Here is a 40,641-nt window from a genome sequence, read left to right on the forward strand (position 1 = left end):
GCGCGGCGGAACTCGGCGAGGCCCTTGCCGAGCGCCCGGGCGATCTCGGGGAGCCGCTTCGGGCCGAGGACGACCAGCGCGACCACCATGATCACCATGAGCTCGGGCATGCCGATGCCGAACATTGCAGGCTCCGTATTGCGGACCACTTACGGAGTCAATTGCCCGCCGGCGCGATGCCGTGCGGCTCGCATCGGGTTCCTGCGCGGGGAGGCGGGGGTTATAGTCGCGGCCATGCGAACCGGGATCGTCCTCGACCGGCGGTACGAAGCACACGACACCGGCCCCGGCCACCCCGAGCGCCCGGAGCGGATCCGCGCCATCCGCGAGCTCATGCGCGCGTACCGGCGCGCGGGGCTCGTCGACGTCGAGCCCCGGCTCGCGACCGACGCCGAGATCGCCCTGAACCACGACCCGGCGCACGTCGCACGGGTCGCCGCGACCGCGCAGCGCGCTCGCGCCGCGTTCGACGCCGACACGCCCGTCTGCTCCGAATCGCACGCGACGGCGGCGCTCGCGGCGGGCGGCTATCTGCGGCTCCTCGAGGCGATCCTCGCCGGCGACGTCGACAACGGCTTCGCCTTCGTGCGGCCGCCCGGACACCACGCGGAGCCCGACCGCGCGATGGGCTTCTGCCTCTTCAACAACGTCGCGATCGGGGCGCGCTGGCTGCGCACGCGGGGCGTCGGCCGCATCGTGATCGTCGACTGGGACGTCCACCACGGGAACGGGACACAGGAGAGCTTCTGGGACGATCCCGACACGCTCTACGTGTCGACGCATCAGTACCCGTTCTACCCGGGGACCGGCGCGGCGTCGGAGGTCGGGCGCGGCGCCGCGGCCGGCCGCACGCTGAACGTACCGCTGCCCGCGGGCTGCGGCGACGACGAATACGTCGCCGCGTTCACCGAGCTGATCGCGCCCGTCGCCGAGCAATTCCGCCCCGAGCTCGTGCTGATCTCCGCGGGCTTCGACGCCGACTACCGCGATCCCCTCGCCGGCATGCAGGCGACCGATGCCGGCTTCCGCGCGATGACCCGGGTGCTCATGCGGGTCGCGGAGCGGCACGCGAGCGGGCGCATCGCCGCCATCCTCGAAGGCGGGTACGACCTGGACGCGCTCCGCGCCGCCGTGCCCGCCGTGCTCGACGAGCTTGCCGGCGCCGAGCTCGGAGAGGCGTTGCCGGCCCCGACCCCGCGCGGTCGAGTCCTCGCCGAGGCGCGCGCCGCGCAGAAGCCCTTCTGGGAGCTCCCGGAGTGAGGCTGGTGCGCCGGCAGCGTGCGGCTGCGTTGCTTGCCGTTGCGGCGCTGGTCTGCGTGGTCGCGCCGGCGCGCGCGGCGCGGCCGCCGGGGGTGGAGCAGGCGCTCCTCGCGGCGTCGGTGCTCGTCGGGCCGGGGTGTTCCGGCGTGCTCGTCGACGGGCCGGACCTCGTGCTCACGGCCGAGCACTGCATCCATGGTGGGGCTACGCACACGCTGCGGTTCTCCGACGGCTCGCAGCGGACGGGGTGGGTGGCGGGCGTCGACCACGCGGCCGATCAGGCGTTGCTGCTGCTCGAGGAGCCGGTGGCGCTCAAGCCGCTCATGCTCGTCCGCCAACGGCCGATCGCCGGGACCGTGCTCTACTTCGCCGGCAACCCGAGCCACCCGCGTTTCCAGGAAGCCAAGCTCGATCGCACCGGTCGATGTCCGTCGCTGCCGAGCCTCGGGAACGCGCTCTTCACCACGATCGACGGCATCCCGGGAGACTCCGGCGCGCCGATCGTCGACGGGGCCACCCGCGTCGTCGGCCTCGTGCACGGGGGCGCCCAGTGCCACATCGCGACGCCCTCCGATACGCTCCGCCGCTTGATCGCCGACGTGCTGAAGTAGCGGCGTCGGGGCGGGGCGGCATCAGTTGGTGAGCGGCTCTTCGATGATCTTCCGACCGCGCGGCGGCGGCGGCGGCGCGTTCACGCGATAGTCGTCGGCCGGCTCCGAGATCGGGCGGCGCGCCGGATGATCCGACATGCCGCGATACGCGCCGTCGCCGTCCTCGCGCGCGCGACGGACGCGACCGTCCTCGAGGTAGTCCTCCGCGCGCGGTGCCGGACGCGTGTCGATCTGCCGGAGATCCTCGTCGGCCGCCGCGGGGCCGAGATCCTCCTCCTGGTCCTGCGGTGCCCACGTCGGCTCCTCGCGGTCGAGTTCGTCGTCGCTCGGCGCGAGGTCGCGCTCGCCGTCGAGCTCGACGGGCTCGCGGCCGCGCAGACGCGCGACGGCGCGGTCGAGCTCGTCCTGGTCCTGGTTCGCCGCGAGCTGCCGCGCGCCCGGCTCGGTGCCCTTCTTGAAGCACTCGAGGTTGCCGTTGACGCTGACGAGCGTGACGCCCTCGGGAATCGCGAAGTCGCTCACCGGCGCGTCGCCGAGCGCTGCCTCCATGAAGTTGAGGAAGATCGGGGCGGCGACGCGGCCACCCGTCTGCTCCTTGCCGAGGCTGCGCTCGCTGTCGTAACCGACCCACACGCCGGTCAAGAGCTCCGGCGTGTAGCCGACGAACCAGGCGTCGTGCATGTCGTTGGTCGTGCCGGTCTTGCCGGCGACCGGACGGCCGAGCGGCGCGACCCGCTTCCCGGTACCGCGCTCGATGACGCTCTCGAGCATGCTCGTGACGAGATACGCGGTCTCGGGAGCGATCACCGGATCGGATGGCGCCTGGAACTCCTCCAGCACCCTGCCGTGCGGATCGGTGATCTTGGTGACGAAGATGGGGTCGAGGCGGCGGCCGCCGGTGCCGAATGCGGTGTAGGCGCGGGCCAGCTCGAAAAGCGTCACCTCGGCCGTGCCGAGCGAGATCGACAGGTTCTTCGCGAAGGGACGCGCGAAGCCGAAGCGCGGCAGGTAGTTGATCAGGTAGTTGAGCCCCATGCTCTGGGCGAGCTTCACGGTGACGACGTTCCGCGAGTGGGCGAGGGCGTTCCGGAGCGTCGTCGGTCCGATGAACTTCTCGTCGTAGTTCTGCGGCATCCAGGCCCGCCCGCCCCCCGCGAGCACGATCGGCTCGTCGACGATGATCGACGCCGGCGTCCAGCCGCGATCCATCGCCGCCGAGTAGACGAACGGCTTGAACGACGAGCCGGGTTGACGCTGGGCCTGCATCACGCGGTTGAACTGGCTGCGCTCGTAGTCGTAGCCGCCGACGAGCGCCTTCACCTGCCCGTTGGTGAGGTCGATCGAGACGAGCGCGCCTTCGAGCTGCGGGTCGCCGTCCATCTCGAGCTCGAGCCCGCCGCCCGTCTTCGTGACGTGGCGCCGAACCGCGATCAGATCGTATTTCGCGAGGCCGGTCGGCAGCGGATGATCCTTGGTCGCGACCAGGAGCCCGGTGAGGCGGTTGACCTGGACCCGCACGCCCGACTTGTCGATCGACAGCACGAGCGCCTGGTAGGCACGTCCGGGTTCGGGCTCGTTGGGATCGCGCGCCGCCTTGGCCGCCTTGATGAAGCGGTCGGCCTCCCCGGCCGTCAGGCGGCGGAGCGGGCGGGCGCGGGTACGGCCCATGTCGATCGCGTCGAGATGGCTCCGGAGCGCTTCCTCGGCCGCGCGTTGAAGCCGCAGATCGACCGTCGTGTAGACGTTCAAGCCGGCCTGGTACGGGGCGGTGCCGCCGTAGCGCTCCTCGAGGAAGCGCCGGACGTGCTCGACGAAGTAGGGCGCCGCGACGTAGGTCGGCGCGCTCGCGTCGTGGCGCGTCAGCTGGATCTCCTCCTGGAGCGCCTGCTCGCTCTGCTCCCAGGTTACGATCTTCTCGCGCGCCATGCGCTCCAGCACGTACCGCTGCCGGTACTTCGCGCGGTCCCAGTGTCGTACCGGCGAGTAGCGGCTCGGCGCCTGCGGCAGTCCGGCGAGGAGCGCCGCCTCCGCGAGATCGAGGTCGGCGACGTCTTTCCCGAAGTACTCCTGCGCCGCGGCGCCGACGCCGTAGGCGCCGTTTCCGAGGTAGATGAGGTTCAAATAGAGATAGAGGATCTCGTCCTTGGTGAGCTGCCGCTCGAGCCGGAGCGAGAGCAGGATCTCTTTGAGCTTCCGTTCGTAGCTCTTCTCGGGGGAGAGCAGCAGCGACTTCACGACCTGTTGGGTGATCGTGCTGCCGCCCTGGACGACCGTTCCGGCGGTGAAGTTCGCCATCGCGGCGCGGGCGATCCCGAGGACGTCGACGCCTTTGTGTCGGTAGAAGCTCGAGTCCTCGGCGGCGATGAAGGCCTGGCGGACGACGTCCGGGATCTTGGCGATCGGCACCAGGTAGCGCTTCTCGGTGTAGAACTCGCCGAGGAGCGTGCCGTCGGCGGCGTACACGCGCGTCGCGACGGGCAACTGGTAGCGTAGCAGCTTGTCGACCGGGGGGAGGTTGGCGCTGATCTCGCGGTAGACGATCCAGCCGGCAACACCGCACGTCGCCACTACGAAGAGCCCGACTCCCGCCGCGATCCGCCTGAGCCAGAGCCGCTTGGGCTTCTTCGCCTGCGCTTTACTCGGCATCCGTTGCTCGTCTTCGGTCATATCGTCCGCTCCCGGGGATGGTCAATCGGCACTGGAGACTCGCAGCGTTGCGAGCGTCGTCGACGGGCTGCGATACGCGCGCCGGGGGGCTCCGACATGCACGCCATCCTCTGTGTGGACGACGATCGGGCGGGCCTGGCGACCGTCGCGCGAACCCTGCGCGAGATCGCGCCGGTCTTGACGGCGCATTCGGGAGGGGAAGCGCGCGCCGTGCTCGGGCCCGACATCGCCGTCGTCGTGAGCGACTATCGCATGCCGACGATGCTCGGGACGGAGCTCCTCGCCGAGGTGCGGGCGCGCGACGCGAGCACGGGGCGCATCCTCCTGACCGCGTACGCCGACGTCGAGAGCCTGATGGACGCCATCAACCGCGGGCACGTCCACCGCTACGTGCCGAAGCCATGGGACCCGCGCGAGCTGCGCGCGGCCGTGCGGCAGGCGCACGAAGCGACGCTGGCTCTGCGCGCGAAGGCGCGGCTCGACGCCGAGACGGGGCGCGCCTGCGACCGCTTGCGCGAGCTCGATGCGCTCCGCGTCCGCTTCCTCACGCTGGCGGCGCACGAGCTTCGGACGCCGCTCCACGTGATCGGGGCGGCGCTCGACGCGCTCGGCGGCATGCCGCTCGAGGCGGACGCCGCGGAGCTGGTCGGGACCGCGCACCGCCACGCCGGCTGGCTCGGGCGCAGCGTCGCGGCGATGACCGATCTCGTTCGACTCTCGCATCCGGGTCCGCGTCGCCACGGTGCCGTCTGCCTGGCGACGGTGGTCCGCCGCGCGGCCGCCGACGTGCGGCCGTTCTGCGTGCGGCGGCGCCTGACCCTCGTCGTGGACGTCCCGCACGCCTGCGCCGTCTGGGGCGATGGCGGCGATCTCCAGCGCGCGCTCCTCAATCTCTGCTTGAACGCCGTGCGCTTCACCCCCGACGGCGGTCACGTGAGCCTCCGGCTCGCCGCGACCCCCGCCGGAGCCGAGGTCTCGGTCGCCGACACGGGCATCGGCATCGCGCCCGACCTCCGCCCGCGGCTCGGCGAGCCGTTCGTCACCGGCGCGCCGCTCGACGCGCACCACAGCGACCCGATCACGTTCCGTGCCGGCGGGGTCGGCCTCGGGCTCGCGGTCGTGCGCGCGATCGCCGCCGACCACGGCGGCGACCTCCGCGTCACGAGCGAGGAGGGCGTCGGCACGCTCGCGACGCTCGTGCTGCCGGCGCGACAGCCGGGCAGCGCGTCGATTGACAGCCCGAGCGGGCGCCGAGACAATGCGCCGTGACCGACACGCGCGTCCGCTTCCTCGATCTACAGGCGCAGTACGTCGGGTTGAAAGCGGACATCCGGCGCGCGGTCGACGCGGTCTTCGAAGCGCAGGCGTTCGTGCTCGGCCCCGCCGTCGCGGCGTTCGAGACCGCGCTCGGCCGCTACCTCGATGCGCCGCACGTGATCGGGGTCGCCTCCGGCACCGACGCGCTCTACCTGGCGCTCCGCGCGTGCGACATCGGTCCCGGGGACGCCGTGCTCACCACGCCGTACAGCTTCGCGGCGAGCGCGACGCAGATCGCCCGTACGGGCGCGCGGCCCTATTTCGGCGACATCGAGCGCGACTCGTTCAACCTCGACGTCGCCGGCGCGCGGCGTTGGCTCGCCGGGTCCTGCCGGCGTGAGGGGGGTGTGCTGCGGGCGCCCGGCGGCGAGGCGCTGCGCGCGATCGTCCCGGTCCACCTGTTCGGCCGGCCGTGCGCGATCGGGGCGATCGCGGCGCTCGCGGGCGAGCACGGGCTCGACGTCGTGGAGGACGCGGCGCAGGCGATCGGCGCGCGCGTCGACGGTCGTGGTCCGTACGCGGGGACCGTCGGACGCTTCGGCTGCTTCTCCTTCTATCCGACGAAGAACCTCGGCGGCGCGGGCGACGGCGGATGCGTGGTCGCGAGGCACGCCGCCGACGCCGACCGCGTCCGCTCCCTCGCGCGCCACGGTGCCGAAGGCGGGCCCTATCGCCACGTCGCGCTCGGGATCGCCTCGCGGCTCGACGCCCTGCAGGCGGCGGTGCTCGGCGTGAAGCTCGCGCACGTCGATGCCTGGAACGCGGCGCGCCGCGGCCACGCCGAGCGGTACGAGCGGCTGCTCGACGCGGCGCTCGGCGCGGCCGGCGTCGTCGCCGCGCCGGCGCGCGTGCCGGGCCACGTCTTCCATCAGTACGTCGTGCGCGTGCCCGACCGCGACCGCGTGCGCGCCGAGCTCGCCGCGGCGGGCATCGAGACGCAGGTCTACTATCCGATCCCGCTCCACGTGCAGCCGTGCTTCGCCGCGCTCGGCCATCGCCCGGGCGAGCGTCCCGAGGCCGAACGCGCCGCCGCCGAGTCGCTGGCGCTGCCGATCTATCCCGAGCTCGGCGACGACGCTGCGGCGGCGGTCGTCGCGGCGCTCGCCGGCGCGCTTCGTCGGCCCGGCGCGTGAAGCGCCGCGAGCTCCCGTCGGCGCTCACGATCGCCGGCTCGGACAGCGGCGCCGGCGCGGGCATCCAGGCCGACTTGAAGACCTTCGCGGCGCGCAACGTCTACGGCACGAGCGCCCTGACGGCGGTCACCGCGCAGGACACGCGTGCCGTTCACGCGGTGCGGGTGCTGCCGGCGGCATTCGTGCGGGCGCAGGTCGACACCGTGCTCGACGACCTCGGGGCGAATGCGGTGAAGACGGGCATGCTCGGCAGCGCGGCGGTCGTGGCGGCCGTCGCCGAGGCGCTCGTCGCGCATCGCGTGCGGCGCCTCGTCGTCGATCCGGTCCTGCACGCGAGCGCCGGCCGCGCGCTGCTCGGGCCTGGGGGCGCGGCGCTTCTCCTGCGGCGCCTCGTGCCGCTCGCCGAAGTGGTGACGCCGAACCTCGCGGAGGCGTCGCTGCTGGTCGGTTTCCCGGTCCGGGACCTCGGTGCGATGGAGGAGGCGGCGCGATGCCTGGTCCGTGCCGGCGCGCGTGCGGCCGTCGTGACCGGCGGACATCTCACCGGCGATGCGGTCGACGTGATGCTCGCCGAGGGCCGGCTCGTTCGCTTGCGCGCGGCGCGCGTGCCCGGGCCGACGCCGCACGGCACCGGCTGCACCTTCGCGGCGGCGATCGCGGCGGAGCGGGCCAAGGACGTCCCGCTCGTCGACGCGGTGCGCGCGGCGAAGCGCTACGTGACGACCTGCATTCGCCGCGCCCGCCCCCTCGGCCACGGTCGCCCCGTTTTGGGGCATCTCGCGCTCGAGTAGGTGCTCGCCCGGGCCTCGACGGAGCGTCGTAGGCCGCCGATTCTCCTGGTTTCCGCGTTGTTCCCGGCCGAGGGCCTAGGCTATAGTCTCGGCCCGAGCAGCCGGCCGTCGTCCACGCCTCGAGGCGCGGGCCGACGGTCTCCCTCCCACGGCGGCCTTCCCGAGTACGAGCGCGGACGTCTGATTCGAGAATGGAGCGCATGAGCGAGCGAAAGATGGCGACAGCCGAGACCACTGCTCGACGCGCGCGCGCACGGAAGGGGCAGGGCCTCTCCATTCTCGAGGATATCGGCACCGTCATCAGCCACTCGCAGACGCTGCAGGAGACCTTCGACAACCTCGTACGCATCGTCGCCGAGCGCATGAGTACGGAGGTCTGTTCGCTCTACCTCTTCGACCCGAAGGAAGAGTTGCTGACGCTCTGGGCGACGACGGGTCTCGAGCGCGCGGCGGTCGGCAAGGTGACGATGAAGGTGAGCGAAGGTCTCACCGGCCTCGTCATCGAGAAAGGCGAGCCGGTGATGGTCGTCGATGCGCTCGCGCACGCCCGCTACAAATATTTCCCGGAAACGGGCGAGGAGCGCTATCACTCGTTCCTCGGCGTGCCGATCTCGGAGAAGCGGACCGCCCTCGGCGTGCTCGTCGTGCAGACGCTCCGCCGCCGCCGCTTCACGCCGAACGAGCTTCGGCTGCTGCGCGCGATCGCCGCCCAGGCGGGCGGCATCATCGTGCAGGCGCGGCTCATGGAGTCGCTCGAGAGCAAGGAGAAGGAGCGGCAGGAGTACCGCTCGCGGATGGTCGACGCGATCCGCCGCCTGCACGCCTACGAGACCACCGACGAGCGGCCGGCGAAGGGCGCGAAGCGGCGTGCTGGTCAGCACCGGCTGACCGGCCTCGGGGCGTCGCCGGGTTTCGGGCGCGGGCACGCGCACCTCCTCCATCCCGAGGTGTCGCTCGATCACGTGGAGGAGCGTCACGTCGGTGATCCGGAAGGCGAGCGTACGCGCCTCCTGCACGCGGTCGAGCGTTCGGTCGAGGAGATGGTGCATCTCAAGGAGAAGATGCACACCGTCGCGCCCGAGATCGACGGCGCGATCTTCGACGCGCAGCGCATGATGCTCGAGGATGCGACGTTCCTCGGCAAGATCACGAGCCGCCTCGACGACGGTCTCGCGGCCGAGAGCGCGCTCAGGCAGGTGGTCGACGAGTACGTCGCCGCGTTCCTCGCGGTCACCGACGGCTATCTGCGCGAGCGCGCCGCCGACGTGCGCGACATCGGCCAGCGCCTCCTGCGCAACCTCCTCGGTCACGAGGAGCGCGAGCGCGGCTTCGCGGGCGACGTCGTGCTCGTCGCGCACGAGCTCACGCTCACCGATCTCACCCTCATGGAGCACGACCGCCTGAAGGGCATCGTGCTCGCGACGGGCGGCGTGACGTCCCACGCGTCGATCCTGGCCAAGTCGTTCGAGATCCCGACCGTCGTCGGCGTCGGCCACGTCGCCGACGTGCTGCACGAGGGCGACGAGATGATCGTCGACGGCAACTCGGGCGTGGTCTACGTGAACCCGGGCGTCGACGTGAGCCGCGAGTACCAGCGGCTCGACAAGGAGTACCGCGCCTTCAACCTGCAGCTCGAGGCGATCCGCGATCTTCCGGCCGAGACGACCGACGGCCACCGCGTGAACCTCTACGCCAACATCGGCCTGATCGGCGACTTGAACTTCGCGCGCGATCACGGCGCCGAGGGCGTCGGCCTCTATCGCACCGAGGTGCCGTTCCTCTCGTACAAGGACTTTCCTGGCGAGGAGGAGCAGCTCGCGCTCTATCGCAAAGTGATCGACCGCATGCCCGGGCGGCCGATCACCATCCGCACGCTCGATCTCGGCGCCGACAAGTACGCGAGCTATCTCACGACGCAGCAGGAGGAAAATCCATTCCTCGGGTGGCGGTCGATCCGCATCTCGCTCGAGATGCCGGCCATCTTCAAGGCGCAGCTCCGCGCCATCCTGCGCGCCGGCGTGCACGGCAGCGTGCGGATGATGTTCCCGATGATCTCGAGCGTCGAGGAGATCCGGCGCGTGAAGGAGCTCCTCGTGGAGGCGTGTCAGGAGCTCGACGAGGCCGGACTGCCGTACGATCGCGCGATGCCGATCGGCATCATGATCGAGGTGCCCGCCGCCGTGTGGCTCGCTCCGCGGCTCATCGAGGAGGTCGATTTCTTCAGCATCGGCACCAACGATCTCATCCAGTACCTGCTCGCCGTCGACCGCAACAACTCGAAAGTGGCGCCGCTCTACGAACCGTTGCATCCCGCCGTGCTCGGCGCGATCGGCGAGGTCGCGCAGGCGGCGAAGGACGCGGGCAAGCTCGTCGGCATGTGCGGCGAAATGGCGTCCGATCCCCTCGCGACGCTGCCCCTCCTCGGGATGGGGCTCGACGACCTCAGCATGGGCCCGTTCTTCGTGCCGGTCATCAAGCGCTTCATCCGCTCCGTGCCGTACTCGCTCGCGGAGGAGGTCGCGCGCGACGTACGGACGCTCAGTACGGCGAAGGAGATCAAGGGCTACCTGTTCTCGCGCTTGAAGGAGCTCGGCGTGATCGAGCTCATGGACATCTATCATTGAGGAAGGGGGACGCCTGGTCGCCGCGCATGGCGCCGATGTCGATTGACAAGGTTTTGAGCCGTCGATAAGCGACCTTGCCCGCTGCAAAAGGAGGGGCTCATGTGGCTGCGCGAGGAAGACGAGGATTGGGACGACGACGACGATCTCGACGACGATGACGACGATTTCGACGACGACGAGGAGGAGGACGACGACGAGGAGTGGAACGCCGACGAGTGATCGTCGGCGTCGGGGCTGAGCGGCGGACCCGAGGGAGCAATGGGGACGAGTCGCGCGTGGGACGCCCCGGTCTTTCCCTTCGAACGGGTCGACCTGCGTGACCGGGAGCTGTGGCTGCGTCCGCTGCTGGCGGCGGATGCGTTCACGCTCTTTCGATTGATCGACGCCGAGCGCGTGCGGCTCGGCCAGTGGCTTCCCTGGGTCGAAGAGACCCGCACGGAGCGCGATAGCGCGCGCTTCATCGCCGACGCCACCGAGGAGCGGCGGCGGCGGCGGAGCCTGGTGTTGGCGATGTGCGTCGAGGGCGCGATCGTGGGGACGATCGGCCTCCACTACGTCGAGTGGTTCGATCGCTCGGCGGAACTCGGGTACTGGATCACGTCGGCGGCCGAGGGCCGCGGCATCGTGACGCGCGCGGCGCGGGCGCTCCTGACGTTCGCGTTCGGGACGGTGGGATTGCATCGCATCGTCGTGCGGTGCGCCGTCGGCAATGAGCGCAGCGCGCGGGTGGCGGAGCGGCTCGGGATGCGGCGGGAAGGGTTGTTGCGCGAGGCGCACTACGTGGGCGGGAGGTTTCTCGATCAGCACCTGTACGCTCTGCTTCGCCACGAGCACGCCGCCGACCGCTGAAACGGGCCCATCCGCGGCGTTGCTCGGTCGTTCGCTTGTGCGGCATAGCTCCGCTATGCCTCCGCGCTCACTTCCTCGCGCCTTGCGGCTGGACCCGTTTGAGCGGTCGGCTCTGGTCGCCGTCGTTGGTGGTTGGCGCGTGGTGGGCGGGCTCGCTTCGCTCGTCGCCATCCTTGAGTTCTGTTTTTCGGAGGTTCGCGATGGACTTGCAGCTTGCTGACAAGGTCGTGGTCATCACTGGCGGTGCTTCAGGTATCGGGCTTGTGACGGCGCGGATGTTTGCGGCGGAGGGTGCGCGGCTCGTGCTTGGAGACGTCAACGAGGGGGCGGTGGCAGCGGTCGCTGCGGAGCTGGAGGCCGTGGGGCAGCGGGTCGACGTGCGGGAATATCCGCAGTGCGTGGCGTTGATCGAGCGAGCGGTAGCGGTGCATGGGCGCGTCGACGTGCTCGTGAACAGCGCGGGGGTGGGGGGGATTCCGCGGCTCTTCCTGGAGTCGGATCCCGATGACGGGGATTGGGACGCGATGCTCGACGTCAATCTGCGCGGCACCATGCATTGCTGCCGGGCGGTCGCGGAACGGATGACGGCGCAGCGCGCGGGGCGGATCGTGAACCTCGCGTCGGAGGCGGGAAAGCTGAACGAGAAGCGCATCGTCGTGTACGGCGCGACGAAGGGGGGAGTGATCGCGTTCACCAAGGGGCTTGCGATCGAGCTCGGGCGCTTCGGGATCACGGTGAACGCGGTCTGCCCGGGCGTGACCCGGACGCCGATGACCTCGTACATCACCGACGAGATGGAGCGGGAGTGGTCGCGCTACTACCCGCTCGGCCGCCTCGGGCGTCCCGAGGACATCGCGCCGATGATCGCGTTCCTCGCCTCGTCGCAGGCGTCGTGGATCACCGGCCAGGCGATCAGCGTGAACGGGGGCTTCGGGCGCTCCTGACGCGCGCGCCGGCCGTTGCGGGCGCGCGCCATCCGGGATACCCGAGCCGCACACGGAGGAGCACGATGGGTCGACGAGCAGGAGCGCGGGTGTGGCCGACGGCGATCGCGAGCGTCATCATGGGGGCGGCGCTCGCCGGCTGCGCGGCGGGGCAGGCGGGGAAGGCCCGGCCGTCGGGGTTCCTCGGCGACTATGCGCAGCTCCGCGAGGGCGGCGAGGGACAGGCGCTCCTCGTGTACGTCGATCCGAGCGTGCGGTTCTCGACGTACCGCAAGATGATCATCGACCCGGTGACCATCTGGCGTGACGCCGGGACCAAGGACATCCCGCCCGACGAGGCGCAGGATCTGATCGACGACCTCGACGACGTGCTGCGCATGACGCTCGACGACGACTATCAACTCGTGAAGGAGCCGGGGCCCGACGTGCTGCGCCTGCGGGTCGCGATCACCGAGGCCGAGGGCTCGTGGCGGGTGGTCGACGGCCGCCTCGGCGACGAGCTCGACGAGGATCTCCGGGCCGTCAAGACGAAGGAGCCGTCGGACGCCACCAAGAGCTTCGTCGGCAAGGCCGGCGTCGAAGCCGAGATCCTCGACTCGACGAGCGGGAAGCGCCTCGCGGCCGCGATCGATCGGCGGGTCGGCGCGCGCACGCTCAAGCCCGAGAAGAACGCGTGGTCCGACGTCGAGCGCGCCTTTCGCTACTGGGCGGACCGGCTGCGGGACCGGCTCGGCGAGCTCCGCAAGCGCTCCTGAGTCGCCCCCGGACCGCCCGCTCGCGGCCGAGCATCCGGTGCGGATGGGCCTCGCGACGCGCCCGGAAGGATCTTGCCGTCGCCCTAGAGTCCGAGCTCGCGCGCGATCATCTCGCGCTGTAGCTCGCTCGATCCCTCGCCGAGCTCGAAGACCTTGCAGTCGCGGTAGAAGCGGCTGACCGGCGACTCGGACATGAAGCCGCTGGCGCCGTGGTAGTGCAGCGCCCGCTCCACGATGCGCGTGCAGGCCTCGGTGGCGTAGAGCTTGGCCATGGAGGCCTCGCGGCCGTGGGGAAGTCCCCGATCGGCGGCGATCGCGGCGCGGTGGCACAGCAGGCGCGACGCTTCGACCTGCACCGCCATGTCGGCGATGCCGAAGCGCACCGCCTGGAACGATCCGATCGGGTGGCCGAACTGCGTGCGCGCCCGCGCATGGCCGAGCGTGGCGTCGAGCGCCGCCCGCGCCAGCCCGACCGCGAAGGCCGCCGAGGCGATCCTCCCGAGCGTGAGCGTGTGGAGCGCGTCGAGAAAGCCGTGATGCTCTCGACCGATCCGGTTGCCGGCGGGAACGCGGCAATCCTCGAAGACGAGCTCCGCCATCTCGGAGGCCCGCACGCCGAGCTTCGAGAGCGAGGCGGCCACGCGGAATCCCGGCCGGTCGCGCTCGACGAGGAAAAGCGAGAGTCCCTTGAGCCGCCGCTCGGGAGCCGTCGACGCGACCACGATCAGGAAATCCGCGATGGGTCCGTTGGTGATGAAGAGCTTCGCGCCGTTGATCACATAGGAGTCGCCGTCGGCGACGGCTCGAGTCGCGACCGAGCCCGCGTCGGACCCGGCGCCCGCCTCCGCGAAGGCCCATCCACCGATCCGTTCGCCCTGGAGCGCCGGGGGGAGCCAGTGCCGTCCGAGGTCCGCGGAGCCGAAACGTTCGAGCGCCGCGCAGGCCAGCGCCATGTGGACGTAGATGCCGAGCGCGATACCCGCCGATCCGTAGGCGAGCTCTTCGCAGAGGATCGCGTAGTCGAGGTTCGTCCCGCCCGATCCGCCGACCTCCTCGGGAAAGCGCAGCCCGAGATAGCCGAGCGCGCCGAGTTGGGGGAAGATCTCTCTCGGGAAGCGCTCCTTCGCGTCGCAGGCGGCCGCGATGGGGACGATCTCGTTCGCGACGAACTCCCGCAGTGCCCGCTGGAGCTCGCGCTGCTCGTCGCTGAGATAGAAATCGGGTTCGGCCATCTCAGCGGCCTCGGAAAACCGGCGCGCGCTTCTCGTCGAAGAACGCCCGCACCCCTTCGCGATGGTCCTCGGTCTGGATGCAGTTCGTCTGGGCGAAGATCTCGTAGTCGAACTCCGCGTCCCGGGTGAGGTCGAGCGAGCGGCGGATGGCGCGCTTCGTGAAGGCCAGGGCGATGGGCGGCCCGTTGCGCAGCCGCTCGGCGAAGGATCGGACTTCGTCGTCGAGCGTCTGCGCCGGGACCACGCGATGCACGAGGCCGAGGGCGAGCGCTTCGTCGGCGTGAACGAGCCTTCCGGTCATCATGAGCTCGGTCGCGGCGCCGAGCGGGATGAGCCGCGGCAGGTAGTAGCCGGCCGCCATGTCGCAGCCCGCGAGCCCGATCCGCACGAAGGGCGCGCCCATGCGGATCCCCTCTCGCGCGATGCGGAAGTCGCAGGCAATGGCGAGGCCGAGGCCTCCGCCGACGGCGTCGCCCTGGAGCCGCGCGATGACGGGGATGTCGAGGTCGGCGATCCGGCGAACGGGGTCGAGGTACCGGTCCACGATGGGCGCCCATTCGCTCGGCGGGCGCTCGACCATCTCGGCGCGGTCGGCGCCGGCGCAAAACGCCGGCCCTTCCGCGGTGAGGATCAAGACCCGATCGTCGCGGGTACGGACCTCGTCCAACGCCTCGATCAAGGCATTCAACATTTCGGAGCCGAGGGCGTTCAGCTGTTTCGGTCGGGCGAGGGTGATGGTCGCGATGCCATCGTGGCTCTCCAGTCGAAGCGGCGCGCTCATCGTTCAGCCCTCGAGGCCGAAGGCGCGGATCGCGTTGTCGCGCACGATCTTGCGGTAGGCGCTGTCCGAGACGCCGAGCTCGCGGAGCTCCGTGAGCGTGCGGTCGAAGGTGAGCAGCGGATAGTCGGTCGCCCACAGCACCTTGTCCTGGCCGTAACCGTTCGCGAACTTGACGAACGACTCGGGCCAGTGTTTCGGCGTCCGCGCGCTCGTCTCGACGTAAACGTTCGGATGCTTCCACGCCAGCACCATCATCTCCTCGTGCCAGGGCTGCCCCAAGTGACACCCGAGAATCACGAGCTCGGGGAACGCGAGGGCGACCTCGTCGAGATAGATGGGCCGACCGGCCTCCGAGGGGAGCAGCGGACCGGTGTGGCCCACCTGGATCGCGACGGGAAGCCCGAGCTCGACGCACTTGGCGTACACCGGCCAATACATCTTCTGGTTCGGCGGCGAGCCGACCGTGCCGTCGCCGTAGGCATAGGGCTCGAGACGGAGGCCGCGGAGCCCGAGCTGCTTCGCCAATCGCTCGATCTGGCGCACGACGTCCATGGGCTTGCCGCGCGGATCGACCGTGCCGACGCCGGTGAAGCGGTCGGGGTGCTTGGCGCAGCACTCGGCCACTTCCTCGTTCGTGATGATCTCGACGTTGCCGTAGCCGAACGCCGAGAGCATCAGCCGCTCGACACCGGCCGCGTCCATCTGGTCGATGAGCTGCGAGACGGTCACGCCCCGCTCGAAGAGCTCGAGGGTGCCGTAGCGCTTGAAGATGTGGATGAACTCGGCAGGCCACCGATCGAGGGTTCCCGGCCGAACGAGGGTAGCCCAGGCGTCGATCGCTCCGACGGTCTTGCTCATGACAGTCTCCTTTCCGGTGGGACATGGGTCCCGGCTCGTCGTGGCAGTCGCATAACAAGTTGACAAAAGATCGTCAACTGTTAAGTTGCACGCAATGCTCGAGTCCAATCAGGCCCCGGTGGAGTCGTCGGACGCGACCCGTGACACCATTCTCGAGGCGGCGCGGCGACGCTTCCTGCGCTTCGGGGTGCGCAAGACGACGATGGACGAGGTTGCGCGCGAGGCGGGTTGTTCGCGCACCACCCTCTATGCCCACTTCCGGAATAAGCAGGATCTCTACGCACGGTTGCTCGAGCAGGATACGGAGACGTTCATTCGGGAGACGAGCGGTGTGCTCGCGACCGAAGGGAACGCCGGCGCGAAGATCCGCCGCATCGTCGAGATCACACGGCACACCTACGCGCGCAATCACGTCATGCGTCTGGCGCTCGCGCGGGATGCGGAGATGAGTCTCGAGCCCGTCGCGCGCGCGTTCACGCGCGACCAGGAGCAACGCATCGTCGGCCTGCTGCGCCAGGCTCTCGAGGAGGGCGTGAAGGAGGGGTCGCTGCGGTCGATCGACACCGAGCGTGTCGCCTATCTGATGTTCCACCTCGGTCGGTTCCTCGTCGAGCGCGAGACGGCCGGCGTCGGCGACTACCCGTTCGACGAGATCGTGGCGCTCATGGACGAGGTCTTCGCGCGCGGCATCGGAAAGTCACGCGCGGGGCGCTGAGGAGGGTTGGTGGTCAGCTTCGAGCTTTCCGACACGATCCGGGCGGTTCGCGATCTCATACACACGTTCGCGGAGAACCAGATCCGGCCGGTCGCTCCTCGCCACGACGAGGACGAGTCGTTCCCGTGGGAGGTGCTCGAGAAGGCCAAAGCCATCGGACTCCTCCTCGACTACGCGCGTCCCGCCGACGAGTCCGACACTGAGCGTGCCGGGAATCCGGTGGCAGCGGAGCGGAACCTCCTCTCCGCCGTTGCGGCCGAGGAGCTCGGCTGGGGCTGCGCGGGGATCACGATCGCGATCCAGGGGACGGCCTTCGCCGCGGCCCCCGTCCAGATGTTGGGGACGCCTGGGCAGCGCGCCTTCTTCGGGGAGTGCCTCGATGGGCGCGACGAGGACGGTCACCTCAAGGTGGCGAGCCTCGCGCTGACCGAGCCGGACGCCGGATCGGACCTCTCGCGCGTCGCGACGACGGCGGTGAAGGACGGCGGCTGCTACGTCCTCAACGGGCGCAAGCAGTTCGCGACGAACGGGAGCCTCGCGAGCATCTATGTCGTCTGGGCCTCGGTCGATTCCGCGGCGGGCCGCGCTGGCCTGCGGGCGTTCCTCGTTCCCCGCGGCACACCCGGTCTGATTCCGGGGAAGAAGGAGCGCAAGCTCGGGATCCGGGCCTCGGACACCGCGGGCGTGATCCTCGAGGACTGCCGGGTTCCGGCAGCGCAGATGCTCGAGCCGCGCACGCCTCAGCGCGGGGGAGCCAAGGGGGTGCTCGACGCCACGCGGCCCATGGTGGGGGCACTGTCGCTCGGCGTCGCGCGGGCGGGGCTCGAGGTGGCCACCGAGTACGCGCGAGAGCGCGTCCAGTTCGGAGAGCCCATCGCCAAGAAGCAGGGCGTAGCCTTCCAGCTCGCGGACATGGCCATGGAGATCGAGGCCGCCCGCGGCCTGGTGTGGAAGGCCGTGTGGTTGGCGGATCGCGGAATCCCGAACGCGGCGATTGCGGCCATGTCCAAGGCGAAGGCCGCCGCCGTGGCCATGGACGTGACGACCCGGGCGATCCAGATCCTCGGCGGATACGGCTTCTGCCGGGACTACCCGGTCGAGAAGTGGTTCCGCGACGCCAAGATCATGGACATCTTCGAGGGCACGGGGCAGATCCAGCGCACCATCATCGCGCAGGAGCTGACCGGTCTCGACTGCAAGTAGGAGACGCCGCCATGGCTTTCCCCCAGTGGACCGACGAGCACGAGGCCTTCCGCGAGAGTGTCCGGCGCTTCGCGGCCGAGGAGATCCGCCCCTTCGCCGAGAAGTGGCAGGCGGAGGGCGCCTTTCCGGACGATCTCTTTCGCAAGGCGGGAGAGAACGGCCTCCTCGGCGTGCGCTTCGACCCGAAGTGGGGCGGCAGCGGGCTCGACTACTGGTACACCGTCATCCTAGTGGAAGAGCTGGTGCGCGGCCGCGACATCGGTTGTGTCGTGGGTCTGCTGGTTCAGTGCGAGATGGCGACGGCCGTGATCCACGACCACGCCACCGACGCGTTGCGCAAGGAGTGGCTGGTGCCCGCGATCACCGGCGAGCGCATCGCCGCGCTCGGCGTGTCGGAGCCGGGTGGTGGCTCCGACGTGGCGTCGCTCCATACGACCGCGAAGGCTGACGGCGACGACTACGTCATCCGCGGCTCGAAGATCTTCATCTCGAACGGCGCGCGCGCGGATTTCGTCACCCTGGCGGTCCGCACCGGCGGCCCCGGGCCGGGCGGCGTGAGCCTCGTAGTGTGTCCGACCGACGCCGAGGGCTTCCAGGTGAGCCGCCGGCTCCAGAAGGTCGACCTCCACTCGAGCGACACGGTGGAGCTCTTCTTCGACGACGTGCGGATTCCGCGGACCAATCTGATCGGCGAGGAGGGGCGGGGGTTCCGCTACATCATGCAGGCCTTCCAGGGCGAGCGCCTCGTGCTCGCCACCATGATGAACGCGGTGTGCCGGGACGTCATGGAGGAGACGCTCGCCTACATGGGGGAGCGCAAGGTCTTCGGCCAGCCGATCGGATCGATGCAGGCGTGGCGCCATCGCATGGCCGACTGGATCACGCGCCTCGAGGCATCCGAAGCGCTCACCTATCGTGCGGCCGATCGACTCGCCGACGGCGATCCGCAAGGCGAGCTGGCCGTCAGCATGGCGAAGCTCTACGGCGCCGAGCTGATCCGCGGCCTCGTGCTCGACTGCGCCCAGGCCCACGGCGGCTACGGGTTCATGGCGGACAACTACGTCGCGCGGTGCTCGCGGGGTCTCCAGAACTGGGGCATCGGAGCCGGCTCGAGCGAGGTGATGCGCGAGATCATCGCCAAGCGCCGGATGGCGGTGGCTGGCGCGTGAGCCGGCGCGCGGTCATCGCCGGCGTGGGCCACACGGCCTTCGGGAAGTTCCCGGATCGCACGGCCTGGGATCTCGAGGCCGAGGCGGCCGCGGCCGCGGTCGCGGATGCCGGGCTTCGCCCCGCTGACGTGGACGGGCTCCTCACCGATCCGGGAGCCGTGCAGGGGATCCTCGACGGCATCACGCCGCACTTCCTTCGCCTGGGCGCCCAACTCGGTCTCGACCCGACCTACACCGGGTCCGAGATCCTCGGCGGCGCCGGAAGCGTCGCGATCGTGGAGCGCGCCGCGCTCGCGGTCGAGGCCGGGCTCTGCGAGGCGTGCCTGTGCGTCTATGGCGACAGCGCGCTCTCGGGCGCCGACGCGTACGGGTACGGACGCGGCGACGAAGCCGCCTTCGGCTTCTTCGGAGCGGCCGGGCTGCACGCGCTCGCGGCGCGCCGGCACATGCACCGCTACGGCACGCGCCCCGAGCACCTCGGCGAGGTCGCCGTCGCTGCGCGCGCCTACGCGGCCCGGGTCCCGCATGCCCAGAAGCGCGGCGCGCTCGGCATGGACGAGTATCTCGCCTCCGATCCGATCGTCGAGCCGCTCCGGCGCCTGGACTGCTGTCTGGTCTCGGACGGCGCCGCCGCCGTGGTGGTGACGACGGCGGAGCGCGCCGCCGGGTCGCGCCGACCGGCGATCCCCATTCTCGGGCACGCGCAGGCGCATAGCCTCTCGACCTATGCCTCGCCCGACCACTTCGACGCGCTGCCGGCCAGCCGCTCGGGCCCCGAGGCGTTCGGCCGTGCCGGTGTCGCACCGGCCGACGTCGACGTCGCGCTCCTCTACGATTGCTTCACCATCGTGGTGCTGCTGCAGCTCGAGGACTACGGCTTCTGCGAGAAGGGAGAGGCGGGACCGTTCGTCGAGGGGGGCCGGATCGGGCCGGGCGGGAGCCTGCCCGTGAACACCAGCGGCGGGCTCCTCGCCGAGGGGTACGGCGGCGGCATGCTCCACGTGATCGAGGCGGTGCGGCAGCTGCGCGGCGACGCCGGGGACCGCCAGGTCGCGGATGCCGAGGTGGCGCTCGTCTCCGGACATGGACTCGGCATGAACACCCACGCGACGCTGGTGCTGGGGGTCTGACATGTCCGTTACCTCCGCGCCGTTGGCTCCGCGACCCGACGCGTTGACGCGGCCCTTTTGGGAGGCCTGTAGCCGCGGAAGGCTGGAAGTGTCGGCGTGCGCGGACTGCGGACACCTGTTCTTGCCTCCCGGTCCCTGCTGTCCGCGCTGCTGGTCGCGGCGGCTCGCGGCGCGCGCGGTTTCCGGGAACGGGCGGGTGTGGAGCTTCGCGACCTACCGCCGCACCTACCATCCGGCCATGCCGGCGCCCTACGTCGTCGCCCTCGTCGAGCTCGACGAGGGGCCCCGCCTGATTTCCAACGTCGTGGGGTGCGCGCCGGAAGACGTCGCGATCGACATGCCGGTCCGCGTCCGCTTCGAGGAGGTCGGGGAGTTCACCCTGCCGCGCTTCGAGCCGCTGAGTGGCGGGGGACGATCGTGACGATCCGCTTCGAACGCGCGGGAGCGATCGCGATCGTCACGATCGATCGTCCCGAGGTGCTGAACGCGCTCGACGCCGCGACCAGCGACGCCCTGGTGGAGGCCTGGCGCCGCTTCCAGGCGGACGGCGATCTCCGCGTCGCCGTCTTGACCGGCGCGGGCGAGCGCGCGTTCTGCGCCGGCGCGGATCTCCGCGGGGTCGGCGACTTCTACCGGAGGCTCACGTCCGCCGAGCGCCTGCGGCGCTCGGAGCAGGCGCCCGGGCTCGGGGGGATCACGAAGAATCTCGCGATCGACAAGCCCATCCTCGCGGCGGTGAACGGCCACTGCCTCGCCGGGGGGCTCGAGATCGCCCTCGCGTGCGATCTCCGGATCGCCGCGGAGAACGCCACGTTCGGTCTGCCCGAGGTCACGCGCGGCATCCTCCCCGGCGCCGGCGGGACGCAGCGCCTGCCGCGCCTGATCGGGCCGGCGCACGCCCTCGACCTGATCCTGACCGGTCGCCGGATCGATGCCCGCGAGGCGGAGCGGATCGGCCTGGTCACGCGCGTCGTCCCGCCGGCCGAGCTTCGCGATGCGGCGCTGGCCGTGGCGTCCGCCATCGCGGCGAACGGCCCGCTCGCCGTCCGTGCCGCCAAGGCCTCGGTGTGGCGCGGTCTCGATCTTCCCCTCGAAGATGGCCTCCGGCTCGAGCAGCTGCTCGCCGAGCCCGTGCGCCAGAGCGACGACGCCCAGGAGGGCGTGCGCGCCTTCCTGGAGAAGCGTCCACCCGACTTCAAGGGGAGGTGAGGATGCCCGTTCCTCCGCGACGCCACGTCGGCCAGTACGTCGCCTCCGGAGACTGGAGCGGCTACTGGACCACGCGCATCAGCCGCGCCGAGCGCGGGAAGATCTGGGTGCGCGGCTACCCGATCGAGGAGCTGATGGAGGGGCTCTCCTATTCGGAGGCGGCCTTCCTGCTCCTGCGCGGCGAGCTGCCCGGCGCGCGCGAGGCCGCGCTCTTCGACCTCGCGCTGCGGAGCGGCATGGACCAGCAGCTCATCAGCTCGGCCGCGTGCGCCGCGCGCTACACGGCCTCGGCGTTTCCCGACTCGCCGATCCCCGCGCTGGCGAGCGGCATCCTCGCGAGCGGATCGGTCACGGGATCACCGCAGGAGCCGGCCGAGATGCTGATCGCGGCGGTGGGATGGGACATCGGGGAAGACGAGGCGGCGTCCCGCGCGCTCGATCACTGGCTCGCGCGCCGCGGATTCGTTCCGGGCCTCGGCCATCCCGTCCACAAGGGGAGCGAGCCCCGCGCGGTGACGCTGCGGCGGTTGGCACTCGAGCTCGACGGCTGGCGTGAGCACGGACGGATGCTCGATGCGATCGCGGCCGCGCTCGCCCGGCGCAAGCGGCGGGCGGTGCCCATCAACCTGGCCGGCGCCCTCGGCGCCGTCTACGCCGACCTCGGCTTCGACCCGCTGGCGATCGGCGGCCTCGGGGCGCTCGGCTACGGGATGGCGCTGCTCGCTCACATCGTCGAGGAGATCCGCGAAGGGGTGCCGCTGCGGATCATTCCCGATGCGCTCGGCGCGCGCTACGCGGGCCCCGCCGAGCGGCACCTGCCGAAGCGGCGCCGCAAGAGTCGTCCATGATCCATCCCTACGCGCACTATCCGGCGCGCGCGGCGAGGCGCTGGCCCGACCGGATCGCCCTCGTGGACGGCGTGCGCCGCCGGAGCTATCGCGACCTCGACCTGCGCGCGACGTGTCTGGCGCGCGCGCTGGTCGGCCTCGGCCTGCGCCCGGGGGAGCGCGTGGCGGTCGTGCAGGAGAACCGCATCGAGTACGTGGAGATCGTGATCGCGATCGCCCGCGCCGGCGGGGTGCTCGTGCCGCTGCTCGGCGCGCTCACCGCCGGCGAGCATGCCTTCATGGTGCGGGATTCCGAGGCTCGCTTCGTCGTGGCTCTGGGCGTGGAGGGCATCGCGCGCGCGCGTGCGGCGGCGGCCGGCGCCGACGCCATGGTGCTGACCCTGGCGGCCGGAGACGGCGCGACGGATCTGTCGGCGCTCGCCGATGGCGAGCCCGCGGAGCCGCTCGTCGTCGATCGCCCGCCCGCCTCGCTGGCGCAGCTCCTCTACACCTCGGGCACGACCGGACATCCGAAGGGCGTCACGCACAGCTACGCCAGCGTCGCCGCGGCGATGGGGGCGTGGGCGGGCGGCTTCCGGATCGGACCCGACGATCGGCTCCTCGGACAGCTCGCGCTCTCCCATTTCGGGGGGCGGGCCATGGATGCCTGCTGGATCGCGGGCGCGACGCTCGTGATCCTCCCGGGACCCGACCCGAAGGCCGTGCTCGACGCCATCGCCGAGGAGCGCATCACGATGATCCTCGTGGTCCCGACCCTGCTGCGCATGTTGCTCGACCATCCGGACGCCGAGCGCACCGATCTCTCGAGTCTCCGTGCCGTCGTCTACGCGGCCGCGCCCGCGGCGCCGGCGCTCGTGCGGCGCTCGCTCGAGCGGCTCGGTCCCGTCCTCTACACCGGCTTCGGGCAGACCGAAGCCTACGGGCTCAATACCTGGATGGATCCCGAGGAGCATGTGGCGGCGCTCGACGCCGGGGGAGGGCGCCTGGCTTCCGTCGGACGCGAGTGCGCGGCCTTCGCGCAGGTCCGGATCGTCACCGAGGACGGACGGGTGGCGCCACCGGACGCCGTGGGCGAGATCTGCGTGTGCGCGCCCTGGACGACGCCCGGCTTCTGGAAGCGTCCCGATCTCGACCGTACGCGACTGCTGGAGGACGGCTGGCTCCGCACGGGCGACCTCGGTCGCGTCGATCGGGAGGGCTACGTCTTCCTCGCCGATCGCACGGAGGACAAGATCATCACGGGTGGCTTCAACGTGTATCCGGGCGAGGTCGAGGGAGCGCTCTCGGAGCATCCGGCGGTGGCCGAGTGCGGGGTGTTCGCGGTCCCCGATCCGAAGTGGGGCGAGGCGATCCGCGCGGCCGTGACGCTCCGGCCCGGCGCGAGCGCGAGCGCCGAGGAGCTGCTCGCGTTCTGCAAGGCGCGCCTCGCGCGTTTCAAGGTGCCGAAGGCGATCGACGTGGTGGCCGAGCTTCCGAAGAGCGGTGTCGGAAAGATCCTGCGGCGCGCGCTTCGCGAGCCCTGGTGGAAGGGCGAGCCGAGCGGCGTGCACGGAGCGGAGTGAATCATGACGTACGACTACAAGGTGCTGGCCGGCCCCGTCTTCTTCCTGCTGATCGGGATGGAGGCCTGGCTCTCGCGGCGGCGCGGCTGGGGATACTACCGCCTGAACGACGCGGTCAGCGACGTCAGCACGAGCATGCTGATGCAGCTCGTGATGTTGCTCTCACGGGGCGCGGTCGTGGCGGGATATTTCGTGATCCACGCGCACTTCCGCATCGTCGACCTCCCGGCGGATCGGGCCTGGACCTGGATCGCGTGCTTTCTCGGGGTCGACTTCGGCTACTACTGGTTCCACCGCTCGAGTCACGAGATCAACTTCCTGTGGGCGGCGCACGTGGTGCACCACCAGAGCGAGGACTACAATCTCGCCGTCGCCCTCCGGCAGAGCACGCTGCAGCCCTTTTTCGGCGCCGTCTTCTACTGGCCGCTCGCGCTGCTCGGCTTCCCGCCCGTCGTCTTCCTGGCCTGCGCGTCCTTCAACACCATCTATCAGTTCTGGCTCCACACCCAGGCCATCGGGACGCTCGGGCCGCTCGAAGCCGTCCTGGTGACGCCGTCGCATCACCGCGTGCACCACGCGCGGAACCCGCGCTACATCGACCGGAACCACGGCGGGACGTTCATCGTCTGGGATCGGCTGTTCGGCACGTTCGAGCGGGAGCGGGAAGCGGTCGTCTACGGGATCACGAAGCCGCTCGCGAGCTGGAATCCGCTCTGGGCGAATCTCCACTACTGGGCGGAGCTCTGCCGGACGGCCCGGCGGACACCGCATCCGCTCGACAAGCTCCGGACCTTCCTGAAGCCCCCCGGCTGGTTTCCCGCGGATCAGGGCGGCTTCCGGCCCCCGCCTCCGGTGCCCGACGCGCCGGTGAAGTTCGATTGCCCCTATGCTCCGGCGCTCGGGCGCTACGCGCTCGTCCAGTTCGTGCTGCTCGTCGGCGCCACCGTCGTGCTGAGCTTCTGCGCGGGCATGTACGAGCTCGGCGCCGGGCTCGCGGCGATCGGCGTCGTCGGGTGGGGCTTCGTGAACCTCGGAGGGCTCTTCGATGGGCGCGCGTGGGCCCGGCGCTCCGAAGCCGTGCGCGTCGTCACGGCGCCCGCCGTGGCGCTGCTCGTGCTCTCGGGCGCCGTTGCCTGGGCGAGCGCCGTGGTCCTGTTCCTCGGCGTGCCGTTCTTCTTCCTGGTATCGCGCGCCGGCAGCCGCGGCGCGCCCGCGCCCGAGTGGGGCATCGAGGCCGTGAGCGGGAGGAGCCGATGAAGGGCGTTCGCCTCCATCCGGGATCGTCGGTGCGGGTCGAGGAGCTGCCGGAGCCGGCGCTCGGGTCCGGTCAGGTCCGTATCGCGGTACGAGCGGCCGGTGTGTGCGGCACCGATCTGCACGCCGCGCACGGTCGCCTTCCCGTGCCGGCGCTGCCGGTGATCATGGGACACGAGGGGGCGGGTGTCGTCGAGCGGCTCGGTGCGGGCGTTTCGGGCGTCGCCGTCGGCGATCGTGTCCTGTTGCTGCCGAGCGAGACCTGCGGCGCGTGTCCGGCCTGCGAAGCGGGGCACCTCGGCCTGTGCGCGGGGGCGCGCATCCTCGGCATGGCGCGCGACGGCACCTTCGCGGAGCAGATCGCCGTGCCCGTGTCGTGCGTGTGTCCGCTCCCCGACGCCATTGCGTTCGAGCACGGCGCCATCCTGGCGGACGCGGTCGCCACGGCCTACCACGCCGCCGCCACGCGCGCGGCCATCACGGGCGGCGAGCGGGTGGCGGTGATCGGCTGCGGTGGCGTCGGGTATCATGTGATCCTGCTGGCGCGGCTGCTCGGCGCGCGGACGATCGTCGCGGTCGATGCCAGCGCGGGCGCTCGTCGCCGCGCCGAGGCCGCCGGCGCCGACGCCATCGTGGACCCGTCCGCTGCCGAGGCTCGCAAGGCCATCCGTCGCGCCGCGGGCGGCGAAGGCCCCGACCTCGTGATCGAGTACGCGGGGAAGAAGGAATCGGTCGAGCTGGCGATGGCGTCCGTGGCGCGGGGCGGGCGGGTGATCGTCGGCGGCGTAGGGATGGAGTCGCCGACGCTCGGTCCCCTGGTTTCCTTCGTCGGGCGCGAGATCGGCGTGCTGGGCTCGATGGGCTATACGCGCGCCGAGCTCGCGCGCGTGGTGGAGCTCGCGGCGTCGGGCCGGCTCGACCTCTCCGGCTCGATCACCGCCCGCTACCCGCTCGAGCGAGCGGTCGAGGCGCTCGCCGACCTGGCGAGCGGACGGGGCGATCCGGTGCGCCTCGTGCTCCTTCCCGGAGCGTCGGCGTGAGTGCGGGCTTGCGAACGCGCGCGGCGGTCGCGTTCGCGTGCGGCGAGCCTTTGCGCATCGAGGAGGTCACCGTCCGCGATCCGGGGCCGGGCGAGGTGCGGGTCCGCGTCGCCGCCTGCGGCGTCTGCGCCAGCGACCTGCACGTGTGGCGCACCGGCGAGGGCATCGGATTTCCCGCCGTCCTCGGTCACGAGGCCTCCGGGGTGGTGGAAGCGGTCGGCGCCGGCGTCACCGAGGTCGCGCAGGGACAGGCCGTGGTGCTCGCCTGGATTCCCCGCTGCGGGAGGTGTCGCGCCTGCCGCGTGGGCCGCGCGCATCTGTGCGCCGGCATGCGAACCAATGCCGATGACGGGTCGCTCGCGCTCGGCGGGGCGCCCCTCGGCCGCTACATGGGTGTTTCCGGATTGTCGGAGCACGTGGTGGTCCACGAGCGCGCGGCGATCCCGGTGCCCGAGGGACTGCCGTTGCGCTCCGTCTGCCTCGTCGGCTGCGGGGTGACGACCGGTTTTGGGGCGGCCGTCATCACGGGCGCGACGCGCTTCGGCGAGAGCGTCGCCGTCTTCGGGTGCGGGGCCGTCGGGCTCGCGGCCGTGCAGGGCGCGCGCATCGTCGGCGCGGCCACGATCATCGCCGTGGATCCGAATCGCGCGCGCCGGGAGCTCGCCGGGCGGCTCGGGGCCACGCACCTCGTTTCCCCCGAGGACGGCGCCGCGGTCACGGCGATCCATGCGCTCACCGACGGGGGCGTCGATCTCGCGATCGAGGCGGCCGGCAGCGCGTCCGTCGTTCGTCAGGCGTTCGACGCGCTCGCGCCCGGCGGCCGCGCCGTCGCGGTCGGCCTCACGAGCTACGTCGAGGAGGTCTCCCTTCCCGTCATCTCGCTCCTGCTCGACAAGTCGCTCCACGGCTGCCTCCACGGCTCCGCTGATCCCGGACGCGACTTCCCGAAGCTCTTCGCGCTCGCCGCGCGCGGCGAGCTTCGGCTCGAGGAGATGGCGGGTCCGGACGTGCCGCTCGCGCGGGTGAACGATGCGTTCGCCGCGCTGGCCGGCGGCCGGGCGATCCGTCCCCGGATCGTGTTCGCGGAGGCGCCGTGAGCACGGCAGAGGCGACGGCGCGAATGCTTTCGCGTGACCTGACGGTTCTGGGATCTTCTCGTGGTGCGCGCGGCCGGCGTTTCTCACCCATCCGGGTCACGATCGCCGACCCGGGGTCACCGCTCCGGCGCGGCGCGCCCCGGAGATCGCCGTCGCGTCGGATCTCGCGGCATGTCGAGCCCATCGTTCTCGAAGTAGCGCCGCACCGCGGACAGGTCGGAAGCGATCTTGAGCCGCAGCAGGTCGAGCGACTCGAGGCGCTCTTCGTCGGAAACCTTCTTCAGCAGTCGCACCCGAAGCTCATGTCCGTAGAGGTTCCCGTCGAAGTCGAACAGGTGCACCTCGAGCAGGGGCTGCGTGCCCCCGACCGAGGGGCGTACGCCGACGTGGGCGAGCGCTCGGTAGGCGCGGGCGGCGATCGTCGCGATCGCCGCCCAGGATCCGTAGAGCGACGCGTCGCCATGCGGGAGCACGACGTTCGCGGTCGGCGCGCCGAGCAGGCGGCCGAGACGCCGCCCGTCGACCACGATGCCGCCCATTTCCATCGCCACCGCCATCTCAATCGTCCGGGTGCAGGAGCCCCTGCAGGAAGAGGCTCTCCGTCTGCCGGATCGCGTCGGTGAGCGTCACGTCGACGCCGACCAGAAACTTCGCGTCGGTGACTGCGCGATAGGCGGCCACCAGAGCCCGCGCGGCGACGCCCGCATGCACTTTGCGAAAGGCTTTCGCCCGGACCCCGTCCGCGAGGATCTTCTCGAGCTGCCGCACGCGCGACTCCTGATGGGCGGCGAGGCGGTTGCGGGCGGCGGGCAACCCCGCGATGTCGGCGAAGAAGGCGGCGCTCGCGCCGCGCAGCTCGGCGATTCCGGGCTCGATGAACGCGGTCGCCTTCTCCTCGTAGGATGCGGCCTCGGCCGCCGCGACCCGCCCGGCCGCGTCGATGCGCCGCAAGAGCCGGTCGAGGACGAGCGCGAAGAGGTCGTGCTTGCTGGCGGCGAGCTCGTAGAGGCTCCGCCGCGAGCAGCGCAGGCGGGTGGCCAGCTCGCCGATCGTCATCCTCCGGAATCCCTCACGAAGGAAGATCTCCTCGAGGCCGCCGAGCAGCTCGTCGGCGCGCGCGCCGGCGCCCGAGGCGGGACCATCTTCCGATTCGGCACGAAGACCCGGAGAAGAACGTTGACGCCCGATGCTCATGGGTGGTACTAGCGGTACCAAATTAAAATCTTTGGTACCAGGACTCTTCGACGGCCGGCTCTGGCCGATGAGGGTGGACCATGCTCGATCATGACCTCGATTTGGACCTGACCGAGGACGAACGATCCGTTCGTCGGCTCGTGCATCGCTTCGCCGCGGACGTGATGCGACCGGCCGGCCGCGAGCTCGATCTGCTCGACAGCGAGGATGTCATCGAGCACGGGTCCGTTCTCTGGGACGTGCATCGGCGATGGGATGCCCTCGGCGTGAGGCTGCTCTCCGGCGAGTCCACCGGCATGAGCCCGGCCTCGATCGCACGGCTCTCCTGCATCGTCAACGAGGAACTCGGGTGGGGAGACTCGGGACTCGCGGTCAGCATCGGCGCCGCCGAGTTCCCGGCCATGCTGGCGCGCGCCACGCAGAACCCCGAGCTGATGGAGGCATTTCCCACCGGCAGCCTCGGGTGCTGGGCCATCACCGAACCCGACCACGGTAGCGACGAGCTCGACTGGAGCGCGGACGACGAACGACCGGTCCTGAAACGGCCGAATTGCGTCGCGGAGCGCTGCGGCGACGACTACGTGATCCGCGGCCAGAAGGCTGCGTGGGTCTCCAACGGCACCATCGCGTCGTCCGCCGCGCTGTATACGGCGGTCGATGAAGGGGACGGGATCCGCGGCTGCGGGGTCGTGCTCGTCGACCTCTCCTCGCCCGGCGTCTCGCGCGGCAAGCCCCTCGAGAAGATCGGACAGCGGCCGCTTCCCCAGGGGGAGATCTTCTTTGACGACGTGCGCGTGCCCGCGCGCAATCTCGTCGTGCCGCCGGCGGCGTATCCCATGATGCTCGAGCTCACGCTGTGCACGGCCAACGGCTTCATGGGCGCGACGTTCGCCGGCGTGGCGCGCGCGGCGTTCGAGCACGCCGTTGCCTACGCCAAGGAGCGCATCCAGGGCGGCGTGCCCATCATCGCGCACCAGTCGGTGCGCGCGAGCCTCTTCGAGATGTTCCGCAAGGTCGAGGCCGCGCGCGCGCTCAGCCGCCGCGTCGTCCTCTACAACACCGTGCAGTCGCCGATGTTCGGCGGTAGCGGCACGCCCGCCGTCGAGTTCGCCATCGCATCGAAGGTGACGTCGACCCAGACCGCGTTCGAGGTGGCGAGCCAGGCCATCCAGATCTTCGGCGGCAACGGTCTGAGCCGCGAATACCCGGTGGAGAAGCTGATGCGCGACGCGCGAGCGTCGATGATCGAGGACGGCGTGAACGAGGTGCTCGGCCTGCACGCCGCCGGGAAGTTCTGAGCGCGACGCCGCCGCGATCGTCGCAACGGAGGAGGGTCATGGAACTGAGGGAAGTCATCGGTCGCCGCCGCTCGATCCGTTTCGTTCGCCCATACCAGCCGGTCGAGCCCTGGAAGATCCAGATGATGCTGGAAGCCGCCCGCATCGCCTCGCACTGGGGCAACGTGCAAAGCCTGAACGCGGTGGTCGTCTGTCGCGACAGCGCGCCGCAGAGCACGCTCGATGCCCTTCAGGCGCCCGTTGCCGGATGGCAGATCCGCTTCGCGCCCGTCATCATCGTCTGGTACATCGACACGGCCGCCGTGGACGTGCAGAGCGATCGGTTGCGCGAGCTCGTCGACGTCGGCGCGCTCGGGTTCGGTCCGAAGGAGCAACGGCGCGAGGCGCTCGAGAAGCAGATCTTCCCGATCTTCGAGGGCATCCGCGAGGGGCTGAAGCAGCCCGGCCTCGGCGAGGTCGACTGCGGGCAGGGCATCGCGCAGGCGACGCTCATGGCCTACGAGCTCGGACTCGGGACCTGCTGCCTCGGCACGCCCAACGGCGACGCCATCCGCGCCGGCCTCGGCATGCCGGAGAGCTGTCGCGTGCTGGTGCTGCAGACGGTCGGGTATCCGGCCGAGCACTGGGAAGCCGGCGGGCAGCGACCGCGCCGCCCCTTCGAGTCTCTCTTCCACCTGAACGAATACGGCAAGGCCTTCCCGCGTGACCCCGAAGTCGTCGAGACGCTGCGCCGCGACAAGATGTTCACGCGGCCCGCTCCGCTGCCGGGCCGTGAGGAGGAGCTCGCGTACCTGAAGCAGGCCATGGGTCTGAAGGGCACGGGGCTGCTCTGACGATGGAGCGGGAAGAACGCGCCGCCGCGAGGCAGAGCGGCAAAGGAATGAAACCATGAAAACGAACGCGATCGTCGCCGGCGTCGGCATGACCACCTTCGGCAAGCACATGGACATGGGACTGAAGGCCCTCGGGGGTGAAGCCGTGGCGGCGGCGCTCGCCGACGCGGGCTTGACGGCCGCCGACCTCGAGGCCGCCTACGTCGGCAACGCCGCGGCCGGACTGATCACCGGCCAGGAATCGATCCGCGGCGAAGTCGTGCTGCGCGCCATGGGCATCGGCCGCATTCCGGTCGTCAACGTGGAGAACGCCTGCGCGAGCGCGTCCACGGCGTTCCAGCAAGCCGCCGCCATGGTCACCGCGGGATTCTACGACGTGGTGCTCGCCCTCGGCGTGGAGAAGCTCTACCACGAGGACAAGAAGAAGACGTTCAGCGCCTTCACGGGCGCCGTCGACGTCGAAGCGCTCGCCGGCATCCTGGCGATGCTCGCCGCCGGGGCGAAGAAGGGCGGCGCCGAGAAGGCCTCCGAAGGCGCCGGCGAGAAGCGCTCGATGTTCATGGACATCTACGCGGCCGCGGCGCGGAGCCACATGGAGCGCTACGGCACCAAGGCCGAGCACTTCGCCGCCATTTCCTCGAAGAACTCGGTGCATGGCAGCATGAACCCGCGCGCGCAGTTCCGCGACGTGCTCACGGTGGAACAGGTGATGGCGGCGCCGATGGTCGCGGAGCCGCTGACCCGGCCGATGTGCTCGCCGATCGGCGACGGCGCCGCGGCCGCCATCCTCGTGAGCGAGCGCAAGGCCCGCGCGCTCGGGCTCACGTCCCCGGTGCGCGTGGTCGCAAGCGTGCTCGGCAGCGGCTGGGACCACGGCGTAGACGAGGACGGCCTCGCCGAGCTCTGCTCGAGCAACGCCTACGAGGAAGCCGGGGTGGGTCCCGCTGACATCGACGTGATCGAGCTGCACGACGCTTCGGCGCCCGCCGAGCTCATGACCTACGAGTACCTCGGCCTGTGCGCCAAGGGCGAAGGCGCGCGCCTTGTCGACGAGGGCGCGACGCGCCTCGGCGGCCGGCAACCGGTCAACACCTCGGGCGGGCTGCTGCGCAAGGGCCATCCGGTCGGCGCGACCGGCATCGCGCAGATCGTCGAGCTCACCGAGCAGCTCCAGGGACGCGCCGGCGCGCGTCAGGTCGAGGGCGCGCAGGTGGCCCTCGCCCACAACGGCGGCGGCAACATCGGCATCGACGCCGCCGCGATGTGCGTCACCATCCTGAAGAGGTGACCGCCATGTCCGCCTCTCGCGCGTGGAACGAGCTGGTGCTCGCGGAGCTGATCGCCTCGCGGGCGGAGGAGGCGCCGGACCTCGACGTGCTGACGTTCGAGAACGGCGACCGGCCCGATGAGGTGCGCACCTACACCGATCTCTTGCGGCACGGCAGCAGCATCGCCGCCGCCCTCGCCGCGCGCGGGATGCGAGCCGGCGACCGCTTCGGGCTGCTGCTGCGAAACCATCCCGAGTTCGTCGAGACGATGGTCGCGGCGTCGATGAGCGGGTGCGTGTTCGTGCCCATCGACCCCCGCACCAGGGGCGACAAGCTCGCGTTCACCCTGCGCGATTCCCAGTGCAAGGGCGTCGTCTGCGCCGACTACTGCCTCGCGCAGGTCGCGGCCGTCCGCGAGCAGGTGCCGTCCCTGGAGTGGGCCCTCGTCCTCGAGAGCGGCGAGGAGCCCGGCGCGCTGCCGACGAGCGCGATGAAGGGCGCCGAGCCCTTCGCCGAAGCCCTGGCCACGCCAGCCCCGGCCTACCGCGGCGGCGAGCGCACGGCCGACGATCCGTTGGAGATCATCTACACGTCGGGAACCACCGGCGACCCCAAGGGCGTCGTCTGCTCGAACGGACGCTACGCAATGGCGACGATGTTCGGCGGGCTCTTCGGCCTGCAATCGGACGACCGCCCCTACACCGGCCTCTCGCTGACCCACGGCAACGCGCAGATGATGACGCTCGCGCCGGCACTCGGCCAGAAGTTGCGTGCGGTCTTCAGCCGCAAGTTCACCAAGTCGCGCCTCTGGGACATCACGCGCAAGTACGGCTGCACCGTCTTCAATCTGCTCGGCGGGATGGCCACGGCCATCTACAGCGAGCCCGCGAGGGCCGACGACGGCGACAACCCGGTGCGTTTCGTGATCAGCGCCGGCATGCCGGCCGCGCTCTGGGGCGCCTTCGAGAAGCGCTTCGGCGTGAAGATCCTCGAGTGCTACGGCGCCATCGAGGGCGGGCTCGCGATCAACCCGATCGGCGTCGGCCCGGTCGGGAGCTTCGGTAAGCCGCCGCCCAACCTCGAGATGAAGATCGTGGACGACGACGGCAACGAATGTCCGCCCGGCGTTCCCGGCGAACTGATCTCGCGGCCGGTCGGCAGCGAGGACGCCAAGGTCGAGTACTTCCGCAACGAGGAGGCCTCGCGCGCGAAGACGCGCGGCGGCTGGCTGCGCAGCGGCGACATCTGCCACCGCGACGCGGAGGGCTGGTTCTATTTCGACTGCCGCAAGGGCGGCGGCATCCGCCACAATGGCGACTTCGTGAATCCGGGCTTCGTCGAGAAGGTCGTCGCCGAGCATCCCGACGTCAGCGACGTCTTCGTCTACGGAGTGCCAGCGGCGTCCGGCGCCCCGGGGGAAAAGGACATCGTCGCGGCCATCGTCCCGGTTGCCGCCGATCGTTTCGATGCGGCCGACGTGTTCCGCCATTGCGAACGCGGGCTCGAAGGCAACTTCGTGCCGTCGTACCTGCAGGTGGTTCCCGAGATCCCCAAGACCGCCTCGGAGAAACCGCAGGAACGTTTCCTTCTCGACCGCTTCGCTCTGGACGCGCCCACCGTGTACGCGCGCTGAGCGGCCGGGCGCCGTCGTGGGGCGCTCGTCCTTCGACGGGGTCGCGTCATGCTCCCATGCCGCGAACTCCCAGGCCTCGCTATCGGCTTGCCCATGCAGCCCGACACCGTTCGCTGCATGCCGTTGTCAGACTGCCCCTCTGGGTGATTCATCGGCTTCCCTCTCCGCCGCCCCCGTGGCGAAGCGCGTGCGAATGTACTCCCGGGTGCTGTCGGGAGGAAGCTTCACCGTCCCCGGACCACTGCGCACGAAGAAGTCGCCCTCACTCGTGGCTTCCAGCCCCTTCCACTTGAGAAACACCGGCTCGGGGCTGCGCTGGCAGGTCACGACGCACACGGTCTTGCCCTGCACCATCTGGCATTTCGGGTCGATGCATGTCCCCGCGCGATCACCCAGACCGTTGCGGACGACCTGCGCGAGGTGGCGCATGAACTTGTCGTCGGACTCCAGCCGGTCGGCCTCGATGCCGACGATCGAGCCGTCGTCCGCCACGCCGATCAGGAGATCGCCGCCCTCGGTATTCAGGAACGCCGCGATCGTCTTGAGCACGGCGTGCGTCACGCCCTTGTCGTCCTGCCGGTCTTCCTTGAGGCTCCAGCGCAGCGTGGACTTGAACTCGAGCGTCTTCGACTCGCCGCGCTTGATCAGATCCTCGGCGTTGCGGTGGGCGCGCAGGTACTGGTCGAACAGGAAGTTCTTGACCGCCTCGCCGAAGGCGCGATCGTCGGTGATGCGCTTGTAGAGCTCGAAGTTCGAGTCCACGATCTCCTGGATCACGTGCTCGACCTTCTGGTCGAAGGTGAGCCGGACGTTCTCCCGCGTGTTGACGCGCGCCGCGGCGTCGAGCGCGACGTCGTCATCGAGCTTCTCCATCATCTGGCCGAGCGTCATCCGGTGCTCGGGGCCGAGGTTGAGACCGAAACGGTCGTTCAGCTCGGCGATGATGCGCGAGAGCGTTTCCAGCTCCTCGAGGGACACGCCGTGAGTCCCCTTGGTGCTCGCGGGGTCCAGCACGCCGGGCTTCCGTTCGAGCGCGATCTTGCCGCTACCCGTCTGCTGGATCCGGTACGACTCCATGTCGATATTCTGTTGCACCTCGCGGGGCAGCGCCTCCCGGTCGGCGGGCAGAAGGCGCCGGAGGTGGCGCGAGAAGACATACAGCTTCTCCAGGCTGGCATCGGTGAAGGGCATCACCTGGGCGAGGAAGGCGTAGAGGCGCACGTAGTCGGTGAGCTGGCCGCGGAAGTCCGCCTGCTCGTCCTTCGATAGCGTCTGGAACCGATCGACCAGGGGCGCTAGCACGGCGTAGAGCCGGTTCTGCGTCGCCTTGGGGTCGAAGTAGGCCTTCGCGAAAGCCTCGATGTCCGCCGCGGTGTAGACGGGGAACGCGGCGAGCCGGGTCTCCATCTCGTAGAGGAGATTCGGGTCGGTCGCCTCCGAGAGCAGCGTGGTCTCGTAGTAGGGCTCGAAGGCGGCCTGGATCTCGGCCGACTCGTTGGCGAAGTCGAGCACCATCGTGCCCTTCTTATCAGGGTGCGTGCGGTTCAAGCGCGAGAGCGTCTGCACGGCGTTCACGCCGCCGAGCTTCTTGTCCACGTACATCGTGTGCAGCAGCGGCTGGTCGAATCCGGTCTGGAACTTGTTGGCGACGACGAGGAAGCGGTACTCCGGGCGCTCGAACGTCTTCGCGGTCTGCGTCTCGGAGAAGCCGTTCATGTTGGCCTCGGTGTAGTCCTTGCCGCCGTCCTTCACGGTGCCCGAGAACGCGACCAGCGCCTTGAAGGCGAGCCCGCGCTCGGCGAGGTAGCGGTCCACCGCGAGCCGGTAGCGCACCGCGTGCAGGCGCGAGCGGGTGACGATCATCGCCTTGGCTTTGCCGGCGATTTCGTTCTGCGCCTGCGCCGCGAAGTGTTCGACGCAGATCTTCACCTTCTCGGCGATCGCGTGCGGGTGCAGCTCGACGAACGACTTGAGCAGGTACGCGGCCTTCCGCTTGTCGTAGCGCGGGTCGTCCTCGATCTTCTTCAGCAGCCGCCAATAGGCCGTGTACGTGGTGTAGTTCTGGAGCACGTCGAGGATGAAGCCCTCCTCGATCGCCTGGCGCATGCTGTAGAGGTGGAAGGGCGCGAACCTTCCGTCCGGGCGCTTGGCGCCGAACAGCTCGAGCGTCTTGGGCTTGGGCGTGGCCGTGAAGGCGAAGAGCGAGAGGTTGGGAACGTGGCCGCGCTTGACCGCCTCGGCGAGCGCGAGGTTGTCCACTTCGTCCTCGCCCGGCTCGGCCGCCGCGTCCTCGCCCTCGGCGTCCTCCAGGTCCCTGGCCGCGAGCGACGCCTTGAGCGACTTCGTGCTCTCGCCCGACTGCGACGAGTGCGCCTCGTCCACGATCACGGCGAAGCGCCGGCCCGGCAGCTCGCCGATCTGGTTGGCGATGACGGGGAACTTCTGGAGCGTGGTGACGATGATCGTCTTCCCGGACTCGAGCGCGTCCTTGAGCTGCCGCGAGGTGGTGTCGATGTTCTCGACCACGCCGAGCGTCTGCTCGAACTGGCGCATCGTCGTCTGGAGCTGGCGGTCGAGGACGCGGCGGTCGGTGACCACCACGATCGAGTCGAACACGCGCCGGTCGCCGGCGTCGTGAAGCGTGGCGAGCTGGTGGGCGAGCCAGGCGATGGTGAAGCTCTTGCCGCTGCCGGCCGAGTGCTGGATCAGGTAGCGCTGGCCCACGCCGCGGCCGCGCGCATCGGCGATGAGGCGGCGCACGCAATCGAGCTGCTGGTAGCGCGGAAAGATCAGGAAGCGCTTGCCGGTCTTCCTGCCCTTGTCGTCCTCGTCCTCGACCTCGTGGATGAACTGGCGCGCGAGCTCGAGCACGCTGTCGCGCGCCCAGGTCTCCTCCCAGAGGTAGGCGGTGGCGTAGCCCTTCCGCGTGGGCGGCACGGGCGGGTTGCCGGCGCCGCCGAACTTGCCCTTGTTGAACGGCAGGAAGCGCGTCCGCGCCCCCGCGAGGTGCGTCGTCACGTAGACCAGGTCCGGGTCCACCGCGAAGTGCGCGAGGCAGCGGCCGTAGGCGAAGAGCGGCTCGCACGGATCGCGATCCCGCTTGTACTGCCGGATCGCGTCCTCGACGTCCTGGGCGTTGAGCGGGTTCTTCAGCTCAGCCGTGAAGATCGGGATGCCGTTCAGGAACAGCACGAGGTCGAGGGACTTCTCGTTCTTCGTGCCGTAGCGCACCTGGCGCACGATGGAGAACAGGTTCGCCGCGTGCAGCCGCCGCGTCTCCTCGTTGAGCCCGCTCGCGGGGCGGAAGTACGCGAGCCGGAGCTTGCATCCCGAGTCCTTGAGCCCGTTGCGCAGCACGTCGAGCGCCCCGCGCCGCTCGATCTCGGTGGCGAGGCGCCTGAGGAACTGCTCCCGCACCGCCGCGCCATGGTGCTGCTCGAGCTTCTTCCATTCTTTCGGCTGCGTGGCGAGGACGAAGTCCACCGCGTCGCGCGGCAGCAGGCAGAGCGCGCGGTCGTAGTCCTCGGGCTTGCGCTTGCGGTAGCCGCCGGGCGGGCTCTCGCCGTAGGGTGGCGACGTCTCGCGCACCGCGGTCGCATCGCCCGCACAGGCGTCCGGGCCGAATTGCAGCAGCCCGCACTCGATCGCCGCCTCGAAGGCGCGTTCGGAGATCTCGGGGCTCACAGGGGCTCGGTCCCCTCGTTGAGGATGGCCAGGTATCGGTCGTAGCGGTACACACGGTTCCGCCGTTTTCCCGTCGTCTCGCTCACGATCTTCTGGTTCCCCAGCACGTCGAGCGCTTTCGCGATGGTCGGCAGGGTGAGGTGGGTGCGCCTGGCGAGACGTGGGATCGTACACAGCGGCGTGCGCAGCAGTGCCGCCTGCACGGCGGCGGCGGAGCCTGCTTTGCGGCCGAGGCTTGCCAGGCGCCCCCGATCCGTTTCGGCGAGGTCCAGCAATCGCCGCGCGGTCCCCACCGCGCTGTCCGACACCGAAGCGACCCCTTCGCAGAAGAACGCGACCCAGGTTTCCCAGTCGCCGTCGCGGCGCACGGCATCCAGCAGCTCGTAGTACCTGGCGCGATGCTGCTTCAGAAAGAGGCTCAGGTAGAGCATCGGCTCTCTCAATACCTGTTCGGCGCACAGGAGGAGCGTGACCATCAACCGTCCCACGCGGCCGTTGCCGTCGAGAAACGGGTGGATGGTCTCGAACTGGACGTGCCAGAGCGCGGCCTTCACCAGTGCCGGGGTCGCCGGGTCGTGCGCGAACTTCTCGAGCGCGCCCATCGCCTTCTGCACGCGGTGCGGCGGGGGCGGAACGAAGCGGGCGTTCCCCGGCCTCGTTCCGCCGATCCAGTTCTGGCTGCGTCGAAACTCGCCCGGGCTCTTTCCCGCGCCCCGGCCGCGCGAGAGGAGGATTTCGTGGACTTCACGGATCAGGCGATTCGAAAGCGGGAACCTGCCGCGCAGGCGTTTCACGCCATGGTCCAGGGCGCGGACGTAGTTCGACACTTCAACCACGTCGTCGAGGGGGACGCCGGGCGATTCCTCGAGCTCGAACAGCAGCAGGTCGGTGAGCGTCGATTGCGTGCCCTCGATCTGCGAGGAGAGCACCGCCTCCTTGCGGACGTAGGTGTAGAGGAGGAGATGCGTGTCCGGGAGGACGCTCGAGACGCCGTCGAGGCGGCCGAGCGCGAGCAGCGCCGCGTCGAGGGCGGTGCGGACGCTGCCGTCGATGGCGACGGGCGGCGCCGGCGGCAGCGGCGCGGGCACGAAGGTCTTGACATTCTCGCCACCGACCGAGGTTGTCTCGTAGTTGCCGGTGGATCTCCGTTTCACCAGCAGTCCCCCTGCTAAAGCTGCTAAAGCGACTTTAGGTCGCGTAGCGGATAATAAAGTGAACATAAGTCAGATTTATTAGTGCACCTCATGTCAATCTTGCTGATCATCGCAAGCCGCCCCGAAGGCAGGCTCTGAGATCTCACGGTTCAGGGAACAGCTCCAGTTCCCAGAACGAATCGTGCGCGCTCGACGCGGAGCATTTCGTAGGGCGTCATGCACTTGATCCCAAGGCCGATGCAGGCATCCGGAATCTTGATCTTGCGCGTCGAAGCGGCAGGCACCTCATGCGTCACAACGGTATGGCGCCCCGCGTGTGCCTGCGACACGAGGTAGTAGTCGGCCACCTGGAGGAAAGTGCTCACCGCCGAAGCCTCGTAGCGCTGCCCCGAAGCCCAAGTGCTGACCGCGGCGAGAGACGGGGACACGCTGGCGTCCGGGCGCAGGAAAAAGCCGGTGCCTCGGGTCGCAGCCCAGGTCGAAAGCTCGTCGGCGATCGCCTTCACCTCGTCCCCGACCTTCTCGACGCTGAACACCCCACCGTCCCCATTGCGCTCGACGAGCCACTCCCAGAACGCCGGGCAGAAGTCGAACCCGTAGTGGAGGTTCTTGGCCCGTATGAAGACGTCGGCATCGAGGAGGTAGGCCATCAGAACCCGACCCCCAGGCTGTGGCCGAGCTCGCGGAACGTCGCCATCTTTCGGAAACCGAGCAGCCGGAAGGCCTCGGTGAACGACGAGCGCCCCTCCAACGTGCTGATCATGAGGGCGCGCGCAAAACGCTTGCCGGCTCGCGCCCCCAGCGTGAGATAGAAGTCGCCTCCGCCGCCACTCGGCAGAGAACGCAGCCGCTCCAGTTCCTCCTCGTAGGCCTGCCAGTAGGCATCGCCGCGCAGGCTCCCCGCGTCGTGCATGCGGCGCAGGACCACAAGCGTGCTCACCTTGAACTGGCGCGCGAGCCGATCGGACTCCGCACGAAGCTCCGCGTGGCGCTGGTGCGCCGTGCGAAAGGCCCCCATCGGCACGAGCAGCTCGGCCGCGACCTCGTTGCACCATCGCTCCACGGCCTGTGCCGGAACCTCGGCGGCACGTGCATCGGAGAGGGCCGTCTCGCCGAGCCAGATGTGCGCCAGCTCGTGGGCAAGCGTGAACATCTGCGCCGCCTTGCTGTCCGCGCCGTTGATGAAGACCAGCGGTGCGAGAGGATCGGCGAGCGCGAAGCCCCGGAACTCATCCGGATCGAGCCTGCGGCGATTGTTGCTGCCGACCACCCCGCTCACCATCACCAGGACGCCGAGCGCGTCAGTCTGCTCGATGAAACGGCGCAGCGCGTCGGTCCAGGTCGGCATCCGGCGGCGGGCGTCGAGATCGATGCCGAGCGCCGCGCGCATCACGGCCGCGGTTTGAACGACATCGTCGCCTACCCGCACGGAGCCGACGAACGGCAGAGGGTCCTCGCCGACCTGCCGTGCGAACTCGCGGTACCAGTCCTGGCGCAGCTGGCAGAGGTAGACGGTGTCGAGCAGATCCGGGCTTGGCCGCTGCGCCTTTGTGTCCGCTATGGTCCGGAAATCGGGAATGGGCACCGGTTCTTCAGGGGGCTGCTGGAGGAAGAGGTAGCCCACGGGCACGTGGACGGCCTTCGCGAAGCTCTCCAACTGTTTGAGGGTCGGCTGCGCCGCGCCCGCCTCCCAGTCGGCGAGCTTCGGGAATCCCCTGCGCAGACTCTCCACACTCCGGTCCGCGCGTTCGCGCGCCCAGTGAAGCATGCGCGGCTCGACGGCGACGCGGTTCACGCTGCCGCCTCGGCTCGAAGGTCAATCTTGCCCGTCACCGCGGCGGAGATGAGGGCGGTGCGGAGTTCTTTGAGGCGGTCGATGGCGTCGCGGAGCTTGGTGATGAGAGCGTCGATGCGTGTCGCTTCTGTGTCGAGGGTAGCGACGACGCTCTCTTGTTCCTCGAGCGGCGGAAGAAACACCGAGAGGTCCGCGAATCGCTCTGGCTCAAGCCGCCATTGGCTCGGGCGGATGCCGTTCGACATCGCCAGGTACACGCTCGTCAACCGTTTATTGCGCAGAAAGTGATGCAGGAATCGCTCGTGCTCCTCATGCATTGGGGCGTAGACGATGTAATCGGGACTCGTGATACCCGAGAGGGAGGAGACCCCGAGTGAGCCCTGCCATGCCTTCATCTTGTTGATCACGAGATCCCCGGGGGCAACGAGCTGGTAGACGTCCAAGTCCTCCGGCGTACGGTTGAAGTTGTCGTCTCTCGACGACTTCTCGATCACTCCGAACTCGCGGTAAACCGATAGAACCGTCATTTCGGGATGACCCTGCCGCTTATTAGCCTGTCGAAACAGCCGCTTGACCTTCTTCACCTCCCAATGCGCTGGAATCTCGCCCAGCCACTCGACGCCGGAGTCCTTCATGGGGACGGTCGGGTCGAGGCCCTTGGTGACGGCGCGGGTGATGAGGGCGGTGCGCTTCTCCTGGAGCAGCTCGATCAGCCGCTCCTTCTTCGCCACCA

Annotated in this window: 36 protein-coding genes; 24 read left to right on the forward strand and 12 right to left on the reverse strand. The window is 70.0% G+C overall.

Annotated elements, in window-relative coordinates:
* Positions 1–125, reverse strand: a 125-nt coding sequence (locus IT293_18050; GenBank protein ID MCC6766565.1) for a twin-arginine translocase TatA/TatE family subunit, incomplete at its 3' end; no start/stop codon positions are given.
* Positions 126–234: 109 nt separating this feature from the next.
* Here IT293_18050 and IT293_18055 point away from each other — a divergent pair.
* Entirely contained in the window at positions 235–1,260 is a 1,026-nt protein-coding gene (locus tag IT293_18055) for a histone deacetylase (protein MCC6766566.1), read from the forward strand.
* A 5-nt stretch (positions 1,261–1,265) separates the two neighbouring features.
* On the forward strand, positions 1,266–1,871 hold the full coding sequence (locus IT293_18060) for a trypsin-like peptidase domain-containing protein (protein ID MCC6766567.1): 606 nt from the start codon (positions 1,266–1,268) through the stop codon (positions 1,869–1,871).
* A gap of 21 nt (positions 1,872–1,892) precedes the next feature.
* Here the strand turns inward: IT293_18060 and IT293_18065 are convergent, their stop codons facing one another.
* Positions 1,893–4,517, reverse strand: a complete 2,625-nt coding sequence (locus IT293_18065) for a PBP1A family penicillin-binding protein (GenBank protein MCC6766568.1) — start codon at positions 4,515–4,517, stop codon at positions 1,893–1,895.
* A gap of 117 nt (positions 4,518–4,634) precedes the next feature.
* Between IT293_18065 and IT293_18070 the strand changes: the two genes are divergently transcribed.
* From IT293_18070 to IT293_18100, 7 genes are all read left to right on the forward strand, one after another.
* A complete protein-coding gene (locus tag IT293_18070) occupies positions 4,635–5,807 on the forward strand; it encodes a hybrid sensor histidine kinase/response regulator (GenBank protein MCC6766569.1) in 1,173 nt (390 codons plus the stop codon).
* Positions 5,804–6,988, forward strand: a complete 1,185-nt coding sequence (locus IT293_18075) for a DegT/DnrJ/EryC1/StrS family aminotransferase (protein MCC6766570.1) — start codon at positions 5,804–5,806, stop codon at positions 6,986–6,988. The genes IT293_18070 and IT293_18075 overlap by 4 nt, the downstream gene beginning before the upstream one ends.
* Positions 6,985–7,779, forward strand: a complete 795-nt coding sequence (gene thiD, locus IT293_18080) for a bifunctional hydroxymethylpyrimidine kinase/phosphomethylpyrimidine kinase (GenBank protein ID MCC6766571.1) — start codon at positions 6,985–6,987, stop codon at positions 7,777–7,779. The genes IT293_18075 and thiD overlap by 4 nt, the downstream gene beginning before the upstream one ends.
* Positions 7,780–7,979: 200 nt before the next feature.
* Positions 7,980–10,403 carry a phosphoenolpyruvate--protein phosphotransferase gene (ptsP, locus tag IT293_18085; protein MCC6766572.1) on the forward strand — a complete coding sequence of 808 codons (2,424 nt, stop codon included), beginning with the start codon at positions 7,980–7,982 and terminating at the stop codon, positions 10,401–10,403.
* Positions 10,404–10,661: 258 nt separating this feature from the next.
* Positions 10,662–11,252, forward strand: a complete 591-nt coding sequence (locus IT293_18090; GenBank protein ID MCC6766573.1) for a GNAT family N-acetyltransferase — start codon at positions 10,662–10,664, stop codon at positions 11,250–11,252.
* 125 nt (positions 11,253–11,377) lie between these two features.
* On the forward strand, positions 11,378–12,196 hold the full coding sequence (locus IT293_18095) for an SDR family oxidoreductase (protein ID MCC6766574.1): 819 nt from the start codon (positions 11,378–11,380) through the stop codon (positions 12,194–12,196).
* 65 nt (positions 12,197–12,261) lie between these two features.
* A complete protein-coding gene (locus tag IT293_18100; GenBank protein MCC6766575.1) occupies positions 12,262–12,951 on the forward strand; it encodes a DUF3313 domain-containing protein in 690 nt (229 codons plus the stop codon).
* Positions 12,952–13,034: 83 nt separating this feature from the next.
* On the opposite strand, the gene IT293_18105 is transcribed toward IT293_18100, so the two are convergent.
* From IT293_18105 to IT293_18115, 3 genes are read right to left on the reverse strand one after another with little or no spacing between them, the layout of a single operon-like run.
* The gene (locus IT293_18105; protein ID MCC6766576.1) at positions 13,035–14,183 is read right to left on the reverse strand and encodes an acyl-CoA dehydrogenase family protein; all 1,149 of its coding nucleotides are present in this window, start codon (positions 14,181–14,183) and stop codon (positions 13,035–13,037) included.
* A gap of 1 nt (position 14,184) precedes the next feature.
* On the reverse strand, positions 14,185–14,964 hold the full coding sequence (locus IT293_18110; protein MCC6766577.1) for an enoyl-CoA hydratase/isomerase family protein: 780 nt from the start codon (positions 14,962–14,964) through the stop codon (positions 14,185–14,187).
* 3 nt (positions 14,965–14,967) lie between these two features.
* Entirely contained in the window at positions 14,968–15,822 is an 855-nt protein-coding gene (locus IT293_18115; GenBank protein MCC6766578.1) for an amidohydrolase, read from the reverse strand.
* A gap of 94 nt (positions 15,823–15,916) precedes the next feature.
* On the opposite strand from IT293_18115, the gene IT293_18120 reads away from it, so the two are divergent.
* From IT293_18120 to IT293_18170, 11 genes are all read left to right on the forward strand, one after another.
* On the forward strand, positions 15,917–16,537 hold the full coding sequence (locus IT293_18120) for a TetR/AcrR family transcriptional regulator (GenBank protein ID MCC6766579.1): 621 nt from the start codon (positions 15,917–15,919) through the stop codon (positions 16,535–16,537).
* Between the two features lie 9 nt (positions 16,538–16,546).
* Positions 16,547–17,740, forward strand: coding sequence for an acyl-CoA dehydrogenase family protein (locus tag IT293_18125; GenBank protein MCC6766580.1), 1,194 nt, complete (start codon positions 16,547–16,549; stop codon positions 17,738–17,740).
* An 11-nt stretch (positions 17,741–17,751) separates the two neighbouring features.
* Entirely contained in the window at positions 17,752–18,909 is a 1,158-nt protein-coding gene (locus IT293_18130; protein MCC6766581.1) for an acyl-CoA dehydrogenase family protein, read from the forward strand.
* The gene (locus tag IT293_18135) at positions 18,906–20,039 is read left to right on the forward strand and encodes a thiolase family protein (GenBank protein ID MCC6766582.1); all 1,134 of its coding nucleotides are present in this window, start codon (positions 18,906–18,908) and stop codon (positions 20,037–20,039) included. Before IT293_18130 ends, IT293_18135 begins: the two co-directional genes overlap by 4 nt.
* A gap of 82 nt (positions 20,040–20,121) precedes the next feature.
* Positions 20,122–20,460, forward strand: a complete 339-nt coding sequence (locus IT293_18140; protein MCC6766583.1) for an OB-fold domain-containing protein — start codon at positions 20,122–20,124, stop codon at positions 20,458–20,460.
* The gene (locus tag IT293_18145; GenBank protein MCC6766584.1) at positions 20,457–21,248 is read left to right on the forward strand and encodes an enoyl-CoA hydratase/isomerase family protein; all 792 of its coding nucleotides are present in this window, start codon (positions 20,457–20,459) and stop codon (positions 21,246–21,248) included. The genes IT293_18140 and IT293_18145 overlap by 4 nt, the downstream gene beginning before the upstream one ends.
* Before the next feature lie 2 nt (positions 21,249–21,250).
* A complete protein-coding gene (locus tag IT293_18150) occupies positions 21,251–22,096 on the forward strand; it encodes a hypothetical protein (GenBank protein MCC6766585.1) in 846 nt (281 codons plus the stop codon).
* Entirely contained in the window at positions 22,093–23,658 is a 1,566-nt protein-coding gene (locus tag IT293_18155; GenBank protein MCC6766586.1) for an AMP-binding protein, read from the forward strand. Before IT293_18150 ends, IT293_18155 begins: the two co-directional genes overlap by 4 nt.
* A 3-nt stretch (positions 23,659–23,661) precedes the next feature.
* Positions 23,662–24,915, forward strand: coding sequence for a sterol desaturase family protein (locus IT293_18160; protein MCC6766587.1), 1,254 nt, complete (start codon positions 23,662–23,664; stop codon positions 24,913–24,915).
* Entirely contained in the window at positions 24,912–25,952 is a 1,041-nt protein-coding gene (locus IT293_18165; protein MCC6766588.1) for an alcohol dehydrogenase catalytic domain-containing protein, read from the forward strand. Before IT293_18160 ends, IT293_18165 begins: the two co-directional genes overlap by 4 nt.
* Positions 25,949–27,049 carry an alcohol dehydrogenase catalytic domain-containing protein gene (locus IT293_18170; protein MCC6766589.1) on the forward strand — a complete coding sequence of 367 codons (1,101 nt, stop codon included), beginning with the start codon at positions 25,949–25,951 and terminating at the stop codon, positions 27,047–27,049. The genes IT293_18165 and IT293_18170 overlap by 4 nt, the downstream gene beginning before the upstream one ends.
* Positions 27,050–27,165: 116 nt before the next feature.
* On the opposite strand, the gene IT293_18175 is transcribed toward IT293_18170, so the two are convergent.
* A complete protein-coding gene (locus IT293_18175; GenBank protein ID MCC6766590.1) occupies positions 27,166–27,606 on the reverse strand; it encodes a riboflavin kinase in 441 nt (146 codons plus the stop codon).
* A 1-nt stretch (position 27,607) separates the two neighbouring features.
* Positions 27,608–28,243, reverse strand: coding sequence for a TetR/AcrR family transcriptional regulator (locus IT293_18180; GenBank protein ID MCC6766591.1), 636 nt, complete (start codon positions 28,241–28,243; stop codon positions 27,608–27,610).
* A gap of 80 nt (positions 28,244–28,323) precedes the next feature.
* Here IT293_18180 and IT293_18185 point away from each other — a divergent pair, with 80 nt between their 5' ends.
* Genes IT293_18185 through IT293_18200 form a run of 4 tightly spaced genes read left to right on the forward strand, consistent with a single transcriptional unit; the run spans position 28,324 to position 33,275 of the window.
* Positions 28,324–29,541 (forward strand): acyl-CoA dehydrogenase family protein, encoded by a 1,218-nt coding sequence (locus IT293_18185; protein MCC6766592.1) that lies wholly within the window; start codon positions 28,324–28,326, stop codon positions 29,539–29,541.
* A 38-nt stretch (positions 29,542–29,579) separates the two neighbouring features.
* Positions 29,580–30,374, forward strand: coding sequence for a nitroreductase family protein (locus IT293_18190; protein MCC6766593.1), 795 nt, complete (start codon positions 29,580–29,582; stop codon positions 30,372–30,374).
* A gap of 55 nt (positions 30,375–30,429) precedes the next feature.
* Complete coding sequence (locus IT293_18195; protein ID MCC6766594.1) at positions 30,430–31,662, forward strand: thiolase family protein; 1,233 nt, start codon at positions 30,430–30,432, stop codon at positions 31,660–31,662.
* A gap of 5 nt (positions 31,663–31,667) precedes the next feature.
* The gene (locus IT293_18200) at positions 31,668–33,275 is read left to right on the forward strand and encodes an AMP-binding protein (protein MCC6766595.1); all 1,608 of its coding nucleotides are present in this window, start codon (positions 31,668–31,670) and stop codon (positions 33,273–33,275) included.
* A 126-nt stretch (positions 33,276–33,401) separates the two neighbouring features.
* On the opposite strand, the gene IT293_18205 is transcribed toward IT293_18200, so the two are convergent.
* The 5 genes from IT293_18205 to IT293_18225 all read right to left on the reverse strand — a co-directional run.
* Positions 33,402–36,959, reverse strand: coding sequence for a putative DNA binding domain-containing protein (locus tag IT293_18205; GenBank protein ID MCC6766596.1), 3,558 nt, complete (start codon positions 36,957–36,959; stop codon positions 33,402–33,404).
* Positions 36,956–38,113, reverse strand: coding sequence for a Fic family protein (locus tag IT293_18210; GenBank protein MCC6766597.1), 1,158 nt, complete (start codon positions 38,111–38,113; stop codon positions 36,956–36,958). Before IT293_18210 ends, IT293_18205 begins: the two co-directional genes overlap by 4 nt.
* 149 nt (positions 38,114–38,262) lie before the next feature.
* Positions 38,263–38,763 carry a DUF4411 family protein gene (locus IT293_18215; GenBank protein MCC6766598.1) on the reverse strand — a complete coding sequence of 167 codons (501 nt, stop codon included), beginning with the start codon at positions 38,761–38,763 and terminating at the stop codon, positions 38,263–38,265.
* Positions 38,763–39,881, reverse strand: coding sequence for an ImmA/IrrE family metallo-endopeptidase (locus tag IT293_18220; protein ID MCC6766599.1), 1,119 nt, complete (start codon positions 39,879–39,881; stop codon positions 38,763–38,765). The genes IT293_18215 and IT293_18220 overlap by 1 nt, the downstream gene beginning before the upstream one ends.
* 23 nt (positions 39,882–39,904) lie before the next feature.
* The coding region (locus tag IT293_18225; protein MCC6766600.1) for a restriction endonuclease subunit S at positions 39,905–40,641 on the reverse strand (737 nt) is incomplete at its 5' end.

The sequence above is a fragment of the Deltaproteobacteria bacterium genome, assembly GCA_020848745.1.
Classification (GTDB): domain Bacteria; phylum Desulfobacterota; class Binatia; order UTPRO1; family UTPRO1; genus UTPRO1.

What these genes read in the sequence shown, in the direction of transcription:
- IT293_18115 (MCC6766578.1), bottom strand. Translation starts at nt 15,822, where the DNA reads ATGAGCAAGACCGTCGGAGCGATCGACGCCTGGGCTACCCTCGTTCGG.
- IT293_18070 (MCC6766569.1), top strand. Translation starts at nt 4,635, where the DNA reads ATGCACGCCATCCTCTGTGTGGACGACGATCGGGCGGGCCTGGCGACC.
- IT293_18130 (MCC6766581.1), top strand. Translation starts at nt 17,752, where the DNA reads ATGGCTTTCCCCCAGTGGACCGACGAGCACGAGGCCTTCCGCGAGAGT.
- IT293_18215 (MCC6766598.1), bottom strand. Translation starts at nt 38,763, where the DNA reads ATGGCCTACCTCCTCGATGCCGACGTCTTCATACGGGCCAAGAACCTC.
- IT293_18150 (MCC6766585.1), top strand. Translation starts at nt 21,251, where the DNA reads ATGCCCGTTCCTCCGCGACGCCACGTCGGCCAGTACGTCGCCTCCGGA.
- IT293_18090 (MCC6766573.1), top strand. Translation starts at nt 10,662, where the DNA reads ATGGGGACGAGTCGCGCGTGGGACGCCCCGGTCTTTCCCTTCGAACGG.
- IT293_18165 (MCC6766588.1), top strand. Translation starts at nt 24,912, where the DNA reads ATGAAGGGCGTTCGCCTCCATCCGGGATCGTCGGTGCGGGTCGAGGAG.
- IT293_18220 (MCC6766599.1), bottom strand. Translation starts at nt 39,881, where the DNA reads ATGCTTCACTGGGCGCGCGAACGCGCGGACCGGAGTGTGGAGAGTCTG.
- IT293_18160 (MCC6766587.1), top strand. Translation starts at nt 23,662, where the DNA reads ATGACGTACGACTACAAGGTGCTGGCCGGCCCCGTCTTCTTCCTGCTG.
- IT293_18190 (MCC6766593.1), top strand. Translation starts at nt 29,580, where the DNA reads ATGGAACTGAGGGAAGTCATCGGTCGCCGCCGCTCGATCCGTTTCGTT.
- IT293_18195 (MCC6766594.1), top strand. Translation starts at nt 30,430, where the DNA reads ATGAAAACGAACGCGATCGTCGCCGGCGTCGGCATGACCACCTTCGGC.
- IT293_18120 (MCC6766579.1), top strand. Translation starts at nt 15,917, where the DNA reads ATGCTCGAGTCCAATCAGGCCCCGGTGGAGTCGTCGGACGCGACCCGT.
- IT293_18110 (MCC6766577.1), bottom strand. Translation starts at nt 14,964, where the DNA reads ATGAGCGCGCCGCTTCGACTGGAGAGCCACGATGGCATCGCGACCATC.
- IT293_18105 (MCC6766576.1), bottom strand. Translation starts at nt 14,183, where the DNA reads ATGGCCGAACCCGATTTCTATCTCAGCGACGAGCAGCGCGAGCTCCAG.
- IT293_18155 (MCC6766586.1), top strand. Translation starts at nt 22,093, where the DNA reads ATGATCCATCCCTACGCGCACTATCCGGCGCGCGCGGCGAGGCGCTGG.
- ptsP (MCC6766572.1), top strand. Translation starts at nt 7,980, where the DNA reads ATGAGCGAGCGAAAGATGGCGACAGCCGAGACCACTGCTCGACGCGCG.
- IT293_18185 (MCC6766592.1), top strand. Translation starts at nt 28,324, where the DNA reads ATGCTCGATCATGACCTCGATTTGGACCTGACCGAGGACGAACGATCC.
- IT293_18180 (MCC6766591.1), bottom strand. Translation starts at nt 28,243, where the DNA reads ATGAGCATCGGGCGTCAACGTTCTTCTCCGGGTCTTCGTGCCGAATCG.
- IT293_18055 (MCC6766566.1), top strand. Translation starts at nt 235, where the DNA reads ATGCGAACCGGGATCGTCCTCGACCGGCGGTACGAAGCACACGACACC.
- IT293_18175 (MCC6766590.1), bottom strand. Translation starts at nt 27,606, where the DNA reads ATGGCGGTGGCGATGGAAATGGGCGGCATCGTGGTCGACGGGCGGCGT.
- IT293_18200 (MCC6766595.1), top strand. Translation starts at nt 31,668, where the DNA reads ATGTCCGCCTCTCGCGCGTGGAACGAGCTGGTGCTCGCGGAGCTGATC.
- IT293_18065 (MCC6766568.1), bottom strand. Translation starts at nt 4,517, where the DNA reads ATGCCGAGTAAAGCGCAGGCGAAGAAGCCCAAGCGGCTCTGGCTCAGG.
- IT293_18100 (MCC6766575.1), top strand. Translation starts at nt 12,262, where the DNA reads ATGGGTCGACGAGCAGGAGCGCGGGTGTGGCCGACGGCGATCGCGAGC.